This is a genomic window from Candidatus Methylomirabilota bacterium (assembly GCA_035315345.1).
In the GTDB taxonomy this organism is placed as follows: Bacteria; Methylomirabilota; Methylomirabilia; order Rokubacteriales; family CSP1-6; genus CAMLFJ01.
Genome location: DATFYA010000021.1, coordinates 1 through 57,671, shown reverse-complemented (window position 1 = coordinate 57,671; position 57,671 = coordinate 1). Strand labels below are relative to the sequence as shown.

52 protein-coding genes (1 of these 52 running past the window's edge) are annotated in these 57,671 nt (G+C 71.3%); all 52 read left to right on the top strand.

Annotation, left to right across the window (positions count from 1 at the left end):
- On the top strand, positions 1 to 1,258 hold the end of the coding sequence (secA, locus tag VKN16_03615; protein HME93294.1) for a preprotein translocase subunit SecA. It extends 1,598 nt beyond the left edge of the window; the window shows 1,258 of its 2,856 coding nt (coding positions 1,599-2,856); its start codon lies beyond the left edge, outside the window; it ends in the stop codon at positions 1,256 to 1,258.
- A 128-nt stretch (positions 1,259 to 1,386) separates the two neighbouring features.
- The gene (gene smc / locus VKN16_03610; GenBank protein HME93293.1) at positions 1,387 to 4,944 is read left to right on the top strand and encodes a chromosome segregation protein SMC; all 3,558 of its coding nucleotides are present in this window, start codon (positions 1,387 to 1,389) and stop codon (positions 4,942 to 4,944) included.
- A gap of 20 nt (positions 4,945 to 4,964) precedes the next feature.
- On the top strand, positions 4,965 to 5,834 hold the full coding sequence (locus VKN16_03605) for a RodZ domain-containing protein (protein ID HME93292.1): 870 nt from the start codon (positions 4,965 to 4,967) through the stop codon (positions 5,832 to 5,834).
- 59 nt (positions 5,835 to 5,893) lie between these two features.
- Positions 5,894 to 6,778: a signal recognition particle-docking protein FtsY gene (ftsY, locus tag VKN16_03600; protein HME93291.1), complete on the top strand. Its 885-nt coding sequence runs from the start codon at positions 5,894 to 5,896 to the stop codon at positions 6,776 to 6,778.
- Between the two features lie 27 nt (positions 6,779 to 6,805).
- Complete coding sequence (gene ribD, locus VKN16_03595; GenBank protein HME93290.1) at positions 6,806 to 7,912, top strand: bifunctional diaminohydroxyphosphoribosylaminopyrimidine deaminase/5-amino-6-(5-phosphoribosylamino)uracil reductase RibD; 1,107 nt, start codon at positions 6,806 to 6,808, stop codon at positions 7,910 to 7,912.
- Positions 7,913 to 7,915: 3 nt separating this feature from the next.
- On the top strand, positions 7,916 to 8,515 hold the full coding sequence (locus VKN16_03590) for a riboflavin synthase (protein ID HME93289.1): 600 nt from the start codon (positions 7,916 to 7,918) through the stop codon (positions 8,513 to 8,515).
- Entirely contained in the window at positions 8,512 to 9,729 is a 1,218-nt protein-coding gene (locus tag VKN16_03585) for a bifunctional 3,4-dihydroxy-2-butanone-4-phosphate synthase/GTP cyclohydrolase II (GenBank protein HME93288.1), read from the top strand. Before VKN16_03590 ends, VKN16_03585 begins: the two co-directional genes overlap by 4 nt.
- A gap of 4 nt (positions 9,730 to 9,733) precedes the next feature.
- Positions 9,734 to 10,252, top strand: coding sequence for a 6,7-dimethyl-8-ribityllumazine synthase (gene ribH, locus VKN16_03580; GenBank protein HME93287.1), 519 nt, complete (start codon positions 9,734 to 9,736; stop codon positions 10,250 to 10,252).
- Entirely contained in the window at positions 10,252 to 10,668 is a 417-nt protein-coding gene (gene nusB, locus VKN16_03575; GenBank protein ID HME93286.1) for a transcription antitermination factor NusB, read from the top strand. Before ribH ends, nusB begins: the two co-directional genes overlap by 1 nt.
- A gap of 12 nt (positions 10,669 to 10,680) precedes the next feature.
- On the top strand, positions 10,681 to 11,421 hold the full coding sequence (locus tag VKN16_03570; GenBank protein ID HME93285.1) for a metallophosphoesterase family protein: 741 nt from the start codon (positions 10,681 to 10,683) through the stop codon (positions 11,419 to 11,421).
- Positions 11,411 to 12,964, top strand: a complete 1,554-nt coding sequence (lnt, locus tag VKN16_03565) for an apolipoprotein N-acyltransferase (GenBank protein ID HME93284.1) — start codon at positions 11,411 to 11,413, stop codon at positions 12,962 to 12,964. The genes VKN16_03570 and lnt overlap by 11 nt, the downstream gene beginning before the upstream one ends.
- A protein-coding gene (gene prfB / locus VKN16_03560; protein ID HME93283.1) for a peptide chain release factor 2 occupies positions 12,958 to 14,065 on the top strand; the annotation gives its coding sequence in 2 pieces (ribosomal slippage) (positions 12,958 to 13,023 and positions 13,025 to 14,065; 1,107 coding nt in all). Before lnt ends, prfB begins: the two co-directional genes overlap by 7 nt.
- 1 nt (position 14,066) lies before the next feature.
- Entirely contained in the window at positions 14,067 to 15,641 is a 1,575-nt protein-coding gene (gene lysS / locus VKN16_03555) for a lysine--tRNA ligase (protein HME93282.1), read from the top strand.
- On the top strand, positions 15,641 to 16,882 hold the full coding sequence (locus VKN16_03550) for an ABC transporter permease (protein ID HME93281.1): 1,242 nt from the start codon (positions 15,641 to 15,643) through the stop codon (positions 16,880 to 16,882). The genes lysS and VKN16_03550 overlap by 1 nt, the downstream gene beginning before the upstream one ends.
- Before the next feature lie 5 nt (positions 16,883 to 16,887).
- Positions 16,888 to 17,571, top strand: a complete 684-nt coding sequence (locus VKN16_03545; GenBank protein HME93280.1) for an ABC transporter ATP-binding protein — start codon at positions 16,888 to 16,890, stop codon at positions 17,569 to 17,571.
- 160 nt (positions 17,572 to 17,731) lie between these two features.
- Positions 17,732 to 20,179: an ATP-dependent Clp protease ATP-binding subunit gene (locus VKN16_03540; GenBank protein HME93279.1), complete on the top strand. Its 2,448-nt coding sequence runs from the start codon at positions 17,732 to 17,734 to the stop codon at positions 20,177 to 20,179.
- A 24-nt stretch (positions 20,180 to 20,203) separates the two neighbouring features.
- Positions 20,204 to 22,477 (top strand): outer membrane protein assembly factor BamA, encoded by a 2,274-nt coding sequence (gene bamA, locus VKN16_03535; protein ID HME93278.1) that lies wholly within the window; start codon positions 20,204 to 20,206, stop codon positions 22,475 to 22,477.
- Positions 22,478 to 22,494: 17 nt separating this feature from the next.
- The gene (locus tag VKN16_03530; GenBank protein ID HME93277.1) at positions 22,495 to 23,070 is read left to right on the top strand and encodes an OmpH family outer membrane protein; all 576 of its coding nucleotides are present in this window, start codon (positions 22,495 to 22,497) and stop codon (positions 23,068 to 23,070) included.
- Positions 23,071 to 24,111 (top strand): UDP-3-O-(3-hydroxymyristoyl)glucosamine N-acyltransferase, encoded by a 1,041-nt coding sequence (lpxD, locus tag VKN16_03525; protein ID HME93276.1) that lies wholly within the window; start codon positions 23,071 to 23,073, stop codon positions 24,109 to 24,111.
- Positions 24,108 to 24,932, top strand: coding sequence for an acyl-ACP--UDP-N-acetylglucosamine O-acyltransferase (lpxA, locus tag VKN16_03520; GenBank protein ID HME93275.1), 825 nt, complete (start codon positions 24,108 to 24,110; stop codon positions 24,930 to 24,932). The genes lpxD and lpxA overlap by 4 nt, the downstream gene beginning before the upstream one ends.
- The gene (locus tag VKN16_03515; protein HME93274.1) at positions 24,929 to 25,963 is read left to right on the top strand and encodes a Gfo/Idh/MocA family oxidoreductase; all 1,035 of its coding nucleotides are present in this window, start codon (positions 24,929 to 24,931) and stop codon (positions 25,961 to 25,963) included. Before lpxA ends, VKN16_03515 begins: the two co-directional genes overlap by 4 nt.
- Positions 25,942 to 26,748 carry a UDP-2,3-diacylglucosamine diphosphatase LpxI gene (gene lpxI, locus VKN16_03510; GenBank protein HME93273.1) on the top strand — a complete coding sequence of 269 codons (807 nt, stop codon included), beginning with the start codon at positions 25,942 to 25,944 and terminating at the stop codon, positions 26,746 to 26,748. Before VKN16_03515 ends, lpxI begins: the two co-directional genes overlap by 22 nt.
- A complete protein-coding gene (gene lpxB / locus VKN16_03505) occupies positions 26,735 to 27,904 on the top strand; it encodes a lipid-A-disaccharide synthase (protein ID HME93272.1) in 1,170 nt (389 codons plus the stop codon). The genes lpxI and lpxB overlap by 14 nt, the downstream gene beginning before the upstream one ends.
- Complete coding sequence (locus VKN16_03500; GenBank protein ID HME93271.1) at positions 27,901 to 28,554, top strand: lysophospholipid acyltransferase family protein; 654 nt, start codon at positions 27,901 to 27,903, stop codon at positions 28,552 to 28,554. Before lpxB ends, VKN16_03500 begins: the two co-directional genes overlap by 4 nt.
- Positions 28,554 to 29,840 carry a 3-deoxy-D-manno-octulosonic acid transferase gene (locus tag VKN16_03495; GenBank protein HME93270.1) on the top strand — a complete coding sequence of 429 codons (1,287 nt, stop codon included), beginning with the start codon at positions 28,554 to 28,556 and terminating at the stop codon, positions 29,838 to 29,840. The genes VKN16_03500 and VKN16_03495 overlap by 1 nt, the downstream gene beginning before the upstream one ends.
- A complete protein-coding gene (gene lpxK, locus VKN16_03490) occupies positions 29,837 to 30,973 on the top strand; it encodes a tetraacyldisaccharide 4'-kinase (protein ID HME93269.1) in 1,137 nt (378 codons plus the stop codon). Before VKN16_03495 ends, lpxK begins: the two co-directional genes overlap by 4 nt.
- Entirely contained in the window at positions 30,970 to 31,989 is a 1,020-nt protein-coding gene (locus VKN16_03485; protein HME93268.1) for a glycosyltransferase family 9 protein, read from the top strand. Before lpxK ends, VKN16_03485 begins: the two co-directional genes overlap by 4 nt.
- On the top strand, positions 31,986 to 33,068 hold the full coding sequence (locus tag VKN16_03480) for a glycosyltransferase (GenBank protein ID HME93267.1): 1,083 nt from the start codon (positions 31,986 to 31,988) through the stop codon (positions 33,066 to 33,068). The genes VKN16_03485 and VKN16_03480 overlap by 4 nt, the downstream gene beginning before the upstream one ends.
- Complete coding sequence (locus VKN16_03475; GenBank protein HME93266.1) at positions 33,068 to 34,204, top strand: glycosyltransferase family 4 protein; 1,137 nt, start codon at positions 33,068 to 33,070, stop codon at positions 34,202 to 34,204. The genes VKN16_03480 and VKN16_03475 overlap by 1 nt, the downstream gene beginning before the upstream one ends.
- A complete protein-coding gene (locus VKN16_03470) occupies positions 34,201 to 35,346 on the top strand; it encodes a glycosyltransferase family 4 protein (protein HME93265.1) in 1,146 nt (381 codons plus the stop codon). Before VKN16_03475 ends, VKN16_03470 begins: the two co-directional genes overlap by 4 nt.
- Complete coding sequence (locus tag VKN16_03465; protein HME93264.1) at positions 35,343 to 36,473, top strand: glycosyltransferase; 1,131 nt, start codon at positions 35,343 to 35,345, stop codon at positions 36,471 to 36,473. Before VKN16_03470 ends, VKN16_03465 begins: the two co-directional genes overlap by 4 nt.
- Positions 36,470 to 37,567, top strand: coding sequence for a glycosyltransferase family 4 protein (locus tag VKN16_03460; protein HME93263.1), 1,098 nt, complete (start codon positions 36,470 to 36,472; stop codon positions 37,565 to 37,567). The genes VKN16_03465 and VKN16_03460 overlap by 4 nt, the downstream gene beginning before the upstream one ends.
- 121 nt (positions 37,568 to 37,688) lie before the next feature.
- Positions 37,689 to 38,252 carry an HAD family hydrolase gene (locus VKN16_03455; protein HME93262.1) on the top strand — a complete coding sequence of 188 codons (564 nt, stop codon included), beginning with the start codon at positions 37,689 to 37,691 and terminating at the stop codon, positions 38,250 to 38,252.
- 10 nt (positions 38,253 to 38,262) lie between these two features.
- On the top strand, positions 38,263 to 39,270 hold the full coding sequence (locus VKN16_03450; GenBank protein ID HME93261.1) for a PfkB family carbohydrate kinase: 1,008 nt from the start codon (positions 38,263 to 38,265) through the stop codon (positions 39,268 to 39,270).
- A complete protein-coding gene (locus tag VKN16_03445; GenBank protein ID HME93260.1) occupies positions 39,248 to 39,736 on the top strand; it encodes an adenylyltransferase/cytidyltransferase family protein in 489 nt (162 codons plus the stop codon). The genes VKN16_03450 and VKN16_03445 overlap by 23 nt, the downstream gene beginning before the upstream one ends.
- Positions 39,737 to 39,895: 159 nt before the next feature.
- Positions 39,896 to 40,903 carry a glycosyltransferase family 9 protein gene (locus VKN16_03440; GenBank protein ID HME93259.1) on the top strand — a complete coding sequence of 336 codons (1,008 nt, stop codon included), beginning with the start codon at positions 39,896 to 39,898 and terminating at the stop codon, positions 40,901 to 40,903.
- Entirely contained in the window at positions 40,900 to 41,676 is a 777-nt protein-coding gene (locus VKN16_03435; GenBank protein HME93258.1) for a glycosyltransferase family 2 protein, read from the top strand. Before VKN16_03440 ends, VKN16_03435 begins: the two co-directional genes overlap by 4 nt.
- Positions 41,673 to 42,665 (top strand): tryptophan--tRNA ligase, encoded by a 993-nt coding sequence (gene trpS / locus VKN16_03430; GenBank protein ID HME93257.1) that lies wholly within the window; start codon positions 41,673 to 41,675, stop codon positions 42,663 to 42,665. The genes VKN16_03435 and trpS overlap by 4 nt, the downstream gene beginning before the upstream one ends.
- A 166-nt stretch (positions 42,666 to 42,831) precedes the next feature.
- The gene (locus VKN16_03425) at positions 42,832 to 43,725 is read left to right on the top strand and encodes a segregation/condensation protein A (GenBank protein HME93256.1); all 894 of its coding nucleotides are present in this window, start codon (positions 42,832 to 42,834) and stop codon (positions 43,723 to 43,725) included.
- A complete protein-coding gene (gene scpB, locus VKN16_03420; protein ID HME93255.1) occupies positions 43,718 to 44,386 on the top strand; it encodes an SMC-Scp complex subunit ScpB in 669 nt (222 codons plus the stop codon). The genes VKN16_03425 and scpB overlap by 8 nt, the downstream gene beginning before the upstream one ends.
- 91 nt (positions 44,387 to 44,477) lie before the next feature.
- A complete protein-coding gene (locus VKN16_03415; protein ID HME93254.1) occupies positions 44,478 to 45,047 on the top strand; it encodes a pseudouridine synthase in 570 nt (189 codons plus the stop codon).
- A gap of 45 nt (positions 45,048 to 45,092) precedes the next feature.
- Positions 45,093 to 46,154: a prephenate dehydratase gene (gene pheA / locus VKN16_03410; protein ID HME93253.1), complete on the top strand. Its 1,062-nt coding sequence runs from the start codon at positions 45,093 to 45,095 to the stop codon at positions 46,152 to 46,154.
- A gap of 10 nt (positions 46,155 to 46,164) precedes the next feature.
- Positions 46,165 to 47,280, top strand: coding sequence for a histidinol-phosphate transaminase (hisC, locus tag VKN16_03405; protein ID HME93252.1), 1,116 nt, complete (start codon positions 46,165 to 46,167; stop codon positions 47,278 to 47,280).
- Positions 47,277 to 48,137: a prephenate dehydrogenase/arogenate dehydrogenase family protein gene (locus tag VKN16_03400; protein HME93251.1), complete on the top strand. Its 861-nt coding sequence runs from the start codon at positions 47,277 to 47,279 to the stop codon at positions 48,135 to 48,137. Before hisC ends, VKN16_03400 begins: the two co-directional genes overlap by 4 nt.
- Positions 48,134 to 48,826: a (d)CMP kinase gene (gene cmk / locus VKN16_03395; GenBank protein ID HME93250.1), complete on the top strand. Its 693-nt coding sequence runs from the start codon at positions 48,134 to 48,136 to the stop codon at positions 48,824 to 48,826. Before VKN16_03400 ends, cmk begins: the two co-directional genes overlap by 4 nt.
- A complete protein-coding gene (locus VKN16_03390) occupies positions 48,808 to 49,482 on the top strand; it encodes a lysophospholipid acyltransferase family protein (protein HME93249.1) in 675 nt (224 codons plus the stop codon). The genes cmk and VKN16_03390 overlap by 19 nt, the downstream gene beginning before the upstream one ends.
- 70 nt (positions 49,483 to 49,552) lie before the next feature.
- Positions 49,553 to 51,262 (top strand): 30S ribosomal protein S1, encoded by a 1,710-nt coding sequence (locus tag VKN16_03385; GenBank protein ID HME93248.1) that lies wholly within the window; start codon positions 49,553 to 49,555, stop codon positions 51,260 to 51,262.
- A 6-nt stretch (positions 51,263 to 51,268) separates the two neighbouring features.
- Positions 51,269 to 52,177, top strand: coding sequence for a signal peptide peptidase SppA (sppA, locus tag VKN16_03380; protein ID HME93247.1), 909 nt, complete (start codon positions 51,269 to 51,271; stop codon positions 52,175 to 52,177).
- Positions 52,178 to 52,327: 150 nt separating this feature from the next.
- Positions 52,328 to 52,603 (top strand): integration host factor subunit beta, encoded by a 276-nt coding sequence (locus tag VKN16_03375; protein HME93246.1) that lies wholly within the window; start codon positions 52,328 to 52,330, stop codon positions 52,601 to 52,603.
- Between the two features lie 32 nt (positions 52,604 to 52,635).
- Positions 52,636 to 53,094 carry an HIT domain-containing protein gene (locus tag VKN16_03370; protein HME93245.1) on the top strand — a complete coding sequence of 153 codons (459 nt, stop codon included), beginning with the start codon at positions 52,636 to 52,638 and terminating at the stop codon, positions 53,092 to 53,094.
- A gap of 29 nt (positions 53,095 to 53,123) precedes the next feature.
- A complete protein-coding gene (gene mutS, locus VKN16_03365) occupies positions 53,124 to 55,697 on the top strand; it encodes a DNA mismatch repair protein MutS (GenBank protein ID HME93244.1) in 2,574 nt (857 codons plus the stop codon).
- Positions 55,694 to 57,517: a DNA mismatch repair endonuclease MutL gene (mutL, locus tag VKN16_03360; GenBank protein ID HME93243.1), complete on the top strand. Its 1,824-nt coding sequence runs from the start codon at positions 55,694 to 55,696 to the stop codon at positions 57,515 to 57,517. Before mutS ends, mutL begins: the two co-directional genes overlap by 4 nt.
- Positions 57,518 to 57,671: the final 154 nt, after the last annotated feature.

The following is a 57,671-nucleotide window of genomic DNA, read 5'->3' as shown; positions in this document are numbered from 1 at the left end:
CATCGCCACCAACATGGCCGGGCGGGGCACCGACATCCTCCTGGGCGGCAACCCGGACTTCCTGGCCAAGAGCATCTTGAGCAAGAAGGGGCTCGACCCGGCCACCGCGCCGGCGGAGGCGAGGGAGTCCGCGTGGCTCGAAGCCAAGAAGGCCACCGATCCGGAGCACGAGCGGGTGGTCGCGCTGGGGGGCCTGCACATCATCGGCACCGAGCGCCACGAATCGCGGCGGGTGGACAACCAGCTGCGCGGCCGCTCCGGCCGCCAGGGCGACCCGGGCTCCTCGCGCTTCTATCTGTCGCTCGAAGACGACCTGCTGCGGATCTTCGGCTCGGAGCGGATCCAGCGCATCATGGACCGCCTCGGCATGGAAGAGGGCGAGCCCATCGAGCACAAGCTGGTGACCCGCGCGATCGGGACCGCCCAGAAGCGGGTCGAGACGCGCAACTTCGAGATCCGCAAGCACCTGCTCGAGTACGACGACGTGATGAACAAGCAGCGCGAGATCGTCTACGGGCTGCGCCGCGAGGTCCTGGCCGGAGAGAGCCAGGAGGAGACGGTGCTGGAGTGGATGGGCGACCTGTCCGGCCAGGTGGTCGAGCGCTACGCGCCGGCCGACGCACACCCCGAGGACTGGGACCTGGTGGGCCTCAACGAGGCACTGCACCGGCAGTTCGACTTCCGGATGCCGTCCAAGGAGATCGACGACGTCGCGTCGCAGGCGGCCCTCGTCGAGCAGGTCACCGAGGCGGCCGAGCGGCACTACCGCGCGCGCGAGCAGGAGATGGGCCCGGAGATGTTCCACCGGCTCGAGCGCTGGGTGGTGCTCGGGCTCGAGTGGGACGGCGGTGGCTTCCGCGGCATCAATCAGCTCTGGCGCGAGCACCTGCTGAACATGGACCACCTCAAGGAGGGCATCGGCCTTCGCGGCTACGGCCAGCGTGACCCGCTGACCGAGTACAAGAAGGAAGCCTTCGACATGTTCCAGGAGATGATCGGCAGCCTGAAGGAGACCGCGGTCGAGCAGCTCTTCAAGGTGCGCATGAGCCAGGAGGAGGCGCCGACCACGCGGGTGGCGCAGCGGACCGCCGACTGGCAGGAAACGCGCGGCGGCGACGACGGCGTGGCCGCGCGCCCGGCCGCCCCACGGGCCGAGCCGCGCGCCGCCGACGGCCAGAAGGTGGGCCGCAACGATCCATGCCCCTGCGGCTCCGGCAAGAAATACAAGAAGTGCTGCCTGCTGAAGGGGGCCGCTTGATCCGGCCGGCTGCGGCCGACCACATCTAGTACCGCCCGGCCTCGCCGCCCCCCACTCCTGGGGCTTTTTTCTTTGTCGATCCGCGGACCCCGTGCTATTAGTGAGTCACGCCCTCTGGGCGTGCCGTCATGCGACTCGAATCGATCCTGATCCACGGCTTCAAGTCGTTCGCCGAGAAGACCGACGTGAAGGTCTTCCCCGGAGTCACCTGCATCGTCGGTCCGAACGGCTGCGGCAAGTCGAACGTGGCCGATGCCATCCGCTGGGCCCTCGGCGAGCAGAGCCCCAAGACCCTCCGCGGCACCAAGATGGAAGACGTCATCTTCCACGGCTCCGCATCCCGGAAGATGATCGGCATGGCCGAGGTCAGCCTGGTCTTCAACAACGACGGCGGCCTGCAGGTCCCGTGGAGCGAGGTGGCGGTGGCGCGCCGCCTGTACCGCACCGGTGAGAGCGAGTACCTGCTCAACACCAATGTGTGCCGACTCCGAGACATCCAGGACCTGTTCGCGGGCACCGGGGTGAATCCCAAGGCCTACGCCCTCATGGATCAGGAGCGGCTCAACCACGTGCTCACGGCCAAGCCGTGGGAGCGGCGCGTGTTCATCGAGGAGGCGGCGGGGATTGCCCGCTACAAGCAGCAGCGCTCCGAGACGCAGGGTAAGCTCGACGCCACCCGCCTGAATCTGCAGCGCCTGCGTGACGTGATGGAAGAGGTGCGGCGTCAGGTGTCGTCCATCGAGCGGCAGGCGCGGAAGGCCCAGCAGTACAAGGTGCTGCAATCCGAGCGGCAGGCCCTCGACCTGGCCCTCGTCGCCGCCGACTACGCGGCCCTCGCCTTACAGCACGAGACGGTTACGCGGGAGATGGAGACGCTGCGGACCACCGAGGAGCAGCAGCGCGCGCGCGTGGCCACACTCACCGGACGCCAGGCCCTGCAGGCCGCCGCCATCCAGGACACCGAGTACCGGCTGGCCGACCTGCGGCAGTCGGTGCAGAAGATCCAGGGGGAGGCCGAGCGGCTCCTGGAGCGCCGCGAGCAGATGGGGCTGCAGATCCAGGACCTGCTCGCGGAGGAGACGCGGCTCGACGAGGAGATTCGCACGCTGGGCGAGCGGCGGGTCGCCCTGACCACCGAGCGCGACGAGAAGAGCCTCGGCCTCTACGAGGCGCGCGCCCGTCATGAGCGGCAGTCTGAAGAGGTGCGGCAGGTCGAGGTTCAGATCGAGACGTGCCGGGGCGCGCTGAGCGAAGGGCGCGAGCGGTTCGAGTCCCTGCGGCTCGAGCAGATCCGGGTGGCGGGGGCCCGCGCCGATCTGACGCATTCGAGCGGCGAGCTGCGCGAGCGCAGCACCCAGGTGGACCGCCGCGCCGAGCGGCTCGCGGCCGAGCTGGCCGCCGCCCGCGCCGAGGCCGAGGTGCTCAGCGCTTCGCGCCTGCGTCTCGAGGCGGCGCGCGAGCGCACCGGTGCCCAGCTCTCCCTGCTCAGCACGGAGCTGCAGGAGATCGACGCCACGCGGCGACAGCACGAGGTGACGCGCACCGAAGCGCAGGAAGCCCTCGCCGGCCTGCGCGTGAAGCTGGCCGCGCGGCAGTCGGCGCTGGACGCGCTCGAGCGCCTCGAGCGGGAGCGCGAAGGGTATGGCGCCGGGGTACGGGCCATGTTCGCCCACAATGGCACCGGCGAGCTGAGCGGCGTGGTCGGCACGGTCGCCGACCTCCTGGAAGTCCCGAACGGTCTCGACGAAGCGGTCGAGGCCGTGCTCGGCGACCGGCTCCAGTGGGTGGTCGTCGAGCGCTTCGAGCACGCGCGCGCCGCGCTCGGCTACCTCGAGCGCGAGGGCGCCGGCTCGGCCACGCTGCTTCCGCTGGAGACGCTGCCCTCGCCGGCGGCCCTGCCCGAGGATTCGGGCGAGGTGAGCTGGGCGGCGCGGCTGGTCGGAGGGCCACGGCCGGCGCTGCTGCACCACCTGTTGGGCCGGGTGGGCGTGGTCGCTCACCTTGATCAGGCCGAGACGCTCTGGCGCCGGAACGGCGTGGTCGCCACCTACGTCACGCGCTCCGGTGAAGTGCTCTCGCCGACCGGCCGGCTGACCGGCGGCCATCGCGACGGCGAGCGCCAGAGCAACGACCACTCGCTCCTCGGCCGCAAGCGGGCGATCCGCCAGCTGAGCGAGGAGATCGCCGAGCTGGGGCGCGGCGTGGCCGCCGCCGTCGCCCGGGTCGAGAGCGTGGAAGCCGAGGTCACGCGGTTGCGGACCTATCTGGAGGGCTTGCAGTCGAACTACCAGGCTCAGGAGAGCGCCCGGCTGTCCGGCGAGAAGGATCTCGAGTCGGTGCTCCGCGAAGCCGACCGGGTCTCCCGTCACCTCGAGACGCTGTCCGCGGAGACCGAGCAGCTCGGCGGCGAGCGCGACGAGACCGCGTCGCGGCTGCTCGAGCTGGAGCGGGCCGTGATGGCGGCGGCCGAGCAGGAGGCGCGCCTCGGTGGCGACATGACCGCGCTGCAGGTGCTGCTCGAGAACGGGCAGGGGGACGAGACCGCACTCACCGCACGGCTGACCGCCGGCCGCGTCGACCTGGCCACGGTGGCCGAGCGCGTGGAGGCGCTCGGACGCGATATCGAGCGGATCACCGCGCTCGAGCGCGATTTCGGCCTGCAGCAGGAGCAGTCGGCCGTCCGGCGCGCGCAGACCGCCGAGCGCCGCGGGGACCTGGCCGCCGAGCGGGAGCGGGCCGACGCGCAGGCGCGCGAGGCGGTGGCCGAGCGGGATCGCCTGGAGGCCGACGTCGCGGTCATCGCCGAGGAGCATCAGCGTCAGCTCGACGAGCGCCAGGGCATCGAGAGCGAGCTGCGCGAGGTCCAGCATCAGCTGAACGGCCTCGTGGGCCGGCTGCACCAGCTCGATCTGATGGAGACGGAGGGCCGGGTGCGGCGCGAGGAGCTGCTGCAAGAGGCGCGGCGCCGTCACGCGGTGGAGAGCGCCGAGACTCTGCTCGCCGCCCACGACGCCGGCCGCGACCTCGACGAGGTGCGCGCGCGTCACGACGAGCTGTCCGCCAAGCTCGAGGCCATGGGACCGGTCAACCTGGTCGCGGACGAGGAGTTCCGCGAGCTGACCGAGCGCCTGGATTTCCTCCGCACGCAGCACGACGACGTGGTCGCGTCCATCAAGGATCTCGAGAAGGCGCTGCGCGGCATGACCCGCACTGCCCAGGAGCGCTTCCAGGAGGCCTTCGACGACATCAACCGACACTTCAGCGACATCTTCTCCCGGCTCTTCGAGGGCGGCCGCGCCGAGCTGCGCATGGTGCCGCCCGAGGAGGGCGAAGAGGATCCGCTGGAGCTCGGCGTCGAGCTGATGGCCCAGCCGCGCGGCAAGCGGCTGCAGGCGGTCACCCTGATGTCGGGCGGCGAGAAGGCGCTGACCGGTCTGGCGCTGCTGTTCGCGATCTTCTATCACCGGCCGAGCCCGTTCTGCGTGCTCGACGAGGTGGACGCCCCCCTCGACGACGCCAACATCCACCGCTTCCTGCGGGTGCTGCGCGAGCTCTGCACCCAGACCCAGTTCGTCGTGATCACGCACAACCGGAAGACCATGGAAGCCGCGGACGTGCTCTACGGCGTGACCATGGAAGAGCCCGGCCTCTCCCGTCTCGTCTCAGTTAAGCTGACCGACGCGTAACCTGCGCTACACTGGTCCGCATGCGGCAGGCTGAATCCGCTGCGGGGTCGCTCGGCAGCCACCTCCGGTCCCTGCGGGAAGCCAAGCAGGCGTCGCTCGAGGACATGGCCCGCTCCACCCGGGTGGGCATTCGCCATCTCGAAGCCCTCGAGGAGGAGCGTCTGGCCGACCTCCCGTCTCCCGTCTTCGTGCGCGGCTTCATCCGGGCCTACTGCGGATTTCTCCGCGAGGATCCCCAGACTGCCCTCGACCGGTACCAGACCCTGGCCGGCGTCCAGGCGGCCGCCGCGGCGGCCAGCACGCCCCCGCGGCCCCGGACGACGTGGGCCCTCAGCTCGGTCGCGGTAGGGCTGGCCCTCCTGGTGATCCTGGGGGGCAGCCTTCTCGTGCTGAACCTGGCGATGAGGCGAACCGGTGGAACCTCCGTCGCCGCAACAAAAATAGAGGCCGATGAATCGGCGGCACCCGTGTCGAGTCCGTCACCTTCGATCGCACCGGCGCCGCCGCCCGGCCCAGCCGTCCCTCAGCCCGCAAAGCCGGCGTCCGTGCCGGACCCCGTACGCCTCGGGAGCACCCCGGCTCCGAATCCGGCGTCGAGCCCCCTCGCGAAGGCGGAGCCCTCGCTTGCCGGTCCCCAGCGGCTCTTGATCCGGGCGGTGGAGGCCAGCTGGATCCGGGTCCAGACCGACGACGGCCGGGTGGTCGAGGAGCTGCTGCCGGCGGGCGCAAGCCGAGAGTGGGCCACCCAGCGCCGCTTCGTGGTCACCATCGGGAACGCCGGCGGGGTCGAGGTCACCCTGAACGGGAAAGCCCTGCCGGCCCTCGGGGCAAAGGGCACCGTGATCCAGCGTCTCGAGCTTCCCCCGCCGCCCGCCGCCTCCGGCTCGTGAGTCTATTCGGCTCCTTCGGGGAGCGAGTCCGCCAGGGGCTCCGGCGGACCCGCGAGCTCATGGACGAGGGGCTCGGCGCCGTCCTCTCGATCGCCCGACCGGTCGATGAGGCGATGCTCGATGAGCTGGAGGAGACGCTCATCGCGGCGGATCTCGGCGCGCCGACCGCGTCGGCCTTCGTCAAGCGCGTCCGGGACGAGGTGAAGCGCGGCCGGGTGTCCTCGTCCGCCGACGTGAGGCTCGCGCTCCACCGCTTCCTCGAGGAAGCCCTGGCCGGGGCGGGCGCCCCGCTATCGCTGGAGCATCACCCGGCGGTCGTCCTCATGCTGGGCGTCAATGGCGCGGGCAAGACCACCAGCACCGCCAAGCTCGCGGCCTCGCTGAAGGCGGACGGCAAGCAGGTGCTGATGGCGGCGGCCGACACCTTCCGGGCGGCCGCGATCGAGCAGCTCCAGGAATGGGGGCGGCGGATCCAGATCGAGGTCATCCATCAGGCCGCGGGCGCGGATCCGGCCGCGGTGGTCTTCGACGCGGTGAAGGCGGCCACGTCGCGGGACTGCGACGTGCTGCTGGTGGACACCGCCGGCCGCCTCCACACCAAGTCCAACCTGATGGACGAGCTGGCCAAGCTCAAGCGCGTGCTGGGGCGCCAGCTGCCGGGCTCGCCCCACGAGTCGCTCATGGTGATGGAGGCGCCGACCGGGCAGAACGGCCTCCAGCAGGCTCGCATGTTCCACGAGGCGGTGGGCCTGACCGGACTCGTGCTGACCAAGCTCGACGGCACCGCCAAGGGCGGCATCGCCATCCGCATCCACCAGGAGCTGGCGGTGCCGATCAAGCTCGTGGGAGTGGGCGAGCAGATCGAGGACCTCCAGGTCTTCGATCCGAAGACGTTCGTGGACGCCATGCTCGGGGAGCAGCCGGAGGGCGGGCCGGCGCGGTAGAATCCTCCGCGAGGCCGCGGAGGGACCATGGACGACATCGGATGGATGGCGAGGGCGTTGACCCTGGCCACGCAGGGACGCGGGCTCACGTCGCCCAACCCCATGGTGGGCGCGGTGGTGGCCCGGGGTGACGTCCTGATCGCCGAGGGATTCCACGAGCGGGCCGGGGGGCCGCACGCCGAGGCGGTCGCGCTGACCCACGCCGGTGCGCGCGCGCGCGGCGCCACCCTCTACGTCAACCTCGAGCCGTGCAATCACTCCGGCCGCACCCCGCCCTGTGTGGGGGCCATCATCCGGGCCGGGATCCGGCGGGTGGTCTCGGCCACGCGCGATCCCAACCCGCGCGTGACCGGAGGCGGGACCGCGGCACTGATCGCGGCGGGCATCGAGGTGACCACCGGCCTCCTCGAGCGCGAGGCCCGCGATCTCAATCGTGTCTTCTTCACCGCGATCGACCGCCAGCGGCCGCACGTGACGATGAAATGGGCGATGACCCTCGACGGCAAGATCGCCGCGTTCGATCGCACCGCGCGCTGGATCACCGGGCCCCCCGCGCGGCTCGAGGCGCACCGCCTGCGGAGCCAGAGCGACGCCATCGTCACCGGCATCGGCACCGTGCTCGCCGACGATCCGTCGTTGACCGTGCGCCTCGAGCCTCCATGGCCGCGCGAGCCGTATCGCGTGGTCGTGGACAGCCGCGCCCGCTTCCCGCTCACCGCGGCGATGCGGCGCACCGGCACGCCCGGGCGGATCCTGGTCGCGGTGGGCGAGGACGCGCCGGCCTCCCGGGTGGCCGCGCTCGAGTCCGCGGGAGTCACCGTGCTGCCGTGCAAGTCGCGGGAGGGGCAGGTGGACGTGGCGGACGTCTGCGGGCGGTTGTACGGCCTCGACGTCACCGCGGTCCTGCTCGAAGCGGGCGGCGGGGTCGGCGGCGCGTTCCTCGACGCCGGACTCGTGGATCGCGTGGCCGCGTTCATCGCCCCGATGCTCCTCGGCGGGGCCGGCGCGCCGGTGCCCACCGGCGGCGCCGGCCTCGGTCTCGGCGACGCGGTCCGCCTGACCGACGTCACGGCCCGCCCCCTCGGCGACGACTGGCTGATCGAGGCCAACGTGTCCCGCGGGGCGAACGCCTGACCCATGTTCACCGGCCTGATCGAGGAGATGGGACGAGTCGTCGAGCGAGACGGGCCCCGCCTCGTCGTCTCCGCGGACCGTGTGCCGGAGGACAGCGAGCTCGGGGCCAGCGTGGCGGTCAACGGGGCCTGCCTCACCGTGGTGGAGCGCGGACCCAAGCGGCTCCGCTTCGACGTCGGCCCGGAGACGCTGGCTCGTACCGCGCTCGGCGAGCTCACCGCCGGCGATCCGGTCAACCTGGAGCGGCCGATGCGGCTGGGTGGGATGGTGGGCGGCCATCTCGTGCAGGGACACGTCGACGGGGTGGGCGTGGTCACCGCCTTCACCCGCGAGGCAGAGACCGCCCGGCTCACGATAGAATGGCGGGACCGGGCGCTGGCTGCCTTGCTGATCCCGCAAGGATCGGTGGCGGTGGACGGCGTGAGCCTGACGGTGGCGCGCTTGAACGCGCGGGACTTCGAAATCATGATCATCCCGCACACGCTGGCGATGACCACGCTGGGCTCGCTGGTGCCGGGCCGGCACGTGAACCTGGAGATGGACATGATCGGCAAGTACGTGCAGCGGATCCTGCAGCTGCAGACGAGAGAGGGGTCACCGTGAGCGAAGCCGAGTTCGTCACGATCGAGGAGGGCATCGAGGAGATCCGCATGGGGCGGATGCTCATCGTGGTCGACGACGAGGACCGCGAGAACGAGGGCGATCTCCTCATGGCCGCCGAGAAGGCCACCCCGGAGGCGGTCAACTTCATGGCCAAGTTCGGCCGGGGCCTCATCTGCATGCCGATGCTGGGCGAGCGGCTCGACGAGCTGCAGATCTCCATGATGGTCTCCGACAACACCGCCCCCCTCGGCACCGCGTTCACGGTCAGCGTGGACGCCCGGCGCGGCGTCACCACCGGCACCTCGGCGTACGACCGGGCGGTCACCATTCGCACGCTCGTCGACCCGTCGACGCGGGCCGAGGACCTCACGCGTCCCGGCCACATCTTTCCGCTGCGGGCGATGCCCGGGGGCGTGCTGCGGCGGGCCGGACACACCGAGGCCGCGGTCGATCTGGCGCGACTCGCCGGCTTCGCGCCCGCCGGGGTGATCTGCGAGGTCCTCGACCAGGAAGGCGGGATGGCCCGCCTCCCCGAGCTGATGACGCTCGGCCGCGAGTATCGCCTCAAGGCGATCACGATCAAGGCGCTCATCGAGTACCGGATCCACAAGGAGAAGCTCGTGCGGCGGGCCGCCATCACTCGCATGCCCACCGAGCACGGCGACTTCCAGGTGATCGCCTACGAGACCACGGTGGACGAGCGGTTGCCGCTGGCCCTGGTGTTGGGCGACGTCAAGACCGACGAGCCGGTGCTGGTCCGGGTGCACTCGGAGTGCCTGACCGGCGACGTGTTCGGCTCGCACCGCTGCGACTGCGGCTCCCAGCTGCACAAGGCGCTCGCCATCATCCAGCACGAGCGGCGCGGGGTGCTCGTGTACATGCGGCAGGAGGGGCGGGGGATCGGCCTGCTCAACAAGCTCAAAGCCTACGAGCTGCAAGACCAGGGCAAGGACACCGTCGAGGCCAATCACGCGCTGGGCTTCCGGGCCGACCTGCGCCACTACGGCATCGGCGCGCAGATCCTGGTGGATCTCGGGGTGCGCAATCTCAAGATTCTCACGAACAACCCGAAGAAGATCGTCGGCATCGAAGGCTACGGCCTCCGGGTGGTGGAGCGGCTGCCGCTCGAGGTCCCGGCCACCGAGGCCAACCGGAGCTACCTCCGCACCAAGCGCGAGAAGCTCGGCCACCTCTTCTCGTCCTTCCCGGACTAGCGCCATGGCCGGCATCGCTCCGAAGCGCCGAGTCGCCCCCGCCGCCCGCGGGCAGCGCTTCGCGGTGGTCGCCGCGCGCTTCAACGAGCCGATCTCCAAGAAGCTGCTCGACGGCGCCCTCGGCGCCCTGGCCGCTCACGGCGTGACCGGCGAGGCGGCGGAGGTGCACTGGGTACCCGGCTCCTTCGAGCTGCCCCTCGCGGCGCTCGCCCTGGCCCGGAGCCGCCGGTTCGCGGGTGTGGTGTGCGTGGGCGTGGTCATCAAGGGCGCGACGCCGCACTTCGACTACGTGTGCAGCGTGGCCGCGCACGGCATCCTTCGCGCCGGGCTCGACACCGGGCTGCCGGTGACCTTCGGGGTAATCACCGCGCTGACCGAGGAGCAGGCTTGGGAGCGGGCCGGCGGCGCGGTCGGCAATCGCGGCGAGGAGGCGGCGCTGGCCGCGCTGGAGATGGCGGGGTGGCTCCGCGGGCGCTCGGCCCGGCGCCCGACCGCGCGGGCCCGCCGAGGGAGCGCCCACTGATGGGCCGCCGCCGGAAGGCCCGCGAGCTCGCCCTGCAGCTCCTCTACCAGCTCGACGTGCAGGGCGAGGGCAATCCCCAGCCGCATCTCGACGACTTCTGGCTCCGCCACCCGGTGGATCCGGAGGCGCGAGAGTTCGCGGAGTCGCTCGTGCGCGGAACCAAGACGCACGAGGCGGAGATCGACGAGCTCATCGCCCGCTACGCGGAGAACTGGGAGCTGGACCGCATGGCGGTGGTGGACCGCAACATCCTTCGTCAGGGCATCTTCGAGCTGCGGTGGACGAGCGGCGTCCCGCCCAAGGTCGCGATCAACGAGGCGCTGGAGGTCGCGAAGAAGTTCAGCACGCACGAGTCGAGTCGCTTCATCAACGGGATCCTCGACCGCATCCACAAAGAGCAGGCTCCCGCGTCCTGATCGGGACCCGCCATCCGCTACGCGGTCATCTCTGACGTTCACGCCAACCTGGAAGCGCTCACCGCGGTGCTCGCGGACGCGGCCTCGGAGGGCGCGCACGCGATCCTCTGCCTGGGCGACCTGGTCGGCTACGGCGCCGATCCGGTGGCCTGCGTGGAGCGAGTGGGTGAGCGGGCGACCGCGATGGTCGCGGGCAACCACGAGCACGGCGCGCTCGGGTTGCTGGACCTGCGCTGGTTCAATCCGTGGGCGCGCGCGGCCGCGCTCTGGACGGGCGGCCAGCTCGACCCGGGACACCGGGACTTTCTCGGCGGCCTGCCCTTGATGCGGTCCCACGAGGAGGCCACCCTCGTGCACGCGAGCCCGCGCAGCCCCGAGGAGTGGGACTACCTGCTCTCGGAGGAGGACGGCCTCGGCGTGTTCGGCGACTTCGCGACGCGGCTCTGCTTCGTGGGACATTCGCACGTGCCCGGCTTCTGGTCGGTGGGCAGCGGGGGCCCGGATCACGTCGGGCGCCTCGACACGCCGGTGGCGCAGGTGCGGCTCGACGACGGCCGCCGCTATCTGATCAACGTGGGCAGCGTGGGCCAGCCGCGAGACCGCGACCCGCGCGCCAGCTACGCGCTCTGGGACCGCGAGGCGCGCACCGTGACGATCCGCCGCGTGCCGTATGACCACGTGGCCGCCGCCGGCAAGATCCTCGCGGCGGGGCTGCCGCGAAAGCTGGCCGAGCGGCTCGCTCATGGAGCGTGACCCGGGCGCGAGCCGGGGCCGGACCGCCGTCTCCGTTCTCCTCCTCGCCGCCTCCGGCGTGCTCGGCGCGCTGGCCTTCCCGAAGCCGGGCTGGGCCGCGCTCGCGTGGGTGTGGCTGGTGCCCTCGCTGTATTCGGGGGCGACCCGGGCTCCGCGACCCGCGCTGCTCGACGGCTGGATCGCGGGCACCGTTTTCTACGTCGTGCTCCTGCGCTGGCTCGACTACACGTTCCTCCACTACAGCGCGATCCCGTGGCCGGTGACGTGGCTGCCCATCGCCTTGCTGGCCGCGTACTGCGGTCTCTACACGGGCCTGGTGGCCGCCGGCGTCGCGTGGATTCGGCGAGGGCTCGGCGCCGGGTGGGCGCTGGCGCTCGCCCCGTGTCTCTGGATCGCGGGGGAGTGGGTACGCGGTCACCTGATGGGCGGGTTCCCGTGGGGGCTGCTGGGCTACTCGCAATCCGCTCAGCTGGCCGTGATCCAGATCGCGGAGCTGGGTGGCGTGTACGCGGTGTCGCTCCTGATCGTCGCGATCAACGCGGCGTTGACCGCGCTGCTCGCGCTGGGTCCGGCGCGGGCGTGGCCGGGCGTCGCGGCGGCCACCGTGCTGCTGGTGGCCTCCTGCGGCTTCGGCGTGCGGACGCTCGCGGTGCAGCCGGACGCGACGACCGCGGGCTCCGCGTCGGTGCCGGTAGCGGTGATCCAGCCCTCGATCGAGCAGACCATCAAGTGGGATCCGACGCGTCACGCGCAGGTCCTCGACATCTACGAGGCCCTGACCCGCGAGGCCGCGCGGAGCAAGCCCGCCGTCGTGCTCTGGCCGGAGACCGCCACGACGATTTTCCTGCGCGGCGACCCGGCGCTGCTCGAGCGGCTCACCCGATTGTCGGCTGCCATCGGCGTGCCCATCCTGGTGGGCTCGCTCGACCGGCGCGACGGCCCCGGCGGGCAGTTCCTGAACAGCGCATTTCTCCTGAGCGGACAAGGGATTACGGGCAAGTATGATAAGATTCATCTCGTTCCGTTCGGCGAGTACGTCCCGCTCGCGGGTCTGCTCGGATTCGTCAAGGGCTGGGCCGAGTTCATCTCGGAGTTCGGCGTGGGCGAGGTCGAGACCGTCTTTCCGCTGCCGGGCGCGCCCTTCGGAACCGTGATCTGTTACGAGGTCATCTTCCCGGAGCTGTTCCGGGGATTCGTGGTCCGCGGAGCGAGCTTCATGGCCAACATCACCAACGACGCGTGGTTCGGCGAGACGAGCGGCCCCTGGCAGCATCTGGGGACGCTGCCGCTGCGCGCGGTCGAGCATCGCGTTGCCATCGCGCGGGCCGCCAACACCGGCGTCTCGGCTTTCGTGGCGCCGACCGGGCGGATCGAGCCCATGCTCCCGCTACTGGAGCGCGGCGTGCTCGCCCGGCGGATCCCGCTGCGTACCCGCAGCACGCTCTACACGCGGCTCGGCGACTGGCTGGTATACCTCAGTGCCGCGCTCGGCGGGGCCGCAGCCGGCGTCGCCTACTACCGGAGGTCTCCCGCGTCGTGCTAGGCGAGCTGAAGCGCGACGTGGCGGAGCTGGACAAGCGGCTCGACGACCTCCGAGGGCATCTTTGACGTCCCGGCCAAGGAGACCCGCCTCGCTCTGATCGACGCCGAGATGTCCTCGCCTTCCTTCTGGGAGGACACCCGCAAGGCGCAGGCCCTCGTTCAGGAGCGCGCCGAGCTGGCCCGCACCGTCGGCACATTCAAGGATCTGGCCGGCCGCGCCGAGGAGACCCGGCTACTCTGGGAGATGGCGACCGAGGCCTCGGACGAGAGCATGACCGCCGAGATCCAGCAGAGCCTCCGGAGCCTCAATGATGAGGTCGAGGCCTTCGAGATGAAGATCACCCTCTCGAGGCCAGAGGACCGAAAGAACGCGATTCTTTCCATCCACCCCGGGGCCGGCGGCACCGAATCGCAGGACTGGGCGCAGATGCTCATGCGCATGTACCTGCGATGGGCGGAGCGGGCAGGCTTCAAGGCCGAGGTGGTCGATCTGCTCGCCGGGGAAGAGGCCGGCATCAAGTCGGCCACGATCGAGATGAGCGGCGAGTACGCCTACGGACACCTCAAGGGCGAGACCGGCGTTCACCGGCTGATCCGCATCTCCCCCTTCGATGCCTCGCGCCGTCGCCACACCTCGTTCGCCTCGGTGGCGGTGATTCCCGAGGTGGAGGACGTCGAGGTGGTCGTGCGCGACGAGGACCTCCGGATCGACGTCTATCGCTCCTCGGGGCCGGGCGGGCAGGGCGTCAACACCGCGGACTCGGCGGTCCGCATCACCCACCTGCCGAGCGGCCTCGTGGTGGCCTGTCAGAACGAGCGCTCGCAGCTTCGCAACCGCGACACTGCGATGCGCATCCTCAAGGCGCGGCTCTTCCAGATCTACGAGCAGAAGCAGAAGCAGGAGCTAGCCGACCTGACCGGCGAGAAGAAGGAGATCGCCTTCGGCAGCCAGATCCGCACCTACACGTTCGCGCCCTACCAGATCATCAAGGACCACCGCACTGGCATCGAGGTCGGCAACGTCGAAGCGGTGATGGACGGAGGGCTCGACCCCTTCATCCGCGCCTTCCTGACCGCGGCGCGGCCCGGCTCCCAGGCGTGAGATGACGACATCGCCCCCCGGCCAGCCCGCCGACGCCAACGAGCAGATGCGGCGGCGGCGCGAGAAGCTCGCGGCCTGGCAGGCCCGCGGCGTCAATCCGTTCGGCGCTCGCTTTCCGGTGACCCACTGGGCCGGGACGCTGCAGGGGCGGTTCCAGGAGGCGGCCGAGGCGGAGCTGCAGAGCGCGGGCACGGTGTCGCTGGCCGGCCGGGTCATGGCGATGCGCCATCACGGCAAGAGCTGCTTCGCGGTCCTCCGCGACCAGTCGGGGCAGATCCAGCTCTACGCGCGCGCCGACGTGCTGGCCGACCTCTACGCGACCTTCGTGGACCTGGACGTGGGCGATTTCATCGGCGTCACCGGGGAGCTGTTCCGCACCCGCACCGGCGAGCTCACGGTGTCGGTCAAGCAGTTCGAGTTCTTGACCAAGGCCCTGCGGCCACTGCCCGAGAAGTGGCACGGCTTGAAAGACGTGGAGACCCGGTACCGCCGGCGCTACGTGGACCTGATCGTGAATCCGCAGGTCCGCGAGACGTTCGTGATGAAGAGCCGGCTCATCGCGGCGCTGCGCGCCTTCTTCGACGCGCGGGGCTTCCTCGAGGTGGAGACCCCCATGATGCAGCCGATCCCGGGGGGCGCCGCGGCCAAGCCGTTCGTCACGCACCACAACGCCCTCGACATGCCGCTGTACCTGCGCGTCGCGCCGGAGCTGTATCTCAAGCGATTGGTGGTGGGCGGGCTCGACCGCGTGTACGAGATCAATCGCAACTTCCGCAACGAAGGGGTGTCGACGCAGCACAATCCCGAGTTCACGATGCTGGAGTTCTACCAGGCCTACGCCGACTACCACGATTTGATGCAGCTCACCGAGGAGCTGTTTCTGCATCTCGGCCAGAGCCTGCTGGGCCGCGACACGCTCACCTACCAGGGGGAGACGGTGCGGTTGGCCCCTCCGTGGCGGCGTCTGCCCTTCTTCGAGGGGCTCAGCGAGGCGGTGGGAGCCACGGTCTCGCCCGACACCGATGCCGGCACACTGGGCGCGGCCGCGGTCCGCCACGGCGGCTTCGCGGCGGACCGGAAGACCCAGGCCATCCTGCGGGGCGACCAGGGCGTGGTGGCGATCTGGAAGGAGGTCTTCGACACGCTGGTGGAGCCCACCCTGTTGCAGCCCACCTTCGTGGTGGACTTCCCGATCGAGCTGTCACCGCTCTCCAAGCAGAAGCAGGGCCAGCCGCGCCTCGTGGATCGCTTCGAGCTCTACGTCTGCCGGCGCGAGATCGCCAACGCCTACTCCGAGCTCAACGACCCCATCGACCAGCGCCGCCGCTTCGAGCAGCAGGCCGCGGAGCGGGAGCGGGGAGACGAGGAGGCCCACTGGATGGACGAGGATTTCGTCCGCGCGCTCGAGTACGGGCTGCCGCCCACCGCGGGCGAGGGCATCGGCATCGACCGCCTCGCCATGCTCTTCACCGACTCGGCGTCGATCCGGGACGTGATCCTCTTCCCGCATCTGCGCCTCGAGCGGGGCACGGCCGAATCCGACGCGGCCGGCGAGGACGCGGAGCCGGGCGCCTGATGTCCTATCGCCGCATCCCTTTCGAGCTGTTCCTCGGGCTCCGCTATCTGCGGCCCCGCGGCCACCGCGCCAATCTCTCGCTCTTCGTGTGGATCGGGATCGGCGGCGTCTTCCTGGGAGTCAGCGCCCTCATCGTGGTGCTGGCGGTGATGACCGGCTTCCAGGACGGCATCCGGGACAAGATCATCGCGGCCAACCCGCACGTGCTGATCATGGAGGCGGGAGGCCGCGGCGTCGGCAACGGGGGAGCGCTCGCCGAGCGCGTGGCCCCGGTGCCCGGAGTGGTCTCGGCCACGCCCTTCGTGCTCCAGCAGGCGCTGTTCACCTCGCCGGGAGGTGGCGCGACCGGCGGCTTGCTGCGCGGCGTGGATCTGGCGACGCCCGCCATACGCAGCGCCCTCGCGGGCCAGGTCCGCCACGGCAGCGTCGAGCCGCTCGTGAGCGGCAAGGAGCCGGCGCTCCTCCTCGGGCGGGAGCTGGCCCGGAGCCTCGGGGTGGTGGCGGGTGACCACGTCACGGTGATCTCGCCCCAGGGCGCGATGACCGCAGTCGGCCTCGTGCCCAAGATGCGCCGCTTCCTCGTCGCGGGCTACGTCGAGGTCGGCATGTACGAGTACGACATCTCCCTGGCCTACACGACGCTCGCGGCCGCCCAGGAGTTCGCGGGGCTGGGCGACCGGGTGACCGGCATCGAGGTGAAGCTCGCCAACCCGTTCCAGGCCAAGGAGGTGGGCCGCCTCTTGGCCACCCGCCTGAACGGCGCCTACTGGATCCGCGACTGGATGGACATGAACCGCAACCTGTTCGCGGCCCTGCAGCTCGAGAAGCTCGCCCTCTTCGTCATCGTCACCATCATCGTGCTGGTGGCCGCGTTCGCGATCATCGGTCATCTGGTGCTGCTGGTGGCCGAGAAGCGAAAGGAGATCGGGATCCTCAAGGCCATGGGCGCGGGAGCCGGCAGCATCGCTGCGGTCTTCCTGGTGGTCGGCATGCTGATCGGGCTGGTGGGGACCATCGCGGGCAGCGCCTTCGGGCTGCTGCTGATCTGGGTCCAGAACACCTACAAGATCATCCGGCTCGCCGGCGACGTGTACCAGATCAGCTACCTGCCCATGAAGCTGACCGGCTCCGACTTTGCGATGATCGTGGGCGCGACCCTCGTGATCTCGTTCCTCGCGACGCTGTCCCCGGCGCGGCGGGCGGCCCGGCTGGACCCGGTCGACGTGCTGCGCTACGAATGACCGCCGTGAGTGAGCCGCTGCTCATCGCCGACGAGGTCGAGCGCGAGTACCACATGGGCCCGGAGGCCGTCCGGGTCCTGCGCGGGGTGAGCCTGACCGTGAACGCGGGCGAGAGCATCGCGCTCATCGGGGCATCCGGGACGGGGAAGTCCACCCTGCTGCATCTGCTCGGCACGCTGGACCGCCCTACCGCGGGACGCGTGCTGTTCGACGGCCAGGACGTCGCAGGCTGGTCGGACGCGGCGCTGGCGCGCCTGCGCCGGACCGAGATCGGCTTCGTGTTCCAGTTCTACAACCTCCTCGGGGAGATGACCGCGCTCGAGAACGCCATGCTGCCCGCGCTGATCCAGCGGGCGAGCGTCCCGGAGGCGCGCGAGCGCGCCGCGGCCGCGCTGCACGAGGTGGGTCTGGGCGACCGCCGGGGGCACCGGCCGGGTGAGCTGTCGGGCGGCGAGCAGCAGCGCGTCGCCGTCGCCCGCGCCCTGGTGGGCCGACCACGGGTGATCCTCGCCGACGAGCCGACGGGAAATCTCGATCCCAAGACCAGCGAAGTCATCTGGGATCTCTTCCTGCGGCTTCAGGCCGAGCGCCAGCTGGCCTTCGTGATCGCGACGCACAACCATGAGCTGGCCCGGAAGGCCGACCGCGGCTACCGCCTCGTCGACGGCCGGGCGGTGGCCTGGCCGTGACCCCACCTGTTTCAATGGGTTGCAGCGAAGTCACGGGCGGCCATTCAAGAATTCCCTAGGCCGGTTGAAACCGAAGGCATATACTGATCGCAGGTTTAGGAAACATCGGGGCAAATGTTGCCCCTGCCGCACATAACCCGAAGTAGAGAGGTCACCCACAGTGTTCGAGCGATTCACAGAACGGGCGCGTCGGGTCATCATCCTGGCCAGGGAAGAGGCGGGTCGGTTCCGTCACGACTTCGTCGGAACGGAACACATTCTGCTGGGGCTCATCCGCGACGGGGAGGGCATCGCCACCGCCGTGCTGCAGCGGCTGGGGCTCCGTCTCGAGACCGTCAAGGCCGAGGTCGAGCGCGCACTGGCCGGCTTCCCCAAGACGCTGACGTTCGGTGAGGTGCCGTTCACCCCGCAGGCCAAGCGCGTGCTCGAGCTGTCGATCGAGGAAGCGCGCCAGCTCGGCCACAACTACATCGGGACCGAGCATCTGCTGCTGGGGCTCATGAAGGAAGGCCAGTCGATCGCGGCCAAGATCCTCGAGTCCCTCGGCGCCCGCCTGGACGAGGTCCGGCAGGAGACCCTGGCACTCCTTGGCGACCAGTACTACCCGCGCCCGAAGAAGCGCTCCCAGACGCCGGTGCTCGACGAGTTCGCCCGGGATCTCACCCAGCTCGCCCGTGAGAACAAGCTCGATCCGGTGATCGGCCGCGAGACCGAGATCGAGCGGGTCATCCAGATCCTCGCCCGCCGCACCAAGAACAATCCGGTCCTGATCGGCGAGCCCGGCGTGGGCAAGACCGCGATCGTCGAAGGTCTCGCCCAGCGCATCGTCGGCCACGAGGTCCCGGACGTGCTGGCCCAGAAGCGCCTGCTCCAGCTGGACCTGGGTGCGCTGGTCGCCGGCACCAAGTACCGCGGCCAGTTCGAGGAGCGGCTCAAGGCGGTGATGAAGGAGATCCGCCAGTCCGAGAACGTGGTGCTCTTCCTGGACGAGCTGCACACCCTGATCGGGGCGGGAGCCGCCGAGGGCGCCATCGACGCGTCGAACATGCTGAAGCCGGCCCTGTCGCGCGGGGAGATCCAGACCATCGGCGCGACCACGCTGGACGAGTACCGGAAGTACATCGAGAAGGACGGCGCGCTCGAGCGTCGCTTCCAGCCGGTCATCGTGCGGGCGCCGTCCGTCACCGAGGCCGTCGAGATCATCAAGGGGCTCCGCCACAAGTACGAGGCGCATCACCGCGTGAAGATCACGGACGGCGCGATCGACGCGGCGGTGAAGCTGGCCGACCGCTACATCACGGATCGCCAGCTCCCGGACAAGGCCATCGACGTCATCGACGAGGCGTCGTCCCGCACCCGTCTCATGGCCCTCACCCCGCCCCCCGAGATCAAGGAGCTGGGCAAGGAGGTCGAGCGGGTGGTGCGCGAGAAGGACATGTACCTCGAGGCTCAGGAGTTCGAGAAGGCGGCGTCCCTTCGCGAGAAGGAGAAGCTGCTACGGGGCCGCGACGAGGACATGAAGCGCGAGTGGGACAAGCGCAAGGGCAAGGGACCCCAGACGGTGGCCGAGGAGGACATCGAGTACATCGTCTCCCGGTGGACCGGCATCCCGCTCTCCAAGCTCGAGGAGAAGGAGTCGGCCAAGCTGGCCCGCATGGAGGAGGCCCTCCACGGGCGCATCGTGGGCCAGGGCGACGCGGTCGCCGCGGTCTCGCGGGCCATCCGCCGTTCGCGGGCCGGCCTCAAGGACAGCCGCCGACCGGTCGGCTCGTTCATCTTCCTGGGCCCCACCGGGGTGGGGAAGACCGAGCTGGCCCGGACCCTCGCCGAGTACCTCTTCGGCGACGAGAACGCCCTGATCCGGGTCGACATGTCCGAGTACATGGAGAAGTTCTCGGTGTCGCGCCTGCTCGGGGCGCCTCCCGGCTACGTGGGCTACGAAGAGGGCGGCTTCCTGACCGAGAAGGTCCGCCGCCGGCCCTACTCGGTGGTGCTGTTCGACGAGATCGAGAAGGCGCACCCGGACGTGTTCAACATGCTGCTGCAGGTCCTCGACGACGGCCGGCTCACCGACTCGGTCGGGCACGTGGTGGACTTCAAGAACACGATCCTGATCATGACCTCCAACCTCGGCACCAGCTTCATCGGCAAGCGGGTATCGCCGGGCTTCCTGCCCGAGGGCGAAGACAGCACGCACGACAAGATGAAGGAGCGGGTGCTCGAGGAGCTGAAGCGGGCCTTCCGGCCCGAGTTCATCAACCGGATCGACGACACGATCGTCTTCCACGCGCTGAGCAAGGAAGACATCACGAGCATCGTCCGCATGATGATCAGCCGGATCAACACCCAGCTCGGCGAGAAGAGCATCCAGATCGAGCCCACCGAGGCCGCCCTCGACCTGCTGGTCGAGAAGGGGTACGACGCGACCTACGGCGCTCGGCAGCTCCGCCGCACGATCCAGAAGCACATCGAGGATCCCCTCGCCGAGGCGATCGTCCGCGGGCAGTTCGGCGACGGCGCGCGAATCGAGGTGGACGCCCAGGGGCAGGATCTCGTCTTCCGCGAGGTCCCGGTGGCCGAGCCCCGGCTGGCGCTGGCGGAACACTGAACGACAGACGAACTCAAGTCCTTGATGACCGCTCGGGGGAGATACGCTCTCTCCATTTTTTTTGCGATCCTTCTAGGGCCGTTCGCGGCACTCGCCCAGGTCCCCGCTCCCGCTGACAAGCCGATCATCATCAAGGAGATCGCGGTCCAGGGGAACCGCCGCGTCCAGGAGGCGGTGATCCTGGGCCGGGTCGGGGCCAAGATCGGCACACCCTTCGCAGCCAGCCGGACCGCCGAGGACATCCGAGCCATCTTCGCCCTCGGCTTCTTCGACGACGTCCAGGTGAAGGTCGAGGACTTCGAAGGCGGCGTCAAGCTGGTCTACGTGGTGGCGGAACGCCCGTTCATCCGCGACATCCTCTTCGCCGGCAACAAGAAACAGGACTCGGCCACCCTTCAGGAGAAGATCGATCTGAAGCTCGGCAGCGTGTACAACCCGGTGGAGGTCAACCGGGCCGCCGACAAGCTGAAGGAGTTCTACGAGCAGGAAGGCTACTTCGAGGTCGGCATCACCCCCGACGTCGAGAAGCTGCCCGACGGGGACGTGACCATCACCTTCCGTATCGCCGAAGGCCGCCGCATCAGCATCGACCAGATCGTGATCGAGGGCGCGCAGGGGCTCACCCCCAAGGAAGTCAAGCGGGTCATGGAGACCCAGGAGCGAGAGTACATCGTCCTGCGGGGGACGGTTCAGCGCCAGCGGCTCGACGAGGACGTGGACCGGATCATCCAGCTCTACAACGACTACGGCTACGTGCAGGCGCGGGTGGAGAAGTCGGAGATCAACGTGGACCGGGTGAACGCCCGCGCCACCATCCGGGTGGTGGTGGTGGAGGGGCCCCAGTTCAAGGTGGGCGGCGTGGACGTGACCGGCAACTCGGTGCTGCCCCAGGAGGAGATCCGGAAGCGGATCGAGTTCCGGACCGGTGACGTGTTCTCCCGCACCAAGCTGCGGGACAGCGTCAAGGGGGTCGCCGACCTCTACAGCGCGATCGGGCGCGCCTCCGCCGACGTGACGCCCAACACCACCCAGGACACTCCGGGGCGGGTCATCAACGTCACCTTCGAGATCTCGGAGGGCCCCGAGACGTACGTCGAGCGGATCAACATCGCGGGCAATACCCGGAGCGAGGAGAAGATCCTCCGGCGTGAGATCCCGATGGCCGAGGGCGACCTCTTCACGAGCCAGAAGCTCGCGCGAGCCAAGCAGCGGCTGACCAACCTCAACTACTTCGACAAGGTCGAGGCCAAGACCGCGCCCGGGTCCTCCAAGGACAAGATCATCGTCAACATCGACGTGACCGAGAAGCCGACCGGCCTCTTCTCGATCGGCGGCGGCTACAGCTCCCAGGACGGCGTCCTCGGCACCCTCGACCTCTCGCAGCGCAACTTCCTCGGCAAGGGCTGGGAGGTGTTCCTGCGCATCCGGGGCGGCGAGAATATCCAGACCGGGACGATCGGCTTCACCGAGCCCTGGCTCTTCGATCGCCCGCTCGCCGCCGGCTTCGATCTCTTCAACACGCGCCGGATCCTCCCCGACTACACCGTCAACTCCCTGGGCGGCGACATCCGGCTCGGGCATCCCTTCGGGGAGTACTCCCGCTGGAACGCCACCTACCGGGTCAGCGAGGACCGGGTCAGCGACGTGAACCCGCTGGGCAGCCCCGAGCTGCTGTCGCAGGAAGGTACCCATCTCACGTCCCTGATCGGCGTGAACTTCACGCGCGACACCCGCGACAACGTCTTCGATCCCACCCGCGGCGGCCTGTCCGTCTTCGGGTTCGACTTCGGCGGGGTGGGCTTCGGCGAGCAGTTCATCCGGAGCGTGGTCTCGTCCAGCTACTTCCAGCCGCTGCCGTGGCTCAACCACGTGTTGAGCTACCGCCTCCTGGCCGGCTATTCCCTCGGCTGGAGCAACGAGCCGGTCCCGCTGTTCGAGCGCTTCTACCTGGGCGGCTCGAACTCCCTGCGGCAGTTCAAGTCACTGCAGGTGTCCCCGAAGGACAGCACCGGTACCCGGATCGGCGGCAACAGCGAGCTGCTGTTCAGCGTCGAGTACCAGATCCCCCTCGTGTTCGGCCTCAAGGCCGCGGTCTTCACCGACATCGGTCAGGTGTGGGGCCCCGACATCTCGGCCGGAACGAAGATCGACCTCTCGGATCTTCGGTACGGGGTCGGGGCCGGGTTAAGATGGAACTCGCCGTTTGGGCCGATTCGCATCGATTACGGGATCAAGCTCGACCAGAAAAAGGGAGAGAGCTTCGGCGAGTTCAATTTCTCCGCCGGCTCCTCCTTCTAGCTGAGGAGGCAGGAACCATGGGGCAAGGTAAGGCAGTAGGGAGGGCGGCGGCGATCCTGACGCTGCTGCTGGGTGTCGGGGGAACCGGGTGGGCGCAGGCCCAGACCCCCCCCCCGGCGACGCCGCCCTCGAACGGACGCGTGGCGATCGTCGACATCCAGCGGATCCTCGCCCGGTCGGTGGCGGGCGCGGCCGCCCGCGAGCAGCTGGAGAAGGACAAGGCGACCATGCAGCGCCAGCTCGACGGCCACAAGACCGAGCTCGAAAAGATGCGGGACGAGTTGGAGAAGAAGGGCCAGCTGCTGTCCGCCGAGGCGCGACGAGAGAAGCAAGACGCGCTGGAGCGCAAGGTCCGCGACGTCCGGCGGCTCGTCGACGACCTCCAGGCCCAGCTCCAGAAGAAGGAAGACGCCCTGCTGCAGAAGGTGCTGCAGGACGTGGCCGGGCTGATCCAGCGGCTCGGCAAGGAGAAGGGGTACGCGGTGGTGCTCGAGCGGCAGCGGGCGGGGGTGCTGTTCGCGTCCGGCGACTCCGATCTCACCGAGGACGTCCTCAAGGCCTACGACGACCAGACCAAGAAGGCCCCGAAGTAAGTGAGCGCCGGCGTCTCGATCACGCTCGGCCGGCTCGCCGACGCGCTCGGGGCGTCGCTGGAAGGAGACGCCGAGCGCGTGGTGACCGGAGTCGCCCCGCTGGAGGCGGCGGGGCCGGGCGACGTGTCGTTCCTCACCGATCCCCGGTACCTGAAGCAGGCCGAATCGAGCCAGGCCGGCGCATTCCTGGTGGGGCGCACCGTGTCGGGGCTCCCGGCTCCGCTGCTCCGCGTGGATAATCCCCAGCACGGCCTGATCGCCATGCTCGAGCTGTTCCATCCGGCGCCGTCGGTTCCGCCCGGCATCCACGCGTCCGCCTGCGTCGCCGACGACGCGCGCATCGACGCCTCGGTCTCGATCGGCCCGTTCGCGGTGGTGGAGGCGGGAGCCTCGATCGGGCCGCGGAGTCAGGTGGGGGCGCTCTCCTTCGTGGGGACCCGCGCGGTCCTCGGCGAGGACGTCCGCCTGTATCCACGGGCGGTGGTCCGCGAAGGCGTGCGCGTCGGCAACCGGGTGATCGTACATCCGGGGGCGGTGCTGGGCGCCGACGGCTTCGGCTACGCGTTCGACGGACGCGCCCACCGGAAGATCCCGCAGGTGGGAGGGCTCCGCATCGAGGACGACGTGGAGATCGGGGCGAACAGCGCGATCGACCGGGCCACTCTCGGGGAGACCGTGGTGCGTCGCGGGACCAAGATCGACAACCTCGTGCAGATCGGCCACAACTGCGACGTGGGCGAAGACGTGATCCTGGTCGCCCAGGTGGGGGTCGCCGGCTCCTCGCGCATCGGCAACCGCGCGATGCTGGCCGGGCAGGTGGGCGTCGCCGACCACGTGACGATCGGCGCCGGCGCGATCCTGACCGCGCAGTCCGGCGTTCCCAGCGACGTGCCGGCGGGCGAGGTGTGGAGCGGCACCCCGAGCCGGCCCAGCGCGGCCCAGCGGCGCATCTGGGCGGGCGAGGGCCAGCTGCCCGAGCTGATCAAGCGGGTCCGCGCCCTCGAGAAGCGGGTCCGCGAGCTGGAGGCGCGGCGCTCGTGATCCATCCCACCGCGGTGATCGATCCCGGCGCGGAGCTCGCCGCCGACGTGCGGGTGGGGCCGTACTCGGTGATCGGGGGCGACGTCACCATCGGGGCCGGCGCCGAGATCGGCGCCCACGTGGTGCTGGAGGGCCGCACCCGGATCGGCGCCCGCTGCCGCATCGGCCACGGAGCCATCATCGGCGGGCTGCCCCAGGACCTGAAGTTCCGCGAGGGGACGCCGGTCGGAGTCAGCATCGGCGACGACTCGGCGGTGCGCGAGTACGTGACGATCCACCGGGCCACTCACGAGGGCCACGACACGGTGGTGGGCCGCCACTGCCTGGTGATGGCCTCGAGCCACGTCGCCCACGACTGCGTGCTCGGCGACCACGTCATCCTCATCAACTATGCCGGGCTCACCGGCCACATCACCGTCGAGGACCGCGTCACCATCGGCGGACTCACCGGCATCCGCCCGTTCGGCCGCATCGGGACCTACGCCTACATCGGGGGCTGCTCCAAGGTCACGCAGGACGTGCCGCCGTTCATCATGGTGGACGGGGCGCCCGCGGTCGCCCGCGCGGTGAACGTGATCGGCATGCGCCGCGGCGGCGTCGACGCGGCCTCGCGGCGACAGGTGCAGTCGGCCTTCCGGCTCCTCTACCGCTCCGGGCAGGCCCCCGGCGCGGCGATCCGACGGGTGAAGGAGGAGCTGGGCGATCATCCCCTGGTGGCGCGGCTCGTCGAGTTCGTGGAACAATCCAGGCACGGCATCGTTCCCGCGGCCGAGGCCGGGGGGCGGGCGCGTGCGCCAGCCGAGCCGGAGGAGATCGCGTGAGCCAGAACGGCGAGCCCAAGATCCGCGGGGCGGTGGTGGGCGCCGGCCACATGGGCCAGTACCACATCCTCGCCCTCGCCGAGATCTGGAACGTGGAGCTGGTCGGGGTGGTGGACGTGGATTTCGATCGGGCCCAGCGGGTCGCCGCGCCGTACGGCGCGCGCGCCTTCCGCGATCATCGCGAGCTCGCCGGCCTCATCGACTTCGCCACGGTGGCGGTGCCCACCGAGCAGCACTTCGCGGTGGCGCGCGACCTGATCGAGAGCGGCGTGCACGTGCTCGTGGAGAAGCCGATGACCTCCACGCTCGAGGAGGCGAAGGAGCTGTTCCGGCTCGCTCGCCAGCAGAACCGGGTGCTCCACGTGGGCCACGTCGAGCGGTTCAACGGGGCGGTGCAGGAGCTTCGCAAGATCGTGGAGCGGCCGATCCTCATCGAGTCGCGCCGGCTCGGGCCGTTCGTGCCGCGCGTGCAGAACGATTCGGTGGTCATGGATCTGATGATCCACGACATCGACATCGTCCTGAACCTGGTCGACGGCGAGCCGCGCAAGATCACCGCGGTGGGCTCGTCGGTGCACTCGCCGGTCACCGACGTGGCCACCGTGCAGATCGTCTTCGACTCGGGAGCGATGGCCACCATCACGGCCAGCCGCGCGACCGAGGAGAAGATCCGCACCCTTGCCATCACCCAGCCCGACGCCTACATCCTCCTCGACTACTCTCATCAGGACATCCAGATCCACCGTCGGGCCGCTCAGGAATACACGCTCAACCGCGAGTCGATCCGCTACCGCCAGGCGTCCTTCGTGGAGCACCTTCTCGTCCACAAGGACAATCCCTTGAAGCTGGAGATCCGCCACCTGATCTCGGCCGCCCGCGCCGCCTCGAGTCACCACGGCACGGTGGAGCTGCCCGAGGCGGACGACCTCCGATCGCTGGCCGTCGCCCTGGAGATCGAGCGGATGATCCGCGAGGGCCGGGGCGAGACCGCCTGGCCGGAGGATCTCCCGTGGAGCGCGCGCTCGGCCTGATGGCCGGGGCCGGGATCCTGCCCGGCCACGCCGCCCTGGAGGCCCGACGGCGCGGGTGGCGCGTCGCGGCCTTCGCCTTCGAGGAAGCCCCCGGCCTCGCCGAGGCCGCCGATGTGCTGATCCCGTCGACGATCACCGACATCCAGGCCGTGCTCGCCGGCCTCGCCGCTGAGCGAGTGAAGGCCGCGGTCTTCGTGGGCAAGTTCTGGAAGTCGAGTGCGCTGTCCCGGTACGATCAGGCCGACGCCGCCGGCCTCGGCCTGGCCCGCGACGGCCTCTCTGACGCCGCGCTCGGCCAGATGGTGGTGACCACCCTCGGCTCGATGGGCATCGAGGTGCTGGACCAGCGGGACTTCCTGGGCCCGTGGCTGCTTCCCGCGGGCGCGCTCACCGCGCGCACTCCGTCCGATCCCGAGTGGGAGGAGATTCACGAGGGCTTCCGGCTCGCGCGCCGACTCGCCGCCGACGGGATCGGGCAGACCGTGGTGCGGGCGCGCGGGGTGACGGTGGCGGTGGAGGCCGCGGAGGGCACCGACGAGACGATCCGGCGGGGCGGCCGCCTGGCCGGGCCGGGGGCGGTGGTGGTGAAGACGGTGGCCGACGCGCACGACTATCGCTTCGACATCCCGACCATCGGCGCGGCCACCCTCGAGGCCATGCGCGACGGCGGGGCCGTCGCGCTCGCGGTGCCCGCCGGCCAGGTCCTGCTGCTCGACCGCGAGCGAGTCATCCATGTCGCCGATGCGGCGGGCATCGCGGTGGTGAGCGTCGATGGCCAGCCCTGATCGAAGCGCGAGACCGGCGCCGATCATGCTGTCGGTCGGCGAGGCCTCCGGCGATCTCCACGGGGCCACCCTCTGCCGCGCGCTGCGCGCGCTCGAGCCGGACGTCCGCTTGGTCGGCATGGGTGGCGGCCGCATGGCCGCCGCCGGCGTGGAGGTGATCCTCGATCCCACCGCCCACGCCGCGGTCGGCACGAGCGAGGCGCTGGGGCGGATCCCCAGCCTCTATCGCGCCTATCGCCTGATGGGGCAACGACTGCGCGACGAGCGCCCGCGCGCGCTCGTGCTGATCGATTTTCCCGAGTTCAACCTGCGCCTGGCCCGCCGCGCCCGACGGGCCGGCGTGCCGGTCGTCTACTTCGTGCCGCCGCAGCTGTGGGCGTGGCGCCGGGGCCGCGTGCGGCAGATGGCGCAGCGGGTGAGCCAGGTGCTCGCGGTCTTCCCCTTCGAGGCCGCGCTCTACGAGCACCATCACATCCCGGTCGAGTTCGTGGGGCATCCGCTCCTCGACGTGCTGCCTCTCGACCTCGCCCGCGACGAGGCGCGGCGCCGTATCCAGGCCGATCCCGGCCATTCGCTGATCGGCCTGCTGCCCGGGAGCCGTCGCGAGGAGATCGCACGGCTCCTGCCGCCCATGCTGGATGCGGCGCGACGCCTGGCCGCCGCCGACGGCCGCCGCCGCTTCGTCCTCGGCCTGGCTCCGACGGTGCCGCGCGAGCAGGTGCAGGCGCATCTCCGGGCCGCGGGCGGCCCCCCGATCGAGCTGCTCAGCGGGCACACCTACGAGCTGATGGTCGCGGCCGACGTGCTGCTGATCGCCTCGGGCACCGCCACCCTCGAGGCCGCGCTGCTCGGCACCCCGATGGTGCTCTGCTATCGCGTCTCCCGCACCACCGAGCTGATCGCGCGGATGCTGACCCACGTCGAGTGGATCGGGCTGCCCAATCTCATCGCGGGCCGGGTGGTCGCACCGGAGCTGATCCAGGCTCAGGTCACCGGCGAGCGGCTCGCCGCGGAGGCCGGCCGGCTGCTCGACGAGGATCCGGTCGCCGCCACCGCCCAGCGCGCCGCGTTCAAGGAGGTGCGCGCGCGGCTGGGGGAGCCCGGCGTGGGCCGGCGCGCCGCCCTGGCGGTGCTCCGGACCGCGAGGGCGGGATGAAGCTCCCGCGGGCGCTCGCGCTCTCGGCGGGTCCGGCGGCGGGCGCGCTCGGCCTCCGCGCCCTGGCGCGCACGCTGCGCATCCGTCGCGAGGAGGACGCGGTCGCGCCGCTCTGGGCCGCGGGGGTGCCGGTGATCTACGCGGTCTGGCACGGGCGAATCTTCCTGCTGCCGTACCTCTACGGCCATCGCGGCTGCTGCGTCCTCGCGAGCCGGTCGCGCGACGGCGAGATCGTGTCGCGCCTCGTGGAGCGGTTCGGCCTCGAGCCGGTGCGGGGCTCATCCACCCGCGGCGGCGGCGAGGCCCTGCGGCTGCTCACGCGACAGCTTCGGCGCGGCCGCGAGGTCGTGGTGGTGCCGGACGGGCCGGTGGGCCCGCGCGAGGTGCTCAAGCCGGGCGTGATCGCCTTGGCGCGGCTCTCCGGCGCGCCGATCGTGCCGATGGCGGTCGGCGCCTCGCGGTACTGGCAGCTTCGCTCCTGGGACGAGTTCCACGTCCCGAGGCCGTTCGCCCGCTGCGTGATGCGCTTCGGCGAGCCCATCCGCGTCTCCGTCGACGCCGACCGCGCCGCTCAGGAGGCCGCGCGCAAGGAGGTCGAGGCCGCCCTCCGCGGCCTGACCTGGCAGGTGGACGAGGAGGCGCGCGGCTGATGTACGTCCTGTACTCCGCGGTGCTCGGCGTGGGCCTGCTCGCCTATCTGCCCGCGTTCCTGGTTCGTCGCCGCCGCGCCGGCTACGGGCGGCATCTGGGGCAACGCCTCGGCCGCATCGGCGAGGGGCTCCCCCCCGAGCCTCGCGGCTGGATCCACGCGGTCTCGGTCGGCGAATCCGCGGTGGCGGTCCCCCTGGTCGAGGGGATCCGCCGACGCTGGCCCGAGCTTTCGATCGTGGTCAGCACGATCACGCCGACCGGCGCGCGCATCGTCGCGGAGCGGCTCGCCGGCCGCGCGGCGCACCGATATTTCCCCGTCGATCTGCCGGGGCCGGTCCGGCGCGCGCTCGACGCCGCGCGTCCGCGGTTCTTCATCGCCATCGAGACCGAGCTCTGGCCCAACTTCCTACGCGCCCTCGCAGCCCGTCGCATCCCCACGATGATCGCCAACGGGCGGATCTCCGACCGCTCCTTCCGCCGCTACCATCGGGTGCGGTGGCTCATGCGGCGCGTCCTCGCCGACGTCTCGGTGTTCGCGATGCAGAGCACGGAGGACGCCCAGCGCATCATCGCGCTGGGCGCGCCGCCCGAGCGGGTGGTCGTGACCGGCAATCTCAAGAGCGATCTGCTTCCCGAGGCTTCCGACGACGCGGCGTGGCGTCAGCGGCTCGGCCTCGGCCCGGGCGACCGGCTGTGGATCGCGGGCAGCACGCATCGAGGCGAGGAGGCCCTCGCGCTCGACGCCTTCGTGCACGCGAACGCCCGATACCCGGGGCTGGCGCTGCTGCTCGCGCCCCGTCATCCCGAGCGGGCCGCTGAGGTCGAGGAGCTGATCCGCGCCCGCGGCCTCGTCGCGGTGCGCCGGAGCCGCCTGCCTCGGGACGCCGCGCGCGGGGCCATCGTCATTCTCGACACGGTGGGCGAGCTGGCCCAGCTCTACGCCCTCGCCGAGGTCGTCTTCGTCGGCGGCAGCCTCGTGCCGATCGGCGGGCACAACATGCTGGAGCCGGCGATGCGAGGCAAGCCGGTGCTCTTCGGCCCCCACACGAGCAACTTCCGTGAAGGAGCCGAGCTCCTGCAGATGAGCGGGGGCGGGCTCGTGGTCAAGGACGGCGCCGAGCTGGCGGGCGAGCTCACGCGCCTGCTGGAGGATGGCGACCTGGCGAGCCGCATGGGCCGGGCCGCGCGCGAGGCGTTCGCGGGCCGACAGGGCGCGGTGAGCGCGACGCTCGATCTGATCGCCCGTCACCTCTGGCCCGGGTCCGCGGGCGGACCGTCCCGATGACGACCCCGCGACGCGCGCCCGAAGTGCTCCTGCGACGCTACTGGGACGACCCCGACACGCCGGTGGTGACCGCCGGCCTCTCCGCGCTCAGCGTGCTCTACCGCGCCGCGCTCGCGGCCCGCGACCGGGCGTACCGCTGGGGCGTGCTGCGGACCGGCCGGCTGCCGAGCCCGGTCGTCTCGGTGGGCAATCTCACGCTCGGAGGCAGCGGCAAGACACCCACCGTGGAAGCGGTGGTGCGATCGCTCCAGGAGATCGGTCACGAAGCCGGGCGACTGCCCGCGGTGGTCAGCCGCGGCTACGGCCGCCACACCCGCGGCGTCCACGTGGTCGCCGACCGTGAGGGCATCCGCAGCAACGTGCGGACCGCGGGGGACGAGCCGCTCCTGCTGGCCGAGCGCCTGCCCGGCGTGCCGGTCGTGGTGGGGGAGAGTCGCTACGAAGCGGCGCGCGTCGCGGTGGAGCGCTGCGGCGCCACCGCCATCGTCCTGGACGACGGCTTTCAGCACCGCACCCTCGCCAAGGACCTGGAGATCGTGGTGGTGCAGGGCCGCGCCCCCTGGGGCAATGCGCGCGTCTTCCCGCGCGGGATGCTGCGCGAGCCGCTCTCCGCGCTGGCGCGGGCCCACGTGGTCGTCCTGACCAATCCCGCCGGCGCGGAGACCATCGACGCGGTGAGCCGCACCGTGCGTCGCTTCAACCCCGACGCGGCGCTGGTGACCGCGCGCTACCAGCTGCAGGACGCGGTCGAGGCGCAGAGCGGCCGTCGCGTGCCGGTCGCCGATCTGGCCGGGCGACGGCTCATGGCCTTCGCGGGCCTGGGCTCGCCGCAGGGCTTCGCCGACACGCTCGACGCCGCGGGAGTGCGCCGCGTCGGATTCGCCGAGTTCCCCGATCACCACTGGTTCACCCCGATCGATCTCGAGGAGCTGGCCCGCGAGGCCCGCGCGGCGTCCGCGCAGGGGCTCGTGACGACCGAGAAGGACTGGGTGCGCGTGCGCGACCTGCCGCGCCCCGCGCTGCCCCTGTGGGTCCTGCCGATGCGCCTGGTCATCGACGCGGGGTTGGAGGCGTGGCAGCGCCTGCTCGCGGGTACGCTCGCACCGGCCGCGCTCGGCCGGCCGCGGTCATGAGCGGGGCCGCCGCCGGATCGTCTCTCGAGCTGGTCGTGGTGCGCACTCCCAACTGGCTGGGCGACACCGTGATGGCGCTGCCCATGCTGGCGGCGCTGCGGGCCGCCCGGCCCGATGCGCGCATCACCTTGATCGGCCGGTGGGCCACGCTCCTCGCCGGGCAGGGCGTGGCCGACGCGCTCCTGCCGTACCCGAGCGCGCGGACCGATCGCCGGCATCTCGCGTCGGCGGTCGCCCACGAGCCGCCCGACGTCGCGATCCTGCTACCCGGGTCGTTCGAATCCGCCTTCGCGGCGCGGCGCTGGGGTGCGCGCCGCCGCATCGCCTATGCCAGCGACGGGCGCGGCTTCTTCCTCACCGACGCGCTGCCGTTGCCGTCGCCGCGTCGGCATCAGGTCGACGAGTACGCCGCGCTCCTGGCGCCCCTGGGCATCGCGGATGTCGCGGGCGTGCCGCAGTGGACGCTCGCGAAGAGCGGGGCCGCCGACGCGGAGGTCGACGGGCTCCTCGCTGCGGCCGGCCTCGATGGCGGCGGACCGCTCATCGGTCTGCATCTCGGCGCCGCCTTCGGCAGCTCCAAGCTCTGGCCGGCCGAGGCCTACGGCCGGCTCGCCCGCTTCCTGATCGACGACGGCTTGCGACCGGTCCTGCTCGGCACGAGCGATGACGCGGCCACCGCGGCGGGGGTCGCGCGGGCGGCCGGCGCGGACGTGGCGTCGCTCGTCGGCCGCGATCGGGTGGCGCTCCTGCCGCGGCTGCTGGCGCGGCTCCGCTGTCTGGTGAGCGGGGATACCGGGGTCGCCCACCTGGCGGCCGCGGTCGGCGTGGCCACCGTGACCCTGTTCGGGCCGAGCGATCGCCGGCTCACCGCGCCACGGGGCGGGACCGCGCGCGTCCTCGACCGCGAGGTGCCCTGCTCGCCGTGCTTCCGGCCCACCTGTCCCATCGATCACATCTGTCTGAGGCGGATCGAGCCGGAGACGGTGCGCGACGAGGTGAGGAGCGTGGTGGCATGACGAAGACGGTCCTGCACACCGAAGCCTCGCCGGGACTCGGTGGGCAGGAGGTGCGCACGCTCAACGAGTCGCGCTGGACCGCGGAACGGGGCTGGCGGGTGCTGCTCGCCTGCCAGCCGGACGGCCGCCTCGTCGGCCGCGCGCGGGAGGCCGGCGTCGAGACGGTGGCGGTGCGGATGCGCGGGGCCTTCGACCCGCGCGCGCTGACCGCGCTGGTCCGGCTGATCCGGCGCGAGCGCGTGAGCCTGGTGCACACCCACAGCTCGATCGACGGCTGGCTGGCCGGCATGGCCGCGCGCATCTGCCGGGTGCCGGTGGTGCGCACGCGGCACGTGTCGATCGCGATCCGGCGCGGGCCGAACCCGGTCTACCGCTGGCTCGCCGATCGCGTGATCACCAGCGGCGAGGCGATCCGGCGCCTGGTGCTGGACGCCGGCGTGCCCGCGGAGCGGGTGATCGCAATCCCGGCCGGCGTCAATCTCGACGCCTTCAAGTTCGGCGGGCGATCGCCCGCGGTCGTTCGCGAGCTCGACCTGGGCGCGCCGGTCGTCGGATCGGTCGCGATGTTCCGCGGCTCGAAGGGGCACGCCCAGCTGCTCGAAGCCTTCGCGACGGTGCACGCCAAGCGCCCGGGCGCCTCGCTGCTCCTGGTCGGCGACGGCCCACGCCGGGCCTGGGTCGAGCAGCTCGCGCGCGACGCGAAGCTCTCCGACGCGGTGGTCTTCACCGGCTTCCGACCCGACGTGCCGGCTCTGCTCGGCGCGATGGACTGCTTCGCCCTGGCCTCGACCCGCACGGAGGGCGTCCCCCAGGCGCTGCTGCAGGCCTTTGCGGTCGGCGTGCCGGTGGTGGCCAGCCGCATCGGCGGCATTCCCGAGGTGGTCGGCGACGGCGAGACCGGGCTGCTGGTGGAGAGCGGGTCGGTGGAGGCGCTGGCCGCCGCGATCCTGCGCGTGCTCGACGATTCCGACGCGGCCGCGCGTCGCGCCCGCGCGGCCCGCGCGCTGGTGGAGCGACGCTTCTCCCACGAGGCCTCGATCACGCGCCTGCTCCGCCTCTACGACGAGCTGCTCGCGTGATGGCGACGCGGCCGCTCACCATCCTCCACCTCGTGGCCAACCGCTGGTGGACGGGCAGCGCCGAGCCGGTCATTCGGCTCTCCACCGGCCTGCGCGCCCGCGGGCACCGCGTCCTGCTCGGGCTGATCGCGGGCGACCGCTTCGAGCAGAAGGCGCGCGAGGCGGGATTCGAGCCGCTGGGCGGCCTCTCCCTCGAGGTGCGCGGCAATCCGTTCCTCGCGCTGGCCGACCGCCGGCGCGTGCGTGAGATCGTGCGGGCCCACGACGTGGACGTGATCCACACTCACCACTCGCACGATCACTGGCTCGGCTGGCTCGCGCGCGGGCCGGCCGCGCTCGTCCGCACCTTCCACAATCGCCGCGCGGTGCGCAGCGGCTGGCCCACCACCGCGCTCTACCGGCGCACCGACTCCCTGATCGCGGTGAGCCGTGAGATCGAGGAGAGCGCTCGCCACGCGGGCATTCCGACCGACCGGCTCGCGCGGGTCGACGGCGTGGTGGACCTGTCCCGCTTCGGGGACGGCGACGGTGGCGCGGCGATTCGCAAGGAGTTCGAGCTGGGCGACGCGCCGGTGCTGGGCTGCGTGGCCCGTCTGGCCGCCCGGCGCGGTCATGAGCAGCTCATCCGCGGCTTCCAGCAGGTCCTCGTCGATCATCCGCGTGCCCGGCTCCTGCTGGTGGGCAAGGGCGAGGGCCGGGCGCGGCTCGAGACGCTGGTGACCGAGCTGGGCCTCGGCCGGGAGGTGCTCTTCGCCGGCTACCGCGACGCGGACCTGCCCGGCGTGCTCGCCGCCCTCGACACCTTCGCGCTCATGGGCGCGGGCTCCGACGAGTCCTGCCGGGCCGCGCTGGAAGCGATGGCCGCGGCCCGGCCCGTGGTGGGCCGACGCGTGGGCGCGCTGCCGGAGACGGTGGTGCACGGCGTGACCGGTCTCCTCGTAGACGACGACCGGCCCGAATCGGTGGCGGCCGCGCTGCGCGCGCTGCTGGCCGATCCGGCGCGCGCGGCCGCGATGGGCCGGGCCGGCCTGGAGCGGGCGCGGGCCCTCTACGGCCCCGACGCGCACGCCGCGCGCGTGGAGGAGATCTACGCGGCGGCGCGGCGGCGGCGGGGACCCGCCGGGCCGGGCGCGTGACTATCCGGCAGATCGTGTCGTGCCGGGGCTGGTCGTCGGACGCGTACTGGGCGGCCCGCGTGTCGGTGGAGCTGCAGCGGGCGGGTCACGACGTGGCGCTCGTCTGCAAGCGACGCAGCGAGTCGCGGGTGATCCGGCGGGCGCGCGCGGCCGGCGTGACGCGTGTCGAGACGCTGGAGCTGGCGAGCGGCGTGAAGCCGATCGCGGACTCGATGGATCTGCGGCGGATGATCCGGTGGCTGCCCGAGACGGACGTGCTCCACGTCCATCGCGGCAAGGAGCACTGGCTGGCCGCGCTGGCCAACCGGCTGTCCGGGGTGCGCCGGCCCCTCGTGCGCACCCGTCACATCGTGCTGCCGGTGCGGCCGCATGCGCTGAATCGCTGGCTCTACAACCAGGCCACCGACCTGGTGGTGACCGTGACCGAGGCCATCCGGCTCCAGCTGGTGGCGGCCGGGCTCGGTCCCGCGGATCGCGTCGTGGCGCTGCCCGGGGGAGTGGACACGGATCGGTTCCAGGCCGACGCGACGCGCTCGGCCACCGGCGGGCTTCGCGCCACGCTGCCCGACGTGTCGCCGGACACGCCGCTGGTCGGCCTCGTGTCGGGCCTTCGCGTGATGAAGGGGCACCAGACCGTGATCGAGGCGGCGACACGACTGGCCGAGGCCGGCCATCGGTTCCATCTGGTCCTGATCGGCCAGGGGGCGCTGCAGGAGCGGGTGCGCGACCTCGTGCAGGCCGCGGGTCTTCCCGGCTACACGTCGATGCTCGGCTTCGTGGACGATCTGCCCGCGGCGATGAGCACGCTCGACGTCGGCGTCTACTCGGCGCTCGAATCCGACGGCATGTCGCGCGTGCTGTTCGAGTATCTCGCGGCCGGGGTCCCGGTGGTGGCGACGCGGGTCGGGGTCGTGCCCGAGATTCTCGCCGACGATCGCACCGCGCTGCTCGTGCCCGCCGGTGAGCCCGCGGCGATGGCCGCGGCCATCGGCCGCCTGCTGCGGGACCGCGTGCTGCGGCGAGAGCTGGGCGGGGCCGGTGCCGCGCTGGTGCGGGCCCGCTATTCCGGCCAGCGGCTCGCCGAGCGGCTGACCACGCTCTACCGGTCGCTGGACCGGGACCGCGCGGCGAGCCGATCGTGAAGGTCTCGATCCTGTGCTTCGACGTGTCGGACAATGCGGTGGGGCGTGCGTGGCTCCTGGCGCGCCTGCTGGAGCCGATCGGCGCCGTGGAGATCGTGGGGCCGCGGTTCGGCGCGTCGGTGTGGGAGCCCCTGGCGGAGGAGCGCGTGTCCATCCGCTCGGTGCCCGGCGGCAGGCTGCCCGGGTTCCTGACGCAGCTGCCGGCGCTCGGGCGCCTGGCCGACGGTGACGTCCTCTACGCCTCCAAGCCGCGGCTGACCAGCGCGGGCGTGGGATATCTCGGCCGCCTCGCCCGCGGGCGGCCCCTGCTGCTCGACATCGACGACTGGGAGACGGGATTCTTCCTGCGCGGCGGCTTCTGGGGAACGGTCGGCCGCGCTCTGAATCTTTCGAATCCGCGGGGTTTTACGTGGACGTGGCTCATGGAGCGACTAAGGGGTATCGCTGATGGGATCACCGTGGCGTCGCGCTTCCTCGAGCAGCGCTTCGGCGGCGTGCTGATCCCCCACGTGCGTGATACCGACCGCTGGGCTCCTGACCGTGCCGACCCGCAGCCGGTCCGCGAGCGCCTTGGAGCCGCCAAGGGACCGGTGGTGATGTTCCTCGGCACGCCACGCACCTACAAGGGCGTCGACGACCTGGCCGCCGCGGTGAGCCGGCTGGGGCGCCCGCACGTCACGCTGGCGCTCGTCGGCACCGACCCCGGCTCCGAGACGGGACGGGCGCTCCTCGCGCGCCATCCCGCCGTGCGCCTGATCGGGCACGTGCCGATCGGCCAGGTCCCGTCCTACCTGGCCGCCGCCGACGTGGTGGTGGTGCCGCAGCGGGACAGCAGCGACACCCGCGGGCAGGTGCCCGCCAAGCTCTTCGATGCAATGGCCCTGGGCCGGCCGGTGGTCTCCACCCGTGTATCCATGATCCCCGAGATCCTGGACGGCTGCGGGCTGCTCGTCGAGCCCGGCGACGTCGGCGCGCTGGGCGCCGCGATCGGCCGGCTGCTGGATCGGCCGGACGAGGCGCGCGCGCTCGGCGCGGCGGCGCGACATCGCGTGGTCGAGCGCTACAGCTTCGAGTCGGCCCGCCGGGCCCTGTTCCCGCTGGTCGAGCGCGTGCGGGCGCGACGATGAAGGTCGGGCTGATCTGCCGGCCGTTCTCCTTCCACGGCGGCGTCGAGACGGCCACCGCGGGACTGGTACACGGCCTCGTCGCGGCCGGACATCTGGTCGAATTGATCAGCACGTCGCGGCAGCCCGACGTCCCCGGCATCCCGGTGCGCCGGGTGCCGGTGATCCGCCACCCCTCCATGCTGCGGCTGCTGTCGTTCGCGCTGGCGGCCCGGAGCGCGGCGAGGCGGGGCGGCTTCGACATCGTGCAGAGCCACGAGCGCGGCTTCCGCCAGGACGTCTACCGGGCCGGCGAGGGCTCGCACCGCGCCTACCTCGAGGCGATGGGTCGGAGCGCCGGGCTCGATCCGTACCACCGGCTGGTCTGCGCTCTCGAGCGGCGGATCTTCGAGCTGCGCGCCGCGCGGCACGTCGTGGCCATCTCGGCGCGGGGCAAGGCCGACATCCAGGAGCGCTACGACACCGATCCGGACCATCTCACCGTCGTCTACAACGGCGTCGATCTGGAGCGCTTCCATCCCGCCAACCGGATGCGCCACCGCGCGCGCACCCGCGCCGCCCTCGGCATCACCGCGCGCGCGTGGATGGTGCTCTTCGTCGGATCCGGCTTCGAGCGCAAGGGCCTGGGGCCGCTCATCCGCGCCTTCGCCACCCTCGCCGACGACGACAGCCGCCTGGTCGTGACCGGCAAGGGGAACGTGCCGCGCTACGAGGCGCTCGCCGCCCGCCTCGGGATCGACGGCCAGGTGACCTGGACCGGGCCCGTCCCCGACGTGGAGAAGCTCTACGCGGCGGCCGACGTGGTGGCGCTGCCCGCGCTCTACGAGCCGTTCGGCAACGTGCACCTGGAAGCGCTGGCCTCGGGGGTGCCCGTGCTCAGCAGCGCGGGCGCGGGCGGCTCCGAGGTCATTCAGCAAGGAGAGAACGGGTGGGTGGTAGGCGAGCCCGATGCCGCGGCGATCGCCGAGGGGCTGGCTGCGCTGCGCGAGACGCCGGCCGGGGGGTGGGCCGAGCGGGTACGGCCGACGGTGGAGAGCTTCACCTATGCTGCCCAGGCCGAAGGCTTCACCGAGATCTACCGCCTCCTGCGCGGCTGAGCCGTCCGGTCGAGCCGGACACTCCGTCCAAACTACCGATTTTCATTGATCATTCGGTAGCCCGGCATTACACTGCGAGGCAATGTCGGTCGGACGCGAGCAGTCGAGGCCCGCCGTGTTCATGGACCGGGACGGGTGTCTGACCGAGGAGGTAGGCTACGTCAATCATCCGGGCCGGATCCGCCTGCTGCCGCGCACCGCGGCAGCCGTGCGCCGCCTCAACCAGGCCGGCGTGGCGGCGGTGATGGTGACGAACCAGGCCGGCGTGGCGCGCGGCTACTTCCCCGAGGCGGTCCTGCACGCGGCCAATGCCCGCATGTGCGGCGAGCTGGAGGCGGCCGGGGCGCGGCTGGACGGCCTGTACGTCTGCATGCATCATCCGAGCGAGGGCCGGCCGCCCTATCGGACCGAGTGCGACTGCCGCAAGCCGCGGCCCGGCCTCATCAAGCGCGCCGCGACCGAGCTGGGCCTCGATCTCGGGGCCTCGGTGATGATCGGCGACAAGCTCTCCGACGTGGCGGCGGCCCACGCGGCGGGCACCGCGGGCGTCCTCGTGCTCACCGGCTACGGCCGCGGCGAGTGGGAGTACCAGCGCGACGCGCAGGCGGTGAACCCCGACCACGTGGCGGAAGATCTGCTCGACGCGGTCGATTGGGCGCTCGGCCGCATGGACGCGAGGCGCTGACGTGTTTCCGATGAAGCGGCTGCGCGAGGCGCTCGCCCGGATGCCGGGCCGGCGCGTGGTCGTCGTGGGCGACCTCATCTCCGACGAGTATCTCTACGGTAAGCCCGCGCGCATCTCCCGCGAGGCCCCGGTCCTGATCCTGCGCTTCACCGACCGCGAGGTCCGCTTGGGCGGCGCTGCGAACGCCGCGCACAACGTCCATGCGCTCGGCGCCACCGTGCTGCCGGTGGGCCTGCTCGGCCAGGACGGCGCGGGCGACGAGGTCGACGCGCTCTTCCGCCAGGCCGGCATGAGCACCGACGGCATCTCGCGCGAGCCGGGACGGCTCACCCCGGTGAAGACGCGGATCATGGCCGGCGGCTACCAGGCCACGCGCCAGCAGGTGGTGCGCCTCGACCGCGAACCCGACGTCACGATCAGCGGCGTCGCCGAGGCGCGGCTCATCGAGCGCGTGCGCGGGCTGGGCGCCACCGCGGACGGCTTCCTGGTCTCCGACTACGGCTACGGCACGGTCACTCCGCGCGTCTACGAGACCGTACTCGAGATGGCCCGGGCGCGCCAGGCGCCGATCACGGTGGACAGCCGCTACGATCTGCCGCGATTCCGGGGCGCCACCGCGGCCACCCCCAACGAGCCCGAGGTCGAGGCGCTCGCCGGCGCCGAGCTGGCCGATGAGCCCGCGGTGGAGAAGGCGGGGCGCGCGGTGCTCGAGCGGCTCGACGCGCGCCTGCTGCTGCTCACCCGCGGCAGCCGGGGCATGGCCCTCTTCGAGCGTGAGGGGCCGGTCACGTTCATGCCCATCCACGGCAGCGACGAGATCGCCGACGTCACCGGCGCGGGAGACACCGTGATCGGCACGTTCACGGTGGCCCTCGCCGCGCAGGCGACGCCCGGGGAAGCGGCGTGGCTCGCCAACGTCGCGGGCGGGGTGGTGGTGATGAAGCGCGGCACCGCCACCGTCTCGATTCCCGAGCTGCTGGCCGCGCTCGCGAGCGATGGCGGACGTCCTCGACGTTGAGGCGGCCGGCCGTCTCGCCTCGAGCTGGCGCGCGCAGGGCAAGCGCCTGGTCCTGGCCAACGGCTGCTTCGATCTCCTCCACGTGGGCCACGTGCGCTATCTCCGCGCGGCGCGGGCGCTGGGCGACGCGCTCGTGGTGGGCCTCAACTCCGACGCGTCGGTGCGGCGCCTGAAGGGCGCGGGCCGCCCGGTGATGCCGGCGGTCGAGCGGGCGGAGCTGGTGGCCGCGGTGAGCGGGGTGGACGCAGTGGTGATCTTCGAGGAGGACAGCGCCGACGCCCTCATCGCGCGCCTGCGTCCCGACGTACACGCCAAGGGCACCGACTACACCGCGCAGACCGTGCCCGAGCGCTCCACCGTCGAGTCGGTGGGCGCGAAGGTGGCGATCGCGGGCGATCCCAAGACCCACTCCACCAAGGACCTCATCGCCACCATCCTCGACCGCTTCGGCCGGCGACCCCGATGACCCAAGCGCCCGCAAGCCGCACCGACCCGTCCGCCACCGGGGGAGTGCGGGGGCCATGTCCGGGCCCCCGCAGATGAAGATGGACAGTCCGATCAGCTCGCGCGCGACGTGGCATGGTGCGGGGGCCATGTCCGGGCCCCGCAGATGAAGGTTGCCATCGTGAAGCTGTCGTCGCTCGGCGATGTGATCCACGCGCTGCCGGTGGCGCGCGCCCTGCGTCGCGGCGTCCCGCGGCTGCATCTGACCTGGATCGTGGAAGCGCGAGAGTACGCGTTGCTCGACGGGCATCCCGATCTCGACGTGGTGATGCCGGTCGACACGCGGCTCTGGCGCCGCCTCATCCGGCGTCCCGCGGGCGCGCGGCAGGTGCTGGGCAAGGTGCGCCGGCTGCGCGGCCGGATCCGCGCCGCCCGCTTCGACGTGGCGCTGGATCTGCAGGGCCTCATGAAGAGCGGCCTGCTCACCGCGTACACCGGCGCGCCGCTGCGCATCGGCTTCAGCGCCGATCACTGCCGCGAGCGGCTGAACTGCCTCTTCACCAACCGGCGCGTGCGGCCGCCCGCCCGCGCGGTCCACGTGGTCGACCAGTACCTGTCGCTGCTCGCGCCGCTCGGCGTGGATCCCGGGCCGGTGGAGTTCCACGTCCCGATCCCGCCGGCCTCCACGCGGCGCATGGACGAGTTCCTGGGCGAGCAGGGCGTCAAGCGGCGCGATCTGCTGGTGGCGATCAACCCCGGCGCGGGGCGCGACAACAAGCGATGGCCGGTGGAGCACTTCCGCGCACTCGCCGAGCGGCTGGCCCAGGAGCCGAACATCCGCATCCTGCTCCTCTGGGGCCCCGACGAGGTCCACATGGCCCGACAGATCCGCGACGGCCTGGCCGCCCGCGCGATCCTCGCCCCGCCGACGGACCTGCACGAGCTCGCCGCGATCCTGCGCCGCGCCGCGCTGATGGTGGCCAACGACACCGGCCCCCTCCATCTCGCCGCCGCTCTCGGCACTCCGAGCCTCGGCCTGTTCGGCCCGACCCGGGCCGAGCGCAACGGCCCGTACGGCGCGCACGGTCGCGGCGTGCAGAGCCCGGACGGGACCATGGCGGGCCTGGATCCGCGACTCGCGATCGACGCCGCGCTGCCGCTGCTCGCCGCGCCGAGCCTCGAGCCGTGAGCCGCGTCACCGTGACCGTCATCGCCTGGAACGAGGAGGAGCGTCTGCGCGCCTGCCTGGAGAGCGCGGCCTGGGCCGACGAGATCGTGGTGGTGGACGCGGAGTCCGTGGACAAGACGGTGCAGATCGCCCGCGAGTTCACCGACAGGGTCTCGGTGCGCGCGTGGCCCGGCTTCGCGAACCAGAAGAACTTCGCCATCGCGCAGGCCACGTGCGACTGGATCCTGTCCCTCGACGCCGACGAGCGGGTGACCCCCGAGCTGCGCGAGCGCGTGCAGGCCATCGTCAAGAACGACGGGCCAGCCGACGGCTACTCGATTCCCCGGCGCAACATCTTCTGGGGGCGGTGGGTGCGGCACGGCGGCCTCTATCCCGACTACCAGCTGCGCCTGTTCCGGCGCGCGGCCGGGAGATTCGTCGAGAACGCGGTGCACGAGTCGGTGACCGTGGCGGGCCAGGTGGAGACGCTGGCCGAGCCGCTCCTGCACCACTCCTACAAGGATCTCGAGGATTTCGTGCGCCGCTCCAATCGCTACTCGACCCTCTCGGCCCAGGACTGGATCCGGCGGGGGAAGGCGGTCGGCCTGTCGAGCCTGGTGACGCGGCCCCTCGGACGCTTCTTTTCCATGTACATTGTGCAGCGAGGCTTCCTGGACGGCTGGCGCGGGTTCGTGCTCGCCGTCCTCTACACCGAGTACGTCTTCCTGCGCGTGGCGAAGGTGTGGGAGGCGCAGCGGGCGCGGAAGTCCAGAGGGGGCGACCAGAAGTCATGACCGGATCGCGGGACCGCGTGCTATCGGGGATGCGTCCGACCGGACAGCTGCACCTCGGCAACTACCTCGGAGCGCTCGAGAACTGGGTGAAGCTCCAGGACCAGTTCGAGTGCTTCTACTTCGTGGCCAACTGGCACGTGCTGACCACGAACCCGGGCGGAACCGCCGAGGTGCCGGGCGACACCGTCGAGATGGGCGCGGACTGGCTGGGCGCCGGCCTCGATCCCGAGCGGTCCACCCTCTTCATCCAGTCGCTGGTGCCCGAGCACGCCGAGCTGCACCTGCTCTTCTCGATGGCCACGCCGGTGGGCTGGCTCGAGCGCGTGCCGACCTACAAGGAGATGGTGGAGCAGCTCGGGCTGGAGTCGCCCTCCTACGGGCTGCTCGGCTATCCGCTGCTGCAGGCCGCCGACATCCTCATGTACAAGGCCCAGTGGGTGCCGGTCGGGGCCGACCAGGTGCCGCACATCGAGCTGACTCGCGAGGTGGCGCGCCGGTTCAACCACACCTGGAAGCCGGTGTTCCCGGAGCCGCAGGCCCGGCTCACCCAGATTCCCAAGGTGCCGGGGACGGACGGCCGCAAGATGTCGAAGTCATACGGCAACGCCATCTACCTGTCCGACACGAGCGCGGAGATCACCACCAAGATCAAGCCGATGGTCACCGATCCGGCGCGCAAGCGCCGCTCGGACCCCGGCAATCCGGACGTGTGCCCGGTCTTCGACCTGCACCGGATCTTCACCCCGGACGGTCCCCGCGCCGGGGTCGCGCAGGGCTGCCGCACCGCGGGCATCGGCTGCCTCGACTGCAAGGCGGTGCTGCTCGAGCACATGCTGCCGCCGCTGGCCGAGATCCGCGAGCGACGGCAGCGCTTCGTCGACAAGCCGGCCGAGATCGTCGAGATCCTCCGCGAGGGCTCCAAGCGCGCCCGCGCCCACGCGATCGACACCATGAACCAGGTGCGCGACGCCATCCACCTCGAGCCATGACGATCCAGAGCGCCGCACGGAGGGTCCGCGGCCTGGGGGAGTGCGGGGGCCATTTCTGGGCCCGACGCGATCCATGTAGGGCCGCCCTGCTCGCGCGCGCTGCCACCACGAATGTCCGCGGCGTGGGGGAGTGCGGGGGCCATTTCTGGGCCCCCGCATTGAATAGATGAGCGCGCCCGAAACAACCACCCAAGGTGCCTCCGCGGACTCCGCCGGCCTGACCGTCCGCCTCGAGTCCTTCGTGGGGCCGCTCGACCTGCTGCTCCATCTCTGCCGCACCAACGAGATGGACCTCTCGCGGCTCTCGCTGCGCACGATCACCGACCAGTACCTGAGCCATCTCGAGGCGGTGCGCTTCCAGGACCTGGAAGTGGCGGGCTCGTTCATGGTCATGGCCGCGACGCTGATCTATCTCAAGTCCAAGCTGCTCCTGCCCGCCAATCCGGACGACCCGGAGGAGGCCCTCGACGAGGAGGGCGAGCTGCTCAAGCGCGAGCTCGAGGAGCGGCTTCGCGAGTACGCGCGGGTGAAGGCCCTCGGCACCTGGCTCTCCGAGCGCGAGTCCGAGCAGAGCCTGATCTTCGGGCGTACCACCGCGGAGCTGCCGCCGCCCGAGGACATCCCGCTCGAGGACCTCTCGGTGCACCTGCTGCAGCGGGCGATGCAGCGCCTCATCGAGGACCAGAAGCGCAGCCGGCCCCGGCAAATCGAGGCGAACCCGCTGTCCGTCCTCGAGCGCATGACCGAGATCATGGACCTGCTCCGCAGCACGTGGTCACTCCTCTTCTCCTCGGTGGCGGGCGCCGAGCGGGTGCGGGCGGAGTGGGTGGTGACGCTGCTCGCCCTGCTGGAGCTGGTGCGGCTCGGCCAGGCGCGGGCCCGCCAGGCCGATCTCTTCGGCGAGATCGTCATCGAGCGCCACGCAGTGAGCGTGCGGGAGCCGGCGCCCCTCGCCGAAGGCGCGGCCGATTCCGACGAGCCGCGCCCGGTCGACGGAGTCGCCACCGCGACCCCGGCCGGAGAACCGAGCCCCGAACAGGGAGAATCCCCGGATGCCTGAGCCCATGGACGTCGTGGAAGCCCTGCTGTTCGCCTCGGACACGCCGGTGGAGGCCGAGCGCATCCAGGAGGTGCTCGACCTGGAGTCCGCCGCGGTCGCGCGCGAGCTGGTGGACGGCCTGCGGGCCCGGCTCGACGCCGAGGGCCGCGCGCTGCAGGTGATGGAGGTCGCGGGCGGCTTTCGGCTGGTGACGCGGCCCGAGCTCGCGCCCTGGCTCGTCAAGCTCGCGCGCAGCCGCACCCGCTCGCGCCTCTCGCGCCCTTCGCTTGAGACGCTGGCCATCATCGGCTATCGCCAGCCGGTGTCGCGACCCGAGGTCGACGCCATTCGCGGCGTCAACTCGGAGGCGGTGCTCGACAACCTCCTCGAGCGGCGCATGATCCGCATCGCCGGCCGCAAGGAGTCGCCCGGCCGCCCCTTCCTCTACGAGACCACCCGCGAGTTCCTGGTGGCCTTCGGGCTCCGCGATCTCGGCGACCTGCCCAAGGTGGAGGGCGAGCTGATCGTGCCGGAGCTGGCCGAGAGCGCGGCCGCGCAGCTGCCCGATCCCGGCCCCGAGGCGCCCGCGCCCGAGCCCGCACAAGGAGAGACCGCCGCTGCCGCCGATACGTCTGAGCAAGATCCTGGCTCAGGCGGGGATCGCGTCACGGCGAGCAGCTGAAGGGCTGCTCGCGGAAGGACGCGTCACCGTCAACGGCGCGGTCCGGCTCGAGCCGGGCGCGCAGGCGGACCCCGAGGCCGACCGCATCGCGGTGGACGGGCGCCCGCTGCCCGGGCGCGCGCCGCTCCTGCATCTGCTGCTGCACAAGCCGCGCGGCTACGTCACCACCCGGCGCGATCCGACCGGTCGGCCCGTCGTGCTGGATCTCCTGCCCCCGCACGCGCGCGGGCTCTATCCGGTCGGACGCCTCGACTTCGACACCGAGGGCCTGCTGCTCCTCACCAACGACGGCGAGCTGGCCAACCACCTCCTGCATCCGCGCTACGAGATCCCGCGCGTGTACGAGGCGGAGGTCGAGGGCCGCGTCACCGAGGCGGATCTGCCGCGCTGGCGACGCGGCGTCACGCTCGACGACGGGCCGGCGGTGCCCCACCGCGTGACGCGCCTGTCCGCGGGTGCGCGCTCCACGTGGCTCAGCGTGACCTTCGCGGAGGGGCGCTACCGCGAGGTGAAACGCTACTGCAAGGCGCTTGGCCACCCGGTGCGCCGGCTGAAGCGCGTGCAATTCGGGCCGCTTCGCCTCGGCGATCTCCCTCCGGGGGCTCATCGCGTGTTGACGAACGCGGAGCGCAGCGCGCTTGACAGCCTCCGTGGGGGGTAGCATACTGCCCGGGGTCAAGCGACCGATGTGCTTCAGGAGCCCCCGATGAACCTGGACGATTGGCGATCCAGGATCAACAGCCTCGACGAAGAGATCCTCAAACTCCTCAACCAGCGCGGTACCGCCGCCCTCCGGATCGGCGAGCTCAAGAGGCAGCAGGGTCTTCCGTACTTCATTCCCGAGCGCGAAGCCCAGGTCCTCGACCGTCTGGTCGCGATGACCGAGGGGCCGCTGGGGGGCGACGCCATCCGCGCCATCTGGCGCGAGATCCTGTCCGCCTCCCTCGCGCTCGAGCATCCGCTGCGGGTCGCGTATCTGGGCCCGCCCGGCACCTTCACCCACCAGGCGGCCACCCGGCGCTTCGGCTCCTCCACGCAGCTCCAGCCGGTGCGCACGATCGCGGAGATCTTCGACGAGGTGGAGCGGGGACGCGCCGAGTTCGGCGTCGCGCCGGTCGAGAACTCGACGGACGGGGCGGTCAGCGTCACCCTCGACCGGCTCATCGATTCCGACGTGACGATCACCGGCGAGATGACGCTCGACATCTCGCAGCATCTCATCTCGCGAGCGACCGAGCTGGGCGAGGTGAAGCGGGTGTGCTCGCATCCCCAGGGGCTGGCCCAGTGCCGCGCCTGGCTCGCCACGCATCTGCCGGAGGCGGTCACCGAGGAGACGCCGTCCACCGCGGCGGCGGTGGAGCGCGCGCGCGACGACGCCACCGTGGCCGCCGTCGCCTCCGACATGGCCGCCGCCGTGCACCGGGTGCCGATCCTGCGCCCGCGCATCGAGGACAACCCGGCGAACTCCACGCGCTTCCTGGTCATCGGACGCCGTCCGGTGTCCCCGACCGGCCGCGACAAGACCTCGATCCTCTTCTCGATGAAGAACGAGCCGGGCGTGCTCTTCAGCATCCTGCAGCCGTTCGCGGTGGCGCGGCTGAACCTGACCAAGATCGAATCCCGACCGACGAAACGTCGCCCCTGGGAGTACGTCAACTTCGTGGACTTCGAGGGGCATTGCGACACCGAGAACGTCCGGAGCGTGCTGGCCGAGGTGCGGCAGCGCTGCCAGTTCCTGAAGATCCTCGGCTCGTATCCGGCCGCATGAGGAGACCCGAATGAGCGTGTCCTGGGAGTCCCTCGCCAACGATCACATCCTGGGCATCGCGCCCTACGAGCCCGGCAAGCCCATCGAGGAGCTGGAGCGCGAGCTGGGCATCAGCGACGTCATCAAGCTCGCCTCCAACGAGAATCCGCTGGCTCCGTCGGACCGGGTCATGAAGGCGATGGCCACCGCGCTGAACCACGTCAACCGCTACCCGGACGGGAGCGGCCACTACCTGCGGCAGGCCATCGGGCGGCGGCACGGGCTCACCGCCGAGCACGTCATCCTCGGCAACGGCTCCAACGACCTCATCGAGCTGATGGTGCGCGCGTTCTTGCGGCCGGGAGAGGAAGCGGTGATCCCGCATCCCTCCTTCGTGGTCTACCCGATGATCGTGCAGGCGGTGGGCGGCATCCGGGTGGTGGTCACCCTGAAGGATCAGCGCCTCGATCTGGAGGCGATGGCCCGGGCGATCACCCCGATGACGAAGATGGTGTTCATCGCGAATCCGAACAACCCCACCGCCACCATCGTGACCGCCGACGAGGTCGAGCACTTCATGGCGCGGCTCCCCGACAAGGTCATCGTGGTGTTCGACGAGGCCTACCTCGAGTTCGCGCAGGGGCCCGACTTCCCCGATTCGCTGGCCTATCTCAAGCAGGGGCGCAAGGTGGCCTCGCTGCGCACCTTCTCGAAGGCGGCGAGCCTGGCCGGCCTGCGGGTCGGCTACGGGGTGGCCGATCCCGATTGCATCGCGCTCCTCAACCGCATCCGGCAGCCCTTCAACGTCAACTCGGTGGCCCAGGCCGCCGCCCTCGCCGCGCTCGAGGACGATTCGCACGTGGTCGAGTGCCTGCGCATGATCGAGGCCGGCCGCGCGTACCTCACCCAGGAGTTCACCGCAATGGGCCTCCGCTACGCGCCCTCGCGCGCCAACTTCATTCTGGTCGACGTGGGACGGAGCGCGAGCGAGGTCTTCCACTGGCTGCTGAAGGAGGGCGTCATCGTGCGCCCGATGACGAGCTTCGGCATGGAGAGCGCGCTGCGGGTGACGGTGGGGACGCCGGAGGAGAACCGCCGCTTCGTGAAGGCGTTGAAGAAGGTGCTCGCGGGGGCCAAGGGCGCGTGATTCGACGCCTCGCTCTCGTCGGGCTCGGGCTGCTGGGCGGATCGGTCGCGAAAGCGGCCCGCGCGGACGGCCTGGCCGACGAGATCGTGGCGGTGGGCCGCGATCGCACCCGGCTCGAGCCGGCGCTGCGCGACGGGGTGGTGGATCGCATCAGCACCCGTCTCGAGGAGGGCGTGGCCGGCGCCGACTTCTGCCTGCTCGCCACGCCGGTCGCGACCCTCACCGCGCTGCTGCCGGTGGTGTGGCACGCGCTGCCCGGCGACGCGGTGCTGACCGACGTGGGCAGCACCAAGGGCTTCATCGTGGAGACCGCGGAGAGTCTCGCGCGCACCCGGCCACTCGCGTTCGTGGGTAGCCACCCCATGGCGGGCTCCGAGCAGAGCGGCTACCGCGTCGCTCGCCCGGACCTCTTCCGGGGCGCCACCGTGGTCCTGACCCCGACCGAGCGGACCGACTCGCACGCGGTCAAGCGGGTGGGCGGCTTCTGGGAGTCGCTGGGCGGACGCCTCGTCACCCTCGATCCGCAGACGCACGATCGGGCCACCGCCGCGATCAGCCACCTGCCGCACCTGGTGGCCGACGCCCTGGTCGACGCGGTGGTGCGCATGGACCCGCGCTTCTTCGAGATCGCCGGCCGCGGCTTCAAGGACACCACCCGCATTGCGGCCTCGGATCCGCAGATGTGGCGGGAGATCTTCCAGGAAAACCGCGCCGGCCTCGCGGAAGCGCTCGCCGCGTTCCGGGCCGCCCTCGACGAGCTGGAGCGCCTGATCGACGGCGGCGACGCCGCCGCGATCGAGGGAGCGCTCGACCGCATCCGCCGCACGAGGGAGCACGCAGGGGCCCATCACGGGTGAGAATCCCGGGCGGCGGACGCGACATCGTCATCACCATCGACGGCCCCGCCGGGGCCGGCAAGTCCGTGGTGGCCGCCGCGCTCGCGCAGCGCCTCGGCTTCACCCTGGTGGATACCGGCGCGCTCTATCGCGGCCTCGCCTGGGCGATGCGGGAAGCGGGGGTGCCGATCGAGGACGGCCCCGCGCTCCGGCGCTTGCTGGAAGCCACCACGGTCACTCTCGACGGCCCGCGGGTCCTGGTGAACGGGCGGGACGTCACTCTCGAGATCCGCACCCCGGCGATCAGCCAGCTCACGTCGCGGTTGACGACGCTGGCCCCGGTGAGAGATAAGATGACGCCCGCGCAGCGGGACCTCGCCACGGCGGGCGGCGCCGTGCTGGAGGGACGGGACACGGGCAGCGTGGTGTGGCCGGAGGCGGAGGTGAAGTTCTACCTCGACGCCGATCTCGACACGCGCGCCCGACGGCGGTGGAACGAGCTGAACGCCCGCGGGCTGAGCGGCGAGAGTCTCGAGGCGGTGCGGGACGAGGTGGCGAGGCGCGATCGGCAGGATCGAGAGCGGACGCTGGCGCCCCTCGTGAAGCCGGAGGGCGCGGTGGTGGTGGACACCACCGGCCTCGGCATCACCGAGGTGGTGGACACGCTGCTCCGGGTGGTCGAGCAGGCGAGATGCTGTACGCGGTCCTGAAGCCGATCGCGGTGGCGCTGATGCGCCTCCTCTTCCGGCTCGAGGTGGTGAACGCGGGCCTGGTTCCGGCCAGCGGTCCGGTGCTCCTCGTCTCCAACCACGTGAGCGTGCTCGATCCGCCCCTGATCGGCGGCGCGGCGCCGCGTCCGCTCGTGTTCATGGCCAAGGAGGAATTGTTCGGCGTCCCGCTCTTCGGCCGGTTGATCCGGGCCCTGAACGCCCGGCCGGTACGGCGGGATGGCTCGGACGTGCGGGCGCTGAAGGCGGCGCTGGCGGTGCTGGCCGAGGGCCACGCGATGCTCGTGTTTCCCGAGGGCACGCGGGGCGAGGAGGGCGGGGCGCTGCGCGAGGGCAAGCCGGGGGTGGGCATGCTCGCGGTGCTGAGCGGCGCGCCGGTGGTGCCGGTGTTCGTCTCCGGGAGCGGCGCGGCGCTGCCCCGCGGGCGGGCGCTGCCCCGGCCCACGAGGGTGCGGGTGTCCTTCGGCCCGCCGCTGATCTTCAAGGATGTGGGCAAGAACGTGGGCAAGCACGAGGGCCCCGGGGCGGGAAAGAGAGCGGGTGACGACGGCCGCAAGGAGGCGTATCGTGAAGCGGCCCAGGAGATGATGCGAGCGATCGCGCAGCTCCGGGACCAGCAGGTGCCGGTGCAGTCCTGAAGCACGGCTGGAATGTCGGACGCGGCCACACGGCGCGACCGACAACTTAGATCCAAGGAGAGGTGGAGTCATGGACAGTGAGAATCGGAAGTCGAGGACCCTCGTAGGCACGGCAAAGGAGGTGGGGGATGCCTCCGAGGAGAGCATGGAGTACTGGTTCAACCGCGGCGTCAGCGACGTCGAGGAAGGTGAGGTAGTCCGCGGGCGGGTCGTCGAGGTACGCGACAGCGAGGTGCTCGTCGACATCGGCTACAAGAGCGAGGGCACCATCGCCATCGAGGAGTTCCGGCACGCGGGCATCCTGCCCAAGGTCGGCGAGGAGATCGAGGTCTACCTCGAGTCCAAGGAGGACAACGAAGGGCTGATCGTCCTCTCCAAGGACAAGGCGGACAAGATCAAGGTCTGGGACCAGATCTCCAAGGCGCACGACTCGGGCACGCCGGTGGAAGGGCGCGTGGCCGAGGTGGTCAAGGGCGGGCTGGCCGTCGACGTGGGAGTGCGCGCGTTCCTCCCCGGCTCCCAGGTGGACCTGCGGCCGGTCAAGAACCTGGGCGCGATGGTGGGCCAGTCCATCCGGGCCAAGGTCATCAAGCTGAACCGGCGCCGCGGCAACGTGGTGCTCTCGCGGCGCGCGGTGCTCGAGGAGGAGCGCGAGGAGAAGAAGAAGCACACGCTCTCCGTCCTCGCCGAGGGCATGGTGCTCACCGGCACCGTCAAGAACCTCACCGACTACGGCGCGTTCATCGACCTGGGCGGCATCGACGGGCTGTTGCACGTGACCGACATGTCGTGGGGCCGCGTGGGGCATCCGTCGGAGATCTTCCAGATCGGCGATCAGGTCGAGGTGGTGGTGCTGCACTTCGACCGCGAGACCGGGCGCGTGTCGCTCGGCTACAAGCAGAAGTCGTCCGACCCGTGGGCCAACGTGGACGAGCGCTATCCGGTGGGGGCCAAGGTCGAGGGCCGCATCGTCAGCCTGACCAACTACGGGGCCTTCGTCGAGCTGGAGCCCGGCGTCGAGGGCCTCGTGCACGTCTCGGAGATGTCGTGGACGCGACGGGTCCGACACCCCTCGAAGCTGGTCAACGTGGGCGACCCGGTCGAGGTGATGGTGCTCGAGGTCAACAAGGCGACCAAGCGCATCTCGCTCGGCATGAAGCAGGTCGAGAGCGACCCGTGGGCCACCATCCAGGAGCGCTACCAGCCCGGCATGCGAGTGCAGGGCAAGGTGCGCAACCTCACCGACTTCGGCGCCTTCGTGGAGCTGGAGCCCGGGGTGGACGGCCTCCTGCACATCTCGGACATGTCGTGGACGCGCAACATCGGCCACCCCTCCGAGCTGCTCAAGAAGGGGCAGCCGATCGAGACCCAGATCCTCAACGTGGACCGCGACAACAAGCGCATCTCGCTCGGGCTCAAGCAGATCCAGCCCGATCCGTGGGACACGGTGGCCCAGCGCTACCCGATGGGCTCGCGGGTCACCGGCAAGGTGGTCCGGCTCACCGACTTCGGCGCCTTCGTGGAGCTGGAGCCGGGGGTGGACGGGCTCCTGCACATCTCGCAGATGTCGAATCGCCCGATCGCCACGCCGGCCGACATCCTCAACGTCGGCGACGAGCTGACCCTGATGGTGATCCGGGTGGATCCCAACGAGCGCCGCATCGGGCTGTCGCTGAAGGAGCTGGCCGCCATCATCGACGAGCCGGTGCAGTCGGAGGGCCGGGGCCGTCACAAGGGCCGCAAGCGTCGCGGCGGTGACGACTACGACGACGAGGAGTAGCGCCGGGTGGCGTCACGCGGTCGGACGGCCCTCATCGCTCTCGGCGCCGGGGTGGGGGTGCTCGTCCTCTTCGCGGTCACCATCTGGCTGCTCCTGGCGGTGACCGATGATGGCCTGCCCGGGGGCGCCAAGGTCGCGGTCGTGGAGGTCGAGGGGCTGATCGGAGCCGCGGCGGACCGCGGTCTCGATACCGACGCGATCATCCGGACGCTCGGTGAGTACCGCGACGACCCGGCCATCCGCGCGGTGGTGCTGCGCATCAATAGCCCCGGCGGCGTGGTCGCGCCCACCCAGGAGATCTTCACCGCGGTGCGACGGCTCCGCGAGGCCAAGAAGCCGGTGGTCGCCTCGCTCGGCTCGGTGGCCGCCTCCGGCGGCTACTACGTGGCGGTCGCGGCCGACCGGATCTACGCCAGCCCCGGCACGCTGACCGGCTCCATCGGCGTGGTCATGCAGCTGGCCAACGTCGAGGGGCTGCTCAAGAAGGTGGGCGTCGAGTATGTGGTGGTCAAGGCCGGCGCCTACAAGGACGTCGGCAACTTCGCCCGCCCGATGACCGCCGAGGAGCGACGCATTCTCCAAGCGCTCCTCGACGACGTGTACGACCAGTTCATCGCCGCGGTGGCCGACGGGCGCCGGCTCGAGGCCAAGGAGGTCCGCGGATTCGCCGAGGGCCGCATCTACTCCGGTCGCCAGGCCCAGGGCCTCAAGATGGTCGACGATCTGGGCGGCCTCGAGGACGCGATCGAGGCGGCCGCGCAGATGGCGGGCCTGCCGCCGAAGCCGAGAGTGATCTACCCGCGGCGCCGGTTCTCCCTGCGCGACCTGCTGCGCGGCGAGCTGGGGCTGGGGCAGGTCTCGCGCATGCTGCCGGCGCTCGAGACCCTGCGCACCCCGCTCTACCTGATGCCCTGATCCGGAGCCGGGGCGCAGGGTGCCCCCTAACTACCCAGGTTGCTTGACAAACTTCCATTTGCCGTGGTACGGTCGCGGACGTGAATCGGGGCGGGCCGCCGGCAGCGCGGGCGGTCCGGGAGCAGCGTCGGCCCTCTGAAGGGAGTCACCATGACGAAAGCGGAACTGATCGAGGAAGTCGCCAAGGTGGCGAGCCTGACCAAGAAGGAAACCGAGCTCATCGTCAACACCGTGTTCGACAACATCACGGACGCGCTGGGCAAGGGTGACAAGGTCGAGCTGCGCGGCTTCGGCAGCTTCCGCATCCGCCACCGCAATTCGCGCAAGGGCCGCAATCCGAAGACCGGCGACAGCGTGAGCGTGCCCGAGAAGCGGGTCCCGTTCTTCAAGGTCGGCAAGCGCCTCCGCGAGCTCGTCAACACGTAGATCGAGTGGAGCGGCTCTGGGCGCCCTGGCGGATGTCCTATGTGTCCACGGCCGGGGGCCCGGAAGCCGCGTGCGTCTTCTGCGCCGCGCTCGCGTCCAGTGACGATCGGCGCGCTCTCATCCTCCATCGCGGCACGCGGGCCTTCCTGATCCTCAACGCGTTCCCCTACGCGTCCGGCCATCTGATGGCCGTCATCACCCGCCACGTGCCCTCGATCGAGGCGGCCACCGCCGAGGAGCTGGCCGAGGCCATGACGCTCATCCAGACCGCCTCGCGGGCCCTCGGCGCGGTCTACCATCCCGACGGCCTGAACGTCGGGCTGAACCAGGGGCGGGTGGCGGGCGCCGGCGTGCTCGGCCATCTGCACATCCATCTCGTGCCGCGCTGGACCGGTGACACCAACTTCATGCCGGTCATCGGCGAGACCCGGGTGCTGCCCGAATCGCTCGAAGCCACCTACGATCGGCTGGCTGCCGTGCTGCGCCCGTGAGGGAAACGCCACCCGCCGAGCTGACACCGATGATGCGGCAGTACGGGGAGCTCAAGCGGCGCTTCCCCGACTACCTGCTGCTGTTCCGCCTCGGGGATTTCTACGAGCTGTTCTTCGACGACGCCCACACCGCCTCACGGCTCCTGCAGCTCACCCTGACGTCGCGGCAGAAGGGCGAAGGGGCGATCCCGATGGCGGGCATCCCCCACCACGCCGCCGACGGCTACATCGCACGCCTGATCCGGGCCGGGCAGAAGGTCGCGGTCTGCGAGCAGATGGAGGAGCCGTCGAAGGCGCGCAAGATCGTCCGCCGCGACGTGGTGCGGGTGATCACGCCCGGCACCATCACCGACACCCAGTTCCTCGACGGAGCGCGCAACAACTTCCTGCTCGCCGCCCACGCGACCGCATCGGCCGCCGGAGTGGCCCTGATCGACGTCTCCACCGGCGACTTCTGGGTCGGGGAGGAGCCGGGGGCCGGCGACGCCCTGCTCGAGGCGGCACTGCTGCGCCGGCCCGCCGAGATCCTGCTGGCCGGCGGCGCGGACGACGCCTGGGTGGCGCGCTGGGCTCCGCCGGGCGTGCCGATCACCCGCGTGGACGGCGGCGCCTTCGGCGCGCGCGCCGCGCGCGAGATGCTCGCGTCCCACTTCCGCGGAGCGAGCCTCGACGGCCTCGGGATCAGCGCGCTGACCGCGGGCCTGCAGGCCGCCGGTGCCGCGCTGGCCTACCTGCGCGAGACGCAGGGTGACTCGCTGGCCCATCTCACCCGCATCCAGCGCCTGGTGAGCGGCGACGCGATGCTGCTCGACGCCACCGCGGTGGCCACGCTCGAGCTGTTCGAGACGGCTCAGGAGCGGACGACCCGGGGCTCGCTCTTCGCCACGCTGGACACCACCACCACGCCCATGGGCGCGCGGCTGCTGCGCCAGTGGATGCTTCGCCCGCTGCTCGACCGCGAGGCCATCGCGCGACGCCAGGAGGCCGTCACCGCCCTCGTGGATTCGCCGGCGGTCCGGGCCGGCGTGCGGCGGCGCCTGGACGGCGTGGGAGACCTGGAGCGGCTGACGAGCCGCGCGGCCCTGGGCGTGGCCCACGCCCGCGACCTGATCGCGCTGCGCGGCTTCCTGGGCCGGCTGCCCGGGCTGGCCGACGACCTGCGCGGACTCGAGGCGCCGCTCGTGACGACCCTCGGCGAGGAGATCACGCCGCTCCCCGACCTTCAGAAACTACTTGAAGACGCCCTGGAGGACGACCCGCCGCTGGCCCTGCGCGAGGGCGGGCTCATCCGCGAGGGCTGGAACCCGGAGCTGCGCGACCTCAAGCAGGCGGCCCGCGAGGGCAAGGAGTGGATCGCCTCGCTGGAGCAGCGGGAGCGGGAGCGCACCGGCATCCCGTCGCTGAAGGTTCGCTTCAACCGGGTGTTCGGCTACGCGATCGAGGTGAGCAACGCCCACGCCGCGAAGGTGCCGGCCGACTACCTGCGCCGCCAGACCCTGGTGGGCGCGGAGCGCTATGTCACGACCGAGCTCAAGGAGTACGAGAGCCGCGTCCTCGGCGCCGAGGAGCGCATCGCGCGGCTCGAGTTCGAGCTGTTCGGCCGCGTACGGGCCGAGGTGGCGGCCCAGGCCGCGCCACTGCTCCGCACCGCGCGGGCGGTGGGGACGGTCGACGCGCTGGCCTCGCTGGCCGCGGTGGGCCACGAGCGGGGGTACGTGCGGCCCGAGGTGACCGACGGCTTCACGCTCGAGATCGTCGACGGCCGTCATCCGGTGCTCGACTCGGGGGGCACGCCGTTCACCCCGAACGACGTCGCGCTCGATCCGGCCGACTGCCAGATCATGATCCTCACCGGGCCCAACATGAGCGGCAAGAGCGTGTTCATGCGCCAGGTCGCGCTGCTCACCCTCATGGCCCAGATGGGCGGGTTCGTGCCGGCGCGCTCCGCGCGCATCGGTCTCGTGGATCGCATCCTGACCCGGGTCGGCGCCCAGGACAACCTGGCGCGCGGGCAGAGCACGTTCCTGGTGGAGATGGTGGAGACGGCCAGCATCCTCCATCACGCCACGCCGCGAAGCCTCATCCTGCTGGACGAGGTGGGCCGCGGCACCTCGACCTTCGACGGTCTCGCGATCGCGTGGGCGGTGACCGAGGAGCTCCACGACCGGGGGCACGGCGCGAAGGTGCTGTTCGCCACGCACTATCACGAGCTGACCGCGCTGGCCGAGCGGCTGCCCCGGGTGCACAATTTCCACGTGGCGGTCCGGGAGTGGAACGACGAGATCATCTTCCTGCACAAGGTGCGGCCGGGCGGGACCGATCGCTCCTACGGCATCCAGGTCGCCCGGCTGGCCGGCCTGCCTCCCGCGGTGATCGCGCGCGCGAAGGCGATCCTCAGCGAGCTCGAGCGCGAGCGCCACGGCCTGCAGTCGGCGGTGACGCCGACGCCGGATCCCGAGGAACCCGCCCAGCTCGGCCTCTTTCCCGCGACCCGTGATCCGCTGCTGCTCGAGCTGGCCGCGCTGGATCTGGGCGCAATGACACCGCTGCAGGCCCTGAACCGGCTCGCCGAGTGGCAGCAACGGCTCAAGGCTCGTCCGTGACCGCCGCCCGGATCCGCCGGCTGCCCGATCATCTCGTCAACAAGATCGCGGCCGGCGAAGTGGTCGAGCGCCCGGCGTCGGTGGTGAAGGAGCTGGTCGAGAACTCGCTCGACGCCCTCAGCACGCAGGTCACGGTGGACCTCAAGGACGCGGGCCGCGCGCTGATCCGGGTGAGCGACGACGGCGTGGGCATGTCCCCCGAGGAGGTGGACCTGGCCCTCCTCCGGCACGCGACCTCCAAGCTCGCGACCGATGCCGATCTGGACGCCATCGTGACGCTCGGCTTCCGGGGCGAGGCGCTGCCCGCCATCTGCGCGGTGACTCGCTTCTCGCTGTCCTCGTGCCCGCGCGGGTCCGACACCGGGACCCTGGTGCGCGGCGAGGGCGGGGCGGTGGCCGAGAAGCTGCTGGTGGCGGCTTCGGCGGGCACCACGGTGGAGACGCAGGACCTGTTCTTCAACACGCCGGCGCGCCTCAAGTTCCTCAAGAGCGCCCCGAGTGAAATGGCGGCCGCGATGCGGCTGCTGGAGGCGATCGCCCTGGCCCACCTGGAGGTGCACTTCCGGGTCACCCACAACGGCCGGCCCGCGCTGGGCGCCCCCCGCGCGCGCACGCTGCGCGATCGGGTGGGCGCGCTGTGGGGCTTCGAGCGCGCCACCCGCCTGCTCGACGTCGAGCGCAAGGACGGGCCGCTCGCGGTCTCCGGCCTCGTCGCGCCCCCCCAGCTCGCCCGTGGCAACCGCGACGAGATCGTGCTCATCGTCAACGGCCGGCCCGTGCGCGACACGCAGCTCACCCAGACCCTGATCGAGGCCTACCGGCCTCTGCTCGCGCGCGACCAGTTCCCGGTGGCCGTCCTGCGCCTGGAGCTGCCTCCACAGGAAGTCGACGTCAACGTCCACCCCACCAAGGCCTGGGTCCGCTTCCGCTCCCCGCGCCAGGTGCAGGAGGTGCTGTACCGCGCGGTACAGGATGCGCTCCGCCAGAGCCAGGTGGTGCAGGCGCAGCGGGGGCTCCGGACGGAGGGAGGTAGCGCGGCCGGAGCAACGGGGGAGCCTGCTGCTGCGGGAAGCTTCTCTTTTGTACGCGGGGGCCCAGACATGGCCCCCGCGCTCCCCCAGTCGGCGGACATTCGTGTCGACGCGGACGCTCGTGCCGGCGGGGTCACTGGTTTCGACGCGGACAACCCGTCCGGCCAGGTCTCATTGTTCCGCGAGCCTTCGGCTGCCTTCACGGCCGCGGCGAGCTTCGGCCAGGTCATCGGGCAGCTGCAGGACACCTTCATCGTCTCCGCGAGCGACGACGAGGTGTTCTTCGTCGACCAGCACGTGGCGCACGAGCGCGTGCTGTTCGAGCGGCTCCTTCGCGAGCTCGACGCGGGCCCGCTGGCCTCGCAGGAGCTGCTGTTCCCGCAGCCGATCGAGCTGGGCGCGGGCCAGGCCGGGCTCGTGCAGGAGTGGGCGACCGCGCTCGAAGGCCTGGGCTTCGGGCTCGAGGGCTGGAGCGGCTCGACGGTGGTGCTGCGCGCGGTGCCCGCGCTGCTGCGCGGACAGGAGCCGCAGCGGCTGATCGAGGCGCTCGTGGAGGACGTCGACCGGCCGCGCAAGGGCGAGGCGGTCCCGCTGCTCCATCGGGCGCTGTCGTTCGTGGCCTGTCACGCCGCGATCAAGGCGCACGCCCCGTTGCAGCGGGAGGAGATGGCGCGGCTCATCGCGGACCTCGCGGAGACGCAGACGCCGTACTTCTGCCCTCACGGCCGGCCGATCGTGAGCCGACTGTCTTTACGCGACATCAAACGCGACCTCGGGCGAACGTGGTGAGGGACGCGGGCCGAGGGCGGTTCCGCGCACATCAAACGCGACCTCGGGCGAACGTGGTGAGGGACGCGGGCCGAGGGCGGTTCCGCGCACATCAAACGCGACCTCGGGCGAACGTGGTGACGGACGCGGGCCGAGGGCGGTTCCGCGCACATCA

Bases quoted from the DNA above. Each gene is read 5' to 3' on its own strand.
- smc (HME93293.1), top strand. From the start codon at position 1,387: ATGCGACTCGAATCGATCCTGATCCACGGCTTCAAGTCGTTCGCCGAG.
- VKN16_03605 (HME93292.1), top strand. From the start codon at position 4,965: ATGCGGCAGGCTGAATCCGCTGCGGGGTCGCTCGGCAGCCACCTCCGG.
- ftsY (HME93291.1), top strand. From the start codon at position 5,894: ATGGACGAGGGGCTCGGCGCCGTCCTCTCGATCGCCCGACCGGTCGAT.
- ribD (HME93290.1), top strand. From the start codon at position 6,806: ATGGACGACATCGGATGGATGGCGAGGGCGTTGACCCTGGCCACGCAG.
- VKN16_03590 (HME93289.1), top strand. From the start codon at position 7,916: ATGTTCACCGGCCTGATCGAGGAGATGGGACGAGTCGTCGAGCGAGAC.
- ribH (HME93287.1), top strand. From the start codon at position 9,734: ATGGCCGGCATCGCTCCGAAGCGCCGAGTCGCCCCCGCCGCCCGCGGG.
- nusB (HME93286.1), top strand. From the start codon at position 10,252: ATGGGCCGCCGCCGGAAGGCCCGCGAGCTCGCCCTGCAGCTCCTCTAC.
- lnt (HME93284.1), top strand. From the start codon at position 11,411: ATGGAGCGTGACCCGGGCGCGAGCCGGGGCCGGACCGCCGTCTCCGTT.
- lysS (HME93282.1), top strand. From the start codon at position 14,067: ATGACGACATCGCCCCCCGGCCAGCCCGCCGACGCCAACGAGCAGATG.
- VKN16_03550 (HME93281.1), top strand. From the start codon at position 15,641: ATGTCCTATCGCCGCATCCCTTTCGAGCTGTTCCTCGGGCTCCGCTAT.
- bamA (HME93278.1), top strand. From the start codon at position 20,204: ATGACCGCTCGGGGGAGATACGCTCTCTCCATTTTTTTTGCGATCCTT.
- VKN16_03530 (HME93277.1), top strand. From the start codon at position 22,495: ATGGGGCAAGGTAAGGCAGTAGGGAGGGCGGCGGCGATCCTGACGCTG.
- lpxB (HME93272.1), top strand. From the start codon at position 26,735: ATGGCCAGCCCTGATCGAAGCGCGAGACCGGCGCCGATCATGCTGTCG.
- VKN16_03500 (HME93271.1), top strand. From the start codon at position 27,901: ATGAAGCTCCCGCGGGCGCTCGCGCTCTCGGCGGGTCCGGCGGCGGGC.
- VKN16_03495 (HME93270.1), top strand. From the start codon at position 28,554: ATGTACGTCCTGTACTCCGCGGTGCTCGGCGTGGGCCTGCTCGCCTAT.
- lpxK (HME93269.1), top strand. From the start codon at position 29,837: ATGACGACCCCGCGACGCGCGCCCGAAGTGCTCCTGCGACGCTACTGG.
- VKN16_03485 (HME93268.1), top strand. From the start codon at position 30,970: ATGAGCGGGGCCGCCGCCGGATCGTCTCTCGAGCTGGTCGTGGTGCGC.
- VKN16_03480 (HME93267.1), top strand. From the start codon at position 31,986: ATGACGAAGACGGTCCTGCACACCGAAGCCTCGCCGGGACTCGGTGGG.
- VKN16_03475 (HME93266.1), top strand. From the start codon at position 33,068: ATGGCGACGCGGCCGCTCACCATCCTCCACCTCGTGGCCAACCGCTGG.
- VKN16_03460 (HME93263.1), top strand. From the start codon at position 36,470: ATGAAGGTCGGGCTGATCTGCCGGCCGTTCTCCTTCCACGGCGGCGTC.
- VKN16_03455 (HME93262.1), top strand. From the start codon at position 37,689: ATGGACCGGGACGGGTGTCTGACCGAGGAGGTAGGCTACGTCAATCAT.
- VKN16_03450 (HME93261.1), top strand. From the start codon at position 38,263: ATGAAGCGGCTGCGCGAGGCGCTCGCCCGGATGCCGGGCCGGCGCGTG.
- VKN16_03445 (HME93260.1), top strand. From the start codon at position 39,248: ATGGCGGACGTCCTCGACGTTGAGGCGGCCGGCCGTCTCGCCTCGAGC.
- trpS (HME93257.1), top strand. From the start codon at position 41,673: ATGACCGGATCGCGGGACCGCGTGCTATCGGGGATGCGTCCGACCGGA.
- VKN16_03425 (HME93256.1), top strand. From the start codon at position 42,832: ATGAGCGCGCCCGAAACAACCACCCAAGGTGCCTCCGCGGACTCCGCC.
- scpB (HME93255.1), top strand. From the start codon at position 43,718: ATGCCTGAGCCCATGGACGTCGTGGAAGCCCTGCTGTTCGCCTCGGAC.
- pheA (HME93253.1), top strand. From the start codon at position 45,093: ATGAACCTGGACGATTGGCGATCCAGGATCAACAGCCTCGACGAAGAG.
- hisC (HME93252.1), top strand. From the start codon at position 46,165: ATGAGCGTGTCCTGGGAGTCCCTCGCCAACGATCACATCCTGGGCATC.
- VKN16_03390 (HME93249.1), top strand. From the start codon at position 48,808: ATGCTGTACGCGGTCCTGAAGCCGATCGCGGTGGCGCTGATGCGCCTC.
- VKN16_03385 (HME93248.1), top strand. From the start codon at position 49,553: ATGGACAGTGAGAATCGGAAGTCGAGGACCCTCGTAGGCACGGCAAAG.
- VKN16_03375 (HME93246.1), top strand. From the start codon at position 52,328: ATGACGAAAGCGGAACTGATCGAGGAAGTCGCCAAGGTGGCGAGCCTG.
- VKN16_03370 (HME93245.1), top strand. From the start codon at position 52,636: ATGTCCTATGTGTCCACGGCCGGGGGCCCGGAAGCCGCGTGCGTCTTC.
- mutS (HME93244.1), top strand. From the start codon at position 53,124: ATGATGCGGCAGTACGGGGAGCTCAAGCGGCGCTTCCCCGACTACCTG.